The sequence below is a fragment of the Curtobacterium sp. AB7 genome (genome assembly GCF_044909335.1).
GTDB lineage: Bacteria > Actinomycetota > Actinomycetes > Actinomycetales > Microbacteriaceae > Curtobacterium.
The window spans coordinates 1-56330 of sequence record NZ_JBIYED010000014.1; the positions used below are offsets into that span (position 1 = coordinate 1).

Annotated in this window: 59 protein-coding genes (1 of these 59 running past the window's edge); 37 read left to right on the forward strand and 22 right to left on the reverse strand. The window is 66.8% G+C overall.

Annotated features, from left to right (window positions below; genetic code table 11):
- The first annotated feature begins 322 nt into the window (after positions 1-322).
- From ABH929_RS17775 to ABH929_RS17785, 3 genes are all read left to right on the forward strand, one after another.
- Entirely contained in the window at positions 323-589 is a 267-nt protein-coding gene (locus ABH929_RS17775) for a hypothetical protein (protein WP_404562159.1), read from the forward strand.
- A gap of 309 nt (positions 590-898) precedes the next feature.
- Positions 899-2527, forward strand: coding sequence for an IPT/TIG domain-containing protein (locus ABH929_RS17780; RefSeq protein WP_404562161.1), 1629 nt, complete (start codon positions 899-901; stop codon positions 2525-2527).
- Positions 2528-3083: 556 nt separating this feature from the next.
- The gene (locus tag ABH929_RS17785) at positions 3084-3725 is read left to right on the forward strand and encodes a GNAT family N-acetyltransferase (protein WP_404562162.1); all 642 of its coding nucleotides are present in this window, start codon (positions 3084-3086) and stop codon (positions 3723-3725) included.
- Between the two features lie 28 nt (positions 3726-3753).
- Here ABH929_RS17785 and ABH929_RS17790 read toward each other — a convergent pair whose 3' ends face one another.
- Entirely contained in the window at positions 3754-4098 is a 345-nt protein-coding gene (locus tag ABH929_RS17790) for a TetR family transcriptional regulator C-terminal domain-containing protein (RefSeq protein ID WP_404562163.1), read from the reverse strand.
- A 606-nt stretch (positions 4099-4704) separates the two neighbouring features.
- Between ABH929_RS17790 and ABH929_RS17795 the strand changes: the two genes are divergently transcribed.
- Both ABH929_RS17795 and ABH929_RS17800 read left to right on the forward strand, forming a co-directional pair.
- Positions 4705-4917, forward strand: coding sequence for a hypothetical protein (locus ABH929_RS17795; RefSeq protein WP_404562164.1), 213 nt, complete (start codon positions 4705-4707; stop codon positions 4915-4917).
- Positions 4918-4938: 21 nt separating this feature from the next.
- On the forward strand, positions 4939-5328 hold the full coding sequence (locus ABH929_RS17800) for a helix-turn-helix domain-containing protein (RefSeq protein WP_404562165.1): 390 nt from the start codon (positions 4939-4941) through the stop codon (positions 5326-5328).
- A 622-nt stretch (positions 5329-5950) separates the two neighbouring features.
- Here the strand turns inward: ABH929_RS17800 and ABH929_RS17805 are convergent.
- Entirely contained in the window at positions 5951-6172 is a 222-nt protein-coding gene (locus tag ABH929_RS17805) for a hypothetical protein (RefSeq protein WP_404562167.1), read from the reverse strand.
- Between the two features lie 421 nt (positions 6173-6593).
- Here ABH929_RS17805 and ABH929_RS17810 point away from each other — a divergent pair, with 421 nt between their 5' ends.
- The gene (locus ABH929_RS17810; RefSeq protein ID WP_404562168.1) at positions 6594-6986 is read left to right on the forward strand and encodes a DUF3846 domain-containing protein; all 393 of its coding nucleotides are present in this window, start codon (positions 6594-6596) and stop codon (positions 6984-6986) included.
- 101 nt (positions 6987-7087) lie between these two features.
- Positions 7088-8578 carry a ParB/RepB/Spo0J family partition protein gene (locus ABH929_RS17815; protein WP_404562169.1) on the forward strand — a complete coding sequence of 497 codons (1491 nt, stop codon included), beginning with the start codon at positions 7088-7090 and terminating at the stop codon, positions 8576-8578.
- A gap of 191 nt (positions 8579-8769) precedes the next feature.
- Here the strand turns inward: ABH929_RS17815 and ABH929_RS17820 are convergent, their stop codons facing one another.
- Positions 8770-8904 carry a hypothetical protein gene (locus tag ABH929_RS17820; RefSeq protein WP_404562171.1) on the reverse strand — a complete coding sequence of 45 codons (135 nt, stop codon included), beginning with the start codon at positions 8902-8904 and terminating at the stop codon, positions 8770-8772.
- A 703-nt stretch (positions 8905-9607) separates the two neighbouring features.
- On the opposite strand from ABH929_RS17820, the gene ABH929_RS17825 reads away from it, so the two are divergent.
- The 10 genes from ABH929_RS17825 to ABH929_RS17870 all read left to right on the forward strand — a co-directional run bounded on the left by ABH929_RS17825 (position 9608) and on the right by ABH929_RS17870 (position 14414).
- Complete coding sequence (locus tag ABH929_RS17825) at positions 9608-9811, forward strand: hypothetical protein (protein WP_404562172.1); 204 nt, start codon at positions 9608-9610, stop codon at positions 9809-9811.
- Between the two features lie 83 nt (positions 9812-9894).
- The gene (locus ABH929_RS17830; protein WP_404562173.1) at positions 9895-10446 is read left to right on the forward strand and encodes an LPD29 domain-containing protein; all 552 of its coding nucleotides are present in this window, start codon (positions 9895-9897) and stop codon (positions 10444-10446) included.
- 120 nt (positions 10447-10566) lie between these two features.
- Positions 10567-11028, forward strand: coding sequence for a hypothetical protein (locus ABH929_RS17835; RefSeq protein ID WP_404562174.1), 462 nt, complete (start codon positions 10567-10569; stop codon positions 11026-11028).
- 354 nt (positions 11029-11382) lie between these two features.
- Entirely contained in the window at positions 11383-11631 is a 249-nt protein-coding gene (locus ABH929_RS17840; protein WP_404562175.1) for a glutaredoxin domain-containing protein, read from the forward strand.
- Positions 11631-12086: a hypothetical protein gene (locus ABH929_RS17845; protein WP_404562176.1), complete on the forward strand. Its 456-nt coding sequence runs from the start codon at positions 11631-11633 to the stop codon at positions 12084-12086. Before ABH929_RS17840 ends, ABH929_RS17845 begins: the two co-directional genes overlap by 1 nt.
- A gap of 17 nt (positions 12087-12103) precedes the next feature.
- Complete coding sequence (locus tag ABH929_RS17850; protein ID WP_404562178.1) at positions 12104-12352, forward strand: hypothetical protein; 249 nt, start codon at positions 12104-12106, stop codon at positions 12350-12352.
- On the forward strand, positions 12349-12948 hold the full coding sequence (locus tag ABH929_RS17855) for a hypothetical protein (protein ID WP_404562179.1): 600 nt from the start codon (positions 12349-12351) through the stop codon (positions 12946-12948). The genes ABH929_RS17850 and ABH929_RS17855 overlap by 4 nt, the downstream gene beginning before the upstream one ends.
- Positions 12945-13367, forward strand: coding sequence for a hypothetical protein (locus tag ABH929_RS17860; RefSeq protein ID WP_404562180.1), 423 nt, complete (start codon positions 12945-12947; stop codon positions 13365-13367). The genes ABH929_RS17855 and ABH929_RS17860 overlap by 4 nt, the downstream gene beginning before the upstream one ends.
- 24 nt (positions 13368-13391) lie before the next feature.
- Positions 13392-13595, forward strand: coding sequence for a hypothetical protein (locus ABH929_RS17865; RefSeq protein WP_404562181.1), 204 nt, complete (start codon positions 13392-13394; stop codon positions 13593-13595).
- A 3-nt stretch (positions 13596-13598) separates the two neighbouring features.
- Positions 13599-14414 (forward strand): Fic/DOC family protein, encoded by an 816-nt coding sequence (locus ABH929_RS17870; RefSeq protein ID WP_404562182.1) that lies wholly within the window; start codon positions 13599-13601, stop codon positions 14412-14414.
- An 11-nt stretch (positions 14415-14425) separates the two neighbouring features.
- On the opposite strand, the gene ABH929_RS17875 is transcribed toward ABH929_RS17870, so the two are convergent.
- From ABH929_RS17875 to ABH929_RS17885, 3 genes are all read right to left on the reverse strand, one after another.
- The gene (locus ABH929_RS17875; protein ID WP_404562184.1) at positions 14426-14653 is read right to left on the reverse strand and encodes a hypothetical protein; all 228 of its coding nucleotides are present in this window, start codon (positions 14651-14653) and stop codon (positions 14426-14428) included.
- Positions 14654-14949: 296 nt separating this feature from the next.
- A complete protein-coding gene (locus ABH929_RS17880) occupies positions 14950-16005 on the reverse strand; it encodes a hypothetical protein (protein ID WP_404562185.1) in 1056 nt (351 codons plus the stop codon).
- 328 nt (positions 16006-16333) lie between these two features.
- On the reverse strand, positions 16334-16696 hold the full coding sequence (locus ABH929_RS17885; protein WP_404562186.1) for a hypothetical protein: 363 nt from the start codon (positions 16694-16696) through the stop codon (positions 16334-16336).
- Positions 16697-17055: 359 nt separating this feature from the next.
- Between ABH929_RS17885 and mobC the strand changes: the two genes are divergently transcribed.
- The 5 genes from mobC to ABH929_RS17910 all read left to right on the forward strand — a co-directional run bounded on the left by mobC (position 17056) and on the right by ABH929_RS17910 (position 21983).
- Entirely contained in the window at positions 17056-17370 is a 315-nt protein-coding gene (mobC, locus tag ABH929_RS17890; protein ID WP_404562187.1) for a plasmid mobilization relaxosome protein MobC, read from the forward strand.
- Entirely contained in the window at positions 17370-18959 is a 1590-nt protein-coding gene (locus ABH929_RS17895) for a relaxase/mobilization nuclease domain-containing protein (protein WP_404562189.1), read from the forward strand. The genes mobC and ABH929_RS17895 overlap by 1 nt, the downstream gene beginning before the upstream one ends.
- Positions 18960-18998: 39 nt before the next feature.
- A complete protein-coding gene (locus ABH929_RS17900) occupies positions 18999-19874 on the forward strand; it encodes a hypothetical protein (protein WP_404562190.1) in 876 nt (291 codons plus the stop codon).
- A 1081-nt stretch (positions 19875-20955) separates the two neighbouring features.
- Positions 20956-21234 (forward strand): hypothetical protein, encoded by a 279-nt coding sequence (locus ABH929_RS17905; protein ID WP_404562191.1) that lies wholly within the window; start codon positions 20956-20958, stop codon positions 21232-21234.
- Entirely contained in the window at positions 21231-21983 is a 753-nt protein-coding gene (locus ABH929_RS17910) for an ANTAR domain-containing protein (RefSeq protein WP_404562192.1), read from the forward strand. Before ABH929_RS17905 ends, ABH929_RS17910 begins: the two co-directional genes overlap by 4 nt.
- Positions 21984-22087: 104 nt before the next feature.
- Here ABH929_RS17910 and ABH929_RS17915 read toward each other — a convergent pair whose 3' ends face one another.
- Positions 22088-22531: a GNAT family N-acetyltransferase gene (locus ABH929_RS17915; protein ID WP_404562193.1), complete on the reverse strand. Its 444-nt coding sequence runs from the start codon at positions 22529-22531 to the stop codon at positions 22088-22090.
- A gap of 272 nt (positions 22532-22803) precedes the next feature.
- Between ABH929_RS17915 and ABH929_RS17920 the strand changes: the two genes are divergently transcribed.
- Positions 22804-23451, forward strand: coding sequence for a TetR/AcrR family transcriptional regulator (locus tag ABH929_RS17920; RefSeq protein ID WP_404562195.1), 648 nt, complete (start codon positions 22804-22806; stop codon positions 23449-23451).
- 134 nt (positions 23452-23585) lie between these two features.
- On the opposite strand, the gene ABH929_RS17925 is transcribed toward ABH929_RS17920, so the two are convergent.
- Positions 23586-24326: a GDSL-type esterase/lipase family protein gene (locus tag ABH929_RS17925; protein WP_404562196.1), complete on the reverse strand. Its 741-nt coding sequence runs from the start codon at positions 24324-24326 to the stop codon at positions 23586-23588.
- 266 nt (positions 24327-24592) lie between these two features.
- Between ABH929_RS17925 and ABH929_RS17930 the strand changes: the two genes are divergently transcribed.
- Positions 24593-25561, forward strand: a complete 969-nt coding sequence (locus ABH929_RS17930) for a helix-turn-helix transcriptional regulator (RefSeq protein ID WP_404562198.1) — start codon at positions 24593-24595, stop codon at positions 25559-25561.
- 276 nt (positions 25562-25837) lie between these two features.
- On the opposite strand, the gene ABH929_RS17935 is transcribed toward ABH929_RS17930, so the two are convergent.
- The 13 genes from ABH929_RS17935 to ABH929_RS17995 all read right to left on the reverse strand — a co-directional run bounded on the left by ABH929_RS17935 (position 25838) and on the right by ABH929_RS17995 (position 38442).
- Positions 25838-26248 carry a DUF4913 domain-containing protein gene (locus tag ABH929_RS17935; RefSeq protein WP_404562199.1) on the reverse strand — a complete coding sequence of 137 codons (411 nt, stop codon included), beginning with the start codon at positions 26246-26248 and terminating at the stop codon, positions 25838-25840.
- 8 nt (positions 26249-26256) lie between these two features.
- On the reverse strand, positions 26257-28029 hold the full coding sequence (locus ABH929_RS17940) for a type IV secretory system conjugative DNA transfer family protein (protein ID WP_404562200.1): 1773 nt from the start codon (positions 28027-28029) through the stop codon (positions 26257-26259).
- Complete coding sequence (locus ABH929_RS17945) at positions 28026-29723, reverse strand: hypothetical protein (RefSeq protein ID WP_404562202.1); 1698 nt, start codon at positions 29721-29723, stop codon at positions 28026-28028. Before ABH929_RS17945 ends, ABH929_RS17940 begins: the two co-directional genes overlap by 4 nt.
- Positions 29723-31225 carry an SCO6880 family protein gene (locus ABH929_RS17950; RefSeq protein WP_404562203.1) on the reverse strand — a complete coding sequence of 501 codons (1503 nt, stop codon included), beginning with the start codon at positions 31223-31225 and terminating at the stop codon, positions 29723-29725. Before ABH929_RS17950 ends, ABH929_RS17945 begins: the two co-directional genes overlap by 1 nt.
- On the reverse strand, positions 31222-32601 hold the full coding sequence (locus tag ABH929_RS17955) for a hypothetical protein (RefSeq protein ID WP_404562205.1): 1380 nt from the start codon (positions 32599-32601) through the stop codon (positions 31222-31224). Before ABH929_RS17955 ends, ABH929_RS17950 begins: the two co-directional genes overlap by 4 nt.
- Positions 32601-33383, reverse strand: coding sequence for a hypothetical protein (locus ABH929_RS17960; protein WP_404562206.1), 783 nt, complete (start codon positions 33381-33383; stop codon positions 32601-32603). Before ABH929_RS17960 ends, ABH929_RS17955 begins: the two co-directional genes overlap by 1 nt.
- A 5-nt stretch (positions 33384-33388) precedes the next feature.
- Positions 33389-33664: a hypothetical protein gene (locus ABH929_RS17965; RefSeq protein ID WP_111085088.1), complete on the reverse strand. Its 276-nt coding sequence runs from the start codon at positions 33662-33664 to the stop codon at positions 33389-33391.
- Positions 33661-34323: a DUF6668 family protein gene (locus ABH929_RS17970; protein ID WP_404562207.1), complete on the reverse strand. Its 663-nt coding sequence runs from the start codon at positions 34321-34323 to the stop codon at positions 33661-33663. Before ABH929_RS17970 ends, ABH929_RS17965 begins: the two co-directional genes overlap by 4 nt.
- A gap of 4 nt (positions 34324-34327) precedes the next feature.
- Positions 34328-34825, reverse strand: a complete 498-nt coding sequence (locus tag ABH929_RS17975; RefSeq protein ID WP_404562208.1) for a hypothetical protein — start codon at positions 34823-34825, stop codon at positions 34328-34330.
- 26 nt (positions 34826-34851) lie between these two features.
- The gene (locus tag ABH929_RS17980; protein ID WP_404562209.1) at positions 34852-35598 is read right to left on the reverse strand and encodes an FHA domain-containing protein; all 747 of its coding nucleotides are present in this window, start codon (positions 35596-35598) and stop codon (positions 34852-34854) included.
- Positions 35595-37133 (reverse strand): hypothetical protein, encoded by a 1539-nt coding sequence (locus ABH929_RS17985; protein ID WP_404562211.1) that lies wholly within the window; start codon positions 37131-37133, stop codon positions 35595-35597. The genes ABH929_RS17980 and ABH929_RS17985 overlap by 4 nt, the downstream gene beginning before the upstream one ends.
- Positions 37130-38107, reverse strand: a complete 978-nt coding sequence (locus tag ABH929_RS17990; RefSeq protein WP_404562212.1) for a M15 family metallopeptidase — start codon at positions 38105-38107, stop codon at positions 37130-37132. The genes ABH929_RS17985 and ABH929_RS17990 overlap by 4 nt, the downstream gene beginning before the upstream one ends.
- Before the next feature lie 107 nt (positions 38108-38214).
- Positions 38215-38442 (reverse strand): hypothetical protein, encoded by a 228-nt coding sequence (locus ABH929_RS17995; RefSeq protein WP_404562213.1) that lies wholly within the window; start codon positions 38440-38442, stop codon positions 38215-38217.
- A 496-nt stretch (positions 38443-38938) separates the two neighbouring features.
- On the opposite strand from ABH929_RS17995, the gene ABH929_RS18000 reads away from it, so the two are divergent.
- The 9 genes from ABH929_RS18000 (at position 38939) to ABH929_RS18040 (ending at position 49715) form a co-directional block, all read left to right on the forward strand.
- Positions 38939-39628 carry a helix-turn-helix domain-containing protein gene (locus ABH929_RS18000; protein ID WP_404562214.1) on the forward strand — a complete coding sequence of 230 codons (690 nt, stop codon included), beginning with the start codon at positions 38939-38941 and terminating at the stop codon, positions 39626-39628.
- Positions 39625-40143: a hypothetical protein gene (locus ABH929_RS18005; protein WP_404562215.1), complete on the forward strand. Its 519-nt coding sequence runs from the start codon at positions 39625-39627 to the stop codon at positions 40141-40143. The genes ABH929_RS18000 and ABH929_RS18005 overlap by 4 nt, the downstream gene beginning before the upstream one ends.
- Positions 40140-41057 (forward strand): hypothetical protein, encoded by a 918-nt coding sequence (locus ABH929_RS18010; RefSeq protein WP_404562216.1) that lies wholly within the window; start codon positions 40140-40142, stop codon positions 41055-41057. The genes ABH929_RS18005 and ABH929_RS18010 overlap by 4 nt, the downstream gene beginning before the upstream one ends.
- A complete protein-coding gene (locus tag ABH929_RS18015; RefSeq protein WP_404562217.1) occupies positions 41039-42178 on the forward strand; it encodes an alpha/beta hydrolase family protein in 1140 nt (379 codons plus the stop codon). Before ABH929_RS18010 ends, ABH929_RS18015 begins: the two co-directional genes overlap by 19 nt.
- A gap of 691 nt (positions 42179-42869) precedes the next feature.
- Positions 42870-44705, forward strand: a complete 1836-nt coding sequence (locus ABH929_RS18020) for a hypothetical protein (protein ID WP_404562218.1) — start codon at positions 42870-42872, stop codon at positions 44703-44705.
- Between the two features lie 100 nt (positions 44706-44805).
- On the forward strand, positions 44806-45576 hold the full coding sequence (locus ABH929_RS18025) for a ParA family protein (RefSeq protein WP_404562219.1): 771 nt from the start codon (positions 44806-44808) through the stop codon (positions 45574-45576).
- A gap of 188 nt (positions 45577-45764) precedes the next feature.
- Positions 45765-45920: a hypothetical protein gene (locus ABH929_RS18030; protein WP_404562221.1), complete on the forward strand. Its 156-nt coding sequence runs from the start codon at positions 45765-45767 to the stop codon at positions 45918-45920.
- Positions 45921-46868: 948 nt separating this feature from the next.
- Positions 46869-49394: a hypothetical protein gene (locus tag ABH929_RS18035; RefSeq protein ID WP_404562222.1), complete on the forward strand. Its 2526-nt coding sequence runs from the start codon at positions 46869-46871 to the stop codon at positions 49392-49394.
- Between the two features lie 93 nt (positions 49395-49487).
- The gene (locus tag ABH929_RS18040) at positions 49488-49715 is read left to right on the forward strand and encodes a PLDc N-terminal domain-containing protein (RefSeq protein WP_404562223.1); all 228 of its coding nucleotides are present in this window, start codon (positions 49488-49490) and stop codon (positions 49713-49715) included.
- A 147-nt stretch (positions 49716-49862) separates the two neighbouring features.
- Here the strand turns inward: ABH929_RS18040 and ABH929_RS18045 are convergent, their stop codons facing one another.
- Positions 49863-51200: a hypothetical protein gene (locus ABH929_RS18045; protein ID WP_404562224.1), complete on the reverse strand. Its 1338-nt coding sequence runs from the start codon at positions 51198-51200 to the stop codon at positions 49863-49865.
- Positions 51201-51745: 545 nt separating this feature from the next.
- Here ABH929_RS18045 and ABH929_RS18050 point away from each other — a divergent pair.
- The 4 genes from ABH929_RS18050 to ABH929_RS18065 all read left to right on the forward strand — a co-directional run.
- Positions 51746-52336, forward strand: a complete 591-nt coding sequence (locus ABH929_RS18050) for a recombinase family protein (RefSeq protein ID WP_404562225.1) — start codon at positions 51746-51748, stop codon at positions 52334-52336.
- A 762-nt stretch (positions 52337-53098) separates the two neighbouring features.
- Positions 53099-53956 carry a 3-hydroxyacyl-CoA dehydrogenase gene (locus ABH929_RS18055; RefSeq protein ID WP_404562226.1) on the forward strand — a complete coding sequence of 286 codons (858 nt, stop codon included), beginning with the start codon at positions 53099-53101 and terminating at the stop codon, positions 53954-53956.
- Positions 53957-54204: 248 nt separating this feature from the next.
- A complete protein-coding gene (locus ABH929_RS18060) occupies positions 54205-55560 on the forward strand; it encodes a hypothetical protein (RefSeq protein WP_404562227.1) in 1356 nt (451 codons plus the stop codon).
- 132 nt (positions 55561-55692) lie between these two features.
- A protein-coding gene (locus ABH929_RS18065; RefSeq protein WP_404562228.1) for a DUF4041 domain-containing protein crosses the window boundary here: on the forward strand, positions 55693-56330 show its beginning. The gene runs 1063 nt beyond the window's last position; the window shows 638 of its 1701 coding nt (coding positions 1-638); it begins with the start codon at positions 55693-55695; its stop codon lies off the right edge, out of view.

The window sequence follows — 56330 nt, forward strand, 5'->3', positions numbered from 1 at the left end:
TGCGCATGGTGATCTGTCCTTTGCTGAGGTGTCGCGCTCGGCGCGGCTGCTGTGTGCGCGCCGAACACACCCTGGTGCAGGGTGGAGAACCAGCAGTGTGCGGCTGGTGAGCGCTCCGGGTGATTCCCGGTCTCTGCAAGCTATTCGGCGCCCTCCGACGAGGAGATTGGAACCCCGTACCCCGTTACCGCATCGTAATATCTGTTGTGGGAAATGTGACCTGTTCGAGGGTCGTGCATGTTGTCGGAGCCCGTCCCAATTGAGGATCCCGTTAGACGTTCACGGGTGGGCCCGGACCGGAGCCGCCCTCTCCGGCCGGTCAATGACCAGCCTCATCCCAGCACGGATCGCAGCAGCAGTGAACGACCCTGCCCCGGGGATCCTCGGCGTGATCGCGCGGCGACCGTCACGGTTCGACGAGTTGACGCTGCAGGAGACCTACATCGAGCTCGGCGCCACCGACGCCGCCGTCGACGCTGCCCTCGCGCGGCTCGCCGCCATCTGGAGCGACGCGCAAGCACTCGACGCTGACCTCGATCAGGTAGCCGCCCCACGCCAGCAGGAGATAGCAACGGATATTGACGGCTAGCTAGCGAGCTCATCGTGGTGCGCGCACTTTGCTGCCGGTACCGCTCGACGATGCTCGCGATGTGCGCTGCCGCATGCGTGGTGGTGGTCATGCTGCCTCCGGGATCGAGGTCCGACGGTTCGCGGCCCGGAGAGCCGCTGGGGTCGCGCTCGACCACACCATCCGACGTGCCCGTGCGTGAACCGGACAGGCGGCGACCCCTGTGCTGGGGACGGAACGGGTGGTGGCGCACGGAGCGGAACGGTGCGCCCGTACTCTGCTCCTCGGTACGGGATCCGATCCGTCGCCGTGACGAGAGGTACCCCGCACATGCAGAAGCTCCCGGTGATCGCGGCCGCGGTGACGGCGATCACGCTGACTGTGTTCGGACCGACCGCGGCCGCGAACGCCGCCACGGTGAGCAACCCGGGCCCGCCGACGAGCTCGTTCAGTCCGTTCGGCCCGTACTTCACTTCGGTCTACGGGCAGACCGTCACCGCCCCGGCGCGGTCGACCGCGCTGAACGCGTTCTCCTTCCAGATCGAGTCAAGCGGCCCGATGGTCGTCCGAGGCGAGGTCTACGCATGGGACGGACACAAGGCCACCGGGCCGGCGCTCTTCGAGAGCGACCCGCTGACACTGGTCGGCGACTCGACCGCACACGTCGTCTCGTTCCGAACCGGCGGCACCGAACTCAGGCCGGGTTCCGAGTACGTGCTGTTCGCGACCCTGCTGCGTGACGTCCAACCCGACAGCCCTGACTCCAGCGCCTGGCCCACCACGGGCGACGTCATGCCCGGACAGGTCGTCTTCCTCAACGCGCGATCCTTCGACCAGGTGACGAGCACGCCCTGGGACGCGGCTCCTTCGCTGGACCTGATGTACACAGCCGAGTTCGAGGCCGCCCCGACCGTGCGCTCCGTGACCCCGGCCCGCGGCGACATCGGCGGTGGATCCACCATCACCGTCACCGGCGCCGACCTCTCGGGGACGACGGCCGTGACCGTCGGCGGTCACACTGCAACGGATGTGCGGGTCGTGTCGGACGGCGAGGTGACCGCCACGGTTCCCGCTGGGGTCGCCGGTACCGCCGACGTCACTGTGACGACCCCGCGGGGGACCGACACCGCGACGGACGCCTACACCTACTACACCGCGCACGCGCCGTCCGCGCCGTCCGCGCCACGGGACCTCACCGCCGTCGCGGGTGACGCCGACGTCGCCCTGCGCTGGGCCGCTCCCACCGACGACGGCGGTTCGACGGTGACCGGCTACGCCGTGCAGCAGTACGTCGACAGGAGCTGGCGGACCGTCACGACCACGAGCGCAACGACAGCCACGATTGCCGGCCTCCGGAACGGCATGCCCACCGCCTTCCGGGTCGCTGCCATCACCAGCGCCGGGACCGGCGCCCCCACCGAGGTCGTCAACGCTACCCCGTTCGTCTTCACGCCGATCGTGACCGCCGGTGGCCGCCCATTAACCACCGGCCGCCCGCTCGCTGCAGGCGACACCCTCGTCGTCGAGGACGAAGCCCTTCCCGTCGGAGCGACCGTCTCGGTGGGACTCGACTCCGCGCCGACATCAATCGGTACGGCGACCGTCGCGTCCAACGGCACCGTCCGGGTAACCGGCACGATCCCGGCCAGCACCACGATCGGCGACCACACACTCGTCACCGCCCTGACGCTGGTCGACGGAACCGCGGGCGGCGCGACCGCCACGCCGCTGACCGTGCGCGCTGCGACGGTCAACCCGGCCCCGATCACCCCGTCCGCCGCCCCGACGACCACGCCCGTGACCGTCGCCGCAGCCGGACCGGCGGCTCCGTCGGCTGGCGAACTAGCCACCACCGGCACCGACGTCACCCCCGCGATCGAAGCCGCACTCGCGCTCGTGACCGCCGGCGTCGGCGTCCTCGCGCTGGCTCGACAACGCCGGGAACGCAGCGGCGCCTGACGGGCGCTCGATACTCGTCCGGGGATCCTGCTCCCGCGTAGGAGCGCCGTCAGGAGATCCTCACGCCCGTCGCCTCGGGAGACCTGAGGCCGAGGAACTGCGATCAGCCCAGCGTCACCACCCGGTCGCCAGCGGTTGCAGGTGCTCTACGACGACGCGACCGGCCTCGGGCAAGTACTCAATCAGGCCGCTGCAGCTCCGCCTACGCTCTAGGCTTCCCGGCCCGCATGTCGGAGCAGCGACGTACCCTGTGCGCTATCGCAGCCAGCGATAGCGAGGCCGAACCCTGGTCGGCCATGACAAAGGAGTCAACTATGTCCCTGCAAGTGACGCGCAGCCAAAAAGCTCGGGCATGACCGTCTTCACCGTTACCCACCGACAGCGACTATTTCGCCATTAATCAGCTCTTCATGATCAGCATCAGGGAGAAAGCGCTCGATGAGCTTGTCAGCCGTCTCCAGTTAGCGGGCATTCCGGTTGAGAGCTGCGCTGAACGGGAAACCGCCGACGCGCGCTTCGTTCGCATCCACGATCCGGAGGGCCTACCGTTTGAGCTATGGGAAGAAGCCAGGTGTTGATCCGGACAGCTGTTCGTTCTGAGGTGACCACATGTGCCCGGTTGCTTGCGCGGGCGCTGCAGTCTGACGAAGTTGTGAAAGTGCTGATTCCCGGTCAACGCCGGCGCGAGGAGCGCCTGACGTTGTCTTATACGGCAAGTCTTCTCTCAGGTGCCTTCAGGAACGGTCTCGTCGAAGTCGCTGAGGACACCGTCGGGAACGTCATCGGCGTAGCAGTGTGGGAGGCACCTGGTGCTAAGACGTCGTCATTCGGGCGGCTTCGTCATTTGCCGATGTATCTTCGGGCGATCGGCTTGCGAAACTTGCCTGCGACCATGCTCGCTTCCCGTGTCTACGATGAACACCGCCCACACACGCTGCACTGGTATCTAGCGGACATCGCGGTGGATCCACGCTTCGCCGGTCGGGGCATCGGATCCGAACTTCTCCAACACCGTCTCGGATCGATCGATGACGAGCACGTAGCTGCCCACCTCGAGGCAACAACGCCGGGAAGTCGTCGTCTCTACAAGCGCTTCGGGTTCACCGATCAAGCACGTCTGGGGCTCGTCGCGAACGGCTACCCGTACGCGATGTACCGTCCGGCGACGCAACCGACGATCAGCGCGACCATTCAGTGAAAGTGACTCTCGCGAAGGTCGTAGGGGTCTATGGGGTCCCGAACAGGTCGGGGCGTGCAGTGTGTTCGCGGGTGCGGTCGAGTGGGATCTCGAAGAGGTCAGTACGGCGGTAGTCCTCGGACCAGCCTCGGCGCATGCGTGATGCTGCACGGTCGAAGGCTTCGATGATGTCGAATCCGGGGACGAGGAGCGCTTGCACGCGGAGGCCGTCGTAGAGGGCGAGGAGCTGTTCCGTGGCGCGGGCGGGCTCCATCGTGTTCGGTTCTCGACCAGTACGGATGTCGTGCTCGAGGGCGGTGCGGATGGTCTGCCGGAACCGGAGGTACAGGGTGCGGTAGTAATCACCGGCAACACCGACAGGAACGGTGCGCACAGATCATCCTGATCGCCGGCGCTGTACAGCGCAGCGACCGCGTCGATGAACCCCTCGGCGCTCATCGCCCGAACCCGCAGCCGCAGGTCGCGCTCCAACCGGACGGTGACACAGCCATCACGAACCTCCCCTGCTCAGAGCGCAGTGCTAGGTCCGGGCAAACGACTCAATACGCACGCTATTTCGGACGTCGCCTTTCGCGGCACGATCCGCCCGAGGCCGCGCACGGCGGCTCAACCGACGCCCAACACAGGGGGCGAGCCCGATCGGCTTTCGGGCGGTGTTGCTCGAGGGTGGGGACGGGTGGTGGTGGCGTATCCGGTTCGGTCGGTGTGGTGCTGCCGGGTTGGCTCCGAGTGCTCGCGGCGCGTTACGGTCCGTCAGGGACGTGCGATGTCGTACGTGACGGGGAGTGTGGGTGGGTCGGTGGTCACGGGAGTGCTCTGGGAGGTGCGGTGTGCTTGGCATGATTGCCGGCTTCCGGGCGTGGTTGCGGTGTCGTTTCGTCCGCACGCGGTGGGGCCGTCGGGGTGGGCGTTGACGGTGTGTGAGCATCATGCTGTTCCGGTTCCCGAGAGCGCGGCTGGGCAGGGATGGGGTGTTGGTGTGAACGCGTTGAGGTTGCGGGGTCGGTCGGAGACGGAGTGGGACATCATCGAGAGCCTGACGGACCGGATCGTCGGCCGGGTGATTCTCGAGAACGGAGCGTTTTTCCTCACCGATGTCGACGGTGAAACCGAGGTCGGCGCGTTCTACCGCCTCGAGCAAACCGTGCCGGCTGCGGCGGCCGTCCTCGGGGGACGCTTCCTCGATCCGTGACCGTGGGTCTACGGTCGGTTCATGTCGACGTCGTCAGACGAGCTTGCAGCGATCGGGATCGATGTTGGCGCGCAGAAGCCGGCGGTGGCTCGAGCGTTGGAATGTATCGGGTCGCGGTATCGGGGGCGGCTGACAGCGCCGGAGATCGCGGCGGCGAGCGGCTACAGCAAACGGGGCCTGCAGGAAGCGTTCCAGCGGGATCTGGGGATGCCGCCCTCCCTCGTAGTCCGGGTGCTGCGGTTGCACCGGGCACGACAGATGATCCTCGCGAACCCGTATCAGCCGGTCGGAACGGCTGCGGCGGCGAGTGGGATTGCGCACTTCGGCCGGTTCTCCGCCTACTACCGGGGCCAGTACGGTGAGACACCGTCGGAGACCGCACACGCCGCCCGCGCCTCACTGCTGGCTTGATGGCTCCAGCGAGTGCCCTGGAGTTGGGGCTGCCGGGACGGATACGCAGACCAGTGTCGCGTCGAGTCCGGTGCGAGAGAACGACCGTTCCCCCTGTTTTGGGGATGGATGCGCGTGGTGAGGGCTGTTTGACTCTGTTCATGAGCAGGTTCGGGTATCTGCTCCGCAGCTGAAACCGCGTTTGTGTGGTGTCGCTCCGGGATGTCTGGCCGCCTTCGGGTGGCGGCCAGGCATGCCCCGTTCGGTCCGTCGCCGAAGCGGGGTCCTCTGTAGTGCCGACTTGTCCGGACATGCGCGTGGTCGCATCGTTGATCGGGGTGTCGATCGCCGGGTGGAGGCGAAGGTGATCGCGGCGACCGGTGACGCGGTCCTGGTTGAGTGGGGGAGCGGGCAGGCGGCGACGGCTGCGTGGGTGTGGCGGACTGCGGTAAAGCATCGAGTGGAGTCTCAGCAGCCTCATAACGTGTCGGGGTGACTCGCTAGGCGCTCTAGAGATATCGTAGAGTTGCGCTCGAGCTGTTCCCCCCAACACGTTCGAGTGCGGCCGCTCGGATCAGCCCCCAAATTTTGGTCCGAGCAGCACAGGCCCCGGCCCTGTTCCCCCCAACAGGCCGGGGCCGCTTCACGTTTGGGGTCGGTACACCGCGATCGGCGGCCCGTCGGCACCGTCGTGTGCCTCGGCGGTGGCGGCCCAGACGCGGCCGCCTTGCTCGAGCGTGTGGGGCAGCACACCGCGGATCAGCATCCGGACCGCTGGGCGGGTGTCGTCGACGACGAGGTCGACGCCGTGCGCGTCGCGATCGTCCGGGTTCCGTCCCGGCCTGGTCCGCACGAACTCGCTCATACCGTGCAATCAACACGGCCTGACGGGGGAACGACCCAGTGTTGCTGCAGCCCGCGGTAAGAGACGTGAGCGGGCCGCCGTGCCGGCGGAGTGTTCTGGTCTGAGCTGCCCCGCCTTCGGCGGCCTGTCCTGACTGGAGGGAGCCGGCGAGCCGGCCAGTGCTTGTCGAACCCCAGGGGGTTCGTTGTTTGCCCGGGAAGCCTTCGGCGATTGTACGGACGAGGTTCCGGGCCGCAAGCCGTCGCCACCGCCGCACGCGAGAACTTTCGACCGGCACCGTCGTGTAGATCTCCTTCGTCAATGGACGGCGCCGGTCGAAACTTCTCGGAGCGTCGCCGCTTTGGGCTTGCACCCCGGCTCCTCGTCCTATCGGCACTACGTGCCTTCCCGGGCAAACAACGAAAGGGAGAGGAAGAAGGAAATGAAGTTGATGGGTATTCGAGCGACCGCAGATGGTGCGGTCGAGGGCGTCGTGGTGAACGCGGCGCAGTCCACCCTGCAGGGCACGCGGGAGCAGATCGGGTGCCGTGTGGTGGACGTGGTCCGCCTCGACGGCCGGATCGATGCGTGGATCGATGACGAGGGTATGTACCAGGCGGAGCGCAACGACCTCGCCACCGTCGCAGCGGTCGCGCTGGGGCGTTCGCGGGCGGCGTCGCCGCTGTACGGGACGGTCCTGTTTCTGACCTACGACGAGGCCGGGGACACCCGGTCACTGTCGCCGGATCAGTACACGGCGATCATGACCGCATTCGGCCGCGCACGCGCCGCACTCACCCGAGCCGAAGCGCTCACCGCGGCACTGCACCAGTAAGACACCGCAGTACCCATAGAAAAGACCGGGTGCGGAATTCCCGACAAGAATCAGTTGCCAGGACCCGCACCCGGTCACTACCGGAAAGCGTAGCAAACGACATGACCATGACCGAGAACATCACCGTCACCCACCTGACGGACCAGCCTCAGCCCGGGGCCACGACCGACGCGGCTCCCACCGCGGCGGGCGTTGACCTGGTGCACGTGCCCGCCGCGGATGTGGTGATCGAGGACAACGTCCGCACCGCGGCCGACCTCGACCCCGCGTTCCTGGCCTCCGTGAAGCGCCACGGAGTGCTCCTGCCGACGATTGGCTACCGCAACATCGACGGGAGCGTGGTGGTCCGTGACGGCCAGATGCGCGTCCTCGCCGCCCGTGAGGCGGGCCGCGAGGTGCCGGTGTTCGTCACGGCTCGTGGCGACAGTGCCGCGGCGCGGATTGCGGAGCAGTTGGTCGCCAACGAGCGTCGCACCGCCCTGACGGACGGTGACCGGCTGGCCGCGTACCGGCAGTTGGAAATCGAGGGCCTGTCCGTGACCGCGATCGCCCGCGAGACCGGCACCAAGCGGGACGCCGTGAAGCAGACCCTGATCGTGGCGAAGTCGGACACGGCGTCCGCCGCCGTGTCCAGTGGTCAGGCGACGTTCACGCAGGCGTTGCTGCTGGCCGAGTTCGACGGTGACGCCGACGCCGTCACCGAACTCACCGAGTGCATTGCGGAGGGGTACGGCGACGACGAACTGACCCATACCGCCGCCCGGCTCCGCCAGGACGCCGAGCGCCGGGAGGCCCGCGTGCAAGTGCGCGCGGACCTCGTGAAGGCCGGTCGCCGGGTGGTGGGGGAGGACGACGACTACGAGTCGTTGGATCGCCTCACCGACGCCGCCGATGACGTGACCGATTACCAGGAGCGGCACGGCCTCGACCCGGAGGCGCACGCGGAGTGCGCGGGGGCTGCGTGGCACGTCCGCGAGTGGGGGACGCCGGAGCCGGTGCAGGTGTGCACCATGCCGGACGCCCACCACGCCCGCTACCAGTCGTTCCGCCCGGCCATCCCGGTCGGTGGAACGCCGGAGGCGGAGAAGTCCGACGAGGACCGCGCCGCCGAGGCTGAGGAACGCAAGGCCGCGCGCCGGGTCTTGGTCGCCAACAACAAGGCGTGGGACGCCGCTGACGATGTCCGCCGCGAGTGGATCGCGGGCCTGTTGCAGCGGAAAAACGCACCGAAGGACGCCGCCCGGTTCCTGGCAATCGCGCTCACCCGCCACGCCAGCACCCGGTACGCCTCGGGCATGGTGAGCGCCCGCAGTCTGCTCGGCATCGAGTCGAGCGGGTGGGACGGTGACACGCTCTCCCAGTGGGTCGAGGAACACCCCACGAAGGGGCTGCACCTGTCGCTGGCGGTCGTGTTCTCCGGGTTCGAGAACACGGCGAACCGGGAGTGGTGGCGCACCCCGGACGCGGAGTCCCGCGGCTACCTGAACCAGTTGGCCGCGTGGGGGTACCCGCTCAGCCACGTCGAGCAGTTGGCCGCAGGCATCCAGCCCGACCTCGACCAGGTGGACGGCGAGGACGCGGCAGCCGAGTAGGTGAACCGGGCGTGAGGGTCGTAGCCAGTGGCCCTCACGCCCACCCGGCACCGGTTCGTGTCCCATCGCGGGCCGGAAATGTCCCATCGGGCCGTTCTGGTGTCCGTGGGCTGCGTCCCGGCTGCGCCGTGACTCGAAGGGGCTTCGCCCCCTCGAAGCACCCCGGAGCCGCTCGACGGAGCTCGCGGCTGTCACCGCCTCCGGCGGCTGAGCGGCCACCGCGGCGATGCCGGCGGGGTGCTCCGCTCGATGGTGTCGCGGTCCTCAATGAAGTCCTCGAACACCCACTCGAGGTCATCCAGGTCCGGGTCGTCGCGATCACGCATACCCGTGAGCGTGACCCTGCCCGCCTCCGGCAGTAGCCAGGTCCGCCCGGATCAGGATGGCGGGAACGCGGCCGCGGGATCTCCGCCGCGTGCCGCGACGTCGTACCGCGCCCATGACTCCACCTGCAGCGGTGACGGCGGCTCGCCGCCGTGGACAGCAGCAGCGATCTCGTTCGCGTACATGTCACGCATCTCTTCAGCATGCTTCCGCAGCAACATAGGCCGGCTCCCCTCGGGTCGGAAACGGCAGCATCGACGATGCGCCCCCTCAGAGCGCTGAGCTCGCATCGTCGATGCGCTCGCATGATTGTGCCTCACTTCGTGCGGTCTTGCACAAAGTCTCGGCTTCGAGCATGCCAAACGCGCGGAACAGGCACCGGCATGGCCGCGTGACGGGGCGTCCTGCGTGCTCGTTCATGGGGTGACTAGCCCAGGGCTTCCGGCCAGGGCCGGGAGTCGCTGCGCTCCGGGCGGAACCGGCTGCGCCGGCACTGTCTGGGCCTGCGGCCCGTTGGTTTGCCGTGAAGCCTTCGGCAGCGTACGGACGATCGCCCGGAATGCAACCGGCTTTCGCGGCATAAACGGCCCCTCCCCGCAAGCGGGTCCCCTCCATATATTCCACGACCGGTTGCATTCCGGGCGCTCGTCCTAGCGGCGACAAGTCGCCTTCACGGCAAAACAACGAGAGGGAAGGAAAAAGCACATGCAGCACATCGACACGGTTACCACCATCGTTCCGGTCGTGGACGAGAACGACATTCCGCGGCAGTTGGCGAAGATCGCCGAGCGGGACGAAGACCTCCGGGTCCGCGCCCGTCAGGGCTACCAGCTGACCCACACCGCCTCGGTGGCAGGTCCGCACTTCACCACGTTCGTCGACACCTTCACGCACGACGGCGGGGAGTGAGAAAGCGGCCGGGACCAAGTCGAATTTGGTCCCGGCCGCCATCACTCGCCCACTTGCACCCCTCGAAAGGAATGGACACCACCATGACTACCACCATCGTCCCCACGAAGGCCGTCGCGGCCTTGCTCCGCACGGAACTGCGCACCCGGTTTCCGGGCGTGAAGTTCTCCGTGCGCTGCTCCACCGGCACTGCGGCTGCGTGGATCAACGTCTCCTACGACGACGGTCCGACCCATCAGCAGGTGCAGGCCATCACCGTCCGGTTTGAGGGGCGTTCGTTCAACGGGCAGACCGACTCTTACGACGACAACGGCACGACCCTCGTTGCGGGTGACGGTGACGAGATGCCGACCGCGGTTCGGTACTCCTGTGACGGCATCATCATCACCCGGGGCTATTCGCCTGCGGGACATCTGGCCGCGCAGCGGATGATCCGCGAGGACAGCAGCATGCGGCACCTGGTCCTCTGCGACGAGCACGGCACCCTGGGCGGCCACCACGACCTGACCGACGGCCGAGCCGAGGACTTCAGCGCCGGCGGCCGCTGCTGGCCGTACCCGACCCTGTCGGCGTGGTCGGCGGTCCGGTTCGTGCTCGAACGCGTCGACCTCACTCCCACCCCGGCCCACCAGTAGCCGGGAGGGCCGCGCCACTTCGAGGAGGAAGTGACGCGGCCCAGACAGCAGCGGTGGGGATGTCCCGTACCCATACGTGCATCCCCGCCGCCCCAACCAGCCTAGAGAGAAGCGCACCCCATGTTCATCACCTACGAACGTCCCACCCACCTCACCGACGAGCAGACCGACCCGCAAGCTCCGGCCGCGGATATGGCACCTGGCGCGGACGTCGATCCCCGCGTGCCGGTGTGCGGTGCGACGACCTACGACGTCGACGGCACCCAGTGGATCTGCACGCGTCGCCCGGGCCACACGGACGATGAGCACCGTGCCGTGTTCGACCGCTATCACGGTGGCCCCGTCGGACAGGTTGCGTTCGCGTGGCAGTACGAGTGGGGCGGCGCCGGCCACGGCCCGTCCTCCACAACCCCCATGACGACGGTCACCGTCACGGTGTCGTTCCCGTCGACGGCGTGGACGAACGAGCAGCTGCCCGAATCGATCGCCAACGACGTGCGCATGTCCTTCTGGGAGTGCGACCACGACGACATCACCGTGGAGACCATCGCGACCAGCACCACGCACCCCGCTGCGGGCTGACCCGCCGGGGCGGTGGCAGTCGGCGACATGGTGAACAGCGCCGGGACGACACAGTTAGAGAATGCGCAGCACGCTATTGCTATCGGGTGCCGGTAATAGCAGAACGGCGCTAATGCGCCAGGGGATAGCCAGTCCTCCCGCGGTTATCGATGCCCCAGCCGTGCGTTCATAAACGTCAAGCGTTGGTGCCAGATAATGCATATGCAACAACCTGCCAACAGTAGTGCCGCCTGGTAAAAATAGTAGAAGAATGTGCGGAAAAGGCTACCCGTATAGGTCCGCATGTTATAGAATAGAAGCATGCAACGGGGGAGGGGCCCCCGGCATCACAAACTTTACGAAAAGGTGATTTCGATGAGCATCACGGTTTACACCAAGTCCGGGTTCTGCGGCATGTGCAAGGCCACCGAGCGTGCTCTCGCATCCGCCGGCATCGAGTACACCGAGATGATCCTCGACGACGTGGACCAGGCGCAGATCGAGAAGTGGAAGACCACCCTCGGTACCAACGCCCCCATCGTCGTCACCGACACGGAGACCGGCTCCTGGAGCGGGTTCCGCCCCGACAAGATCAGCGAACTCGCCTCGAGCGCGGCCGCGTGATGACGATGACCCTCGAGCGTCCGACCGCCGTCCGCCCCGACGTCATCCAGCCGGCGACCCGTGCTGCCGTCGACGAGCTCTACGCCGGCGACACCGTGGCCGCGTTCCGTGCCATCGACCAGGCCGCCGCCGACCCGACCGAGAACGTCCGCGAATGGGAACTGTCCGACGAGCAGCGGCAGGTGTGGGAGGCCGGCTACATGGTCGGGTTCCAGATGGCCGCCCCTGCGCTCATGGCGGAGGTCCTCGAGCTGCGGTCCCGCCTCGAGCAGGCCGAGCACGACGCTGACCGGTTCTACGCGGAGATGAGCCGCCGACCTGCACCCGCTGAACCATCTGCGTCGGGTCCGACGTTCGCGGAGATCTCCCGCACCCGCGGCGACCACGACCGCGCCGACCGTCACCAGGCGGCGGTTGACCGCATGTTTCCTCAGTACGCCGGCGCCCGCGCTTGAGCAAGGAGACTAGAACCATGGCGACAGCAGCTGACCTCTCGGCGACAGTGCCCGTCGGCCACTTCGACGTGCCCATCTGGGGCTTTTTCATCGTCACGGGTGTCTTCTTGTGCATCGGGATCGCCTCACTCGTCCTCCGCAAAGTGGACCCGGACGAGCACGTGTCCATACTCGGCAGCTTCCCGTCGACAGCGACGTTGGCCTTCTTCATCGCAGTGGTCACGGCCGCCCCGCCGCTGATCGTGCTGGCGTTTCCGCAGTCATGAGCGCCGAGCAGATGCGGGTCGATGAAGTCGTGGCGCTCCTGCACTCCGACCAGGAGGACGACCGCGCCGAGGGGATCCTCGACCCGGCTGCGCCGGCCGTGGAGGTGCTCGCACTCGCGACGGGCCTGACGAACGGGTACCGGGTGCGGGCTGCGTTGGTGCTGTCGGGGGTTGTGCCGGCGGAGCGTCGCAGGCAGCTGCTCCGGCAGGAGTTCCGCAACGTCACCCGCACAAGGCCCGGAGTGTTCTTCCCCACGGTTGCTGCGAACATCGACGAGCTCACCAGTCGCGGTGGACTGGACGAGGACACGCGGGCGGCGATCGCGGCAGCCCGGACGATGCTGTCGCGGTGGGAGAACCGCACCGGTGAACGCATCGTGTTCGCGAAGAGTCGCCGCGTCCGGGGGCTGGTGTTCCTGGTTGTCGCGATCGCGATGCTGCTGCTGACAGTCCGCACCATCGCGCAGGGCCCGTCGGGACCGATCGCCTCCTGGCTGTTCTTCGTCGTCAGCGTGCAGTCGTTGATCGTGCTGTTCCTCGGGAGCCTGGCATGGGTTGATCTGCGCGGCCGCCGTCGACGGGGGAGGAACCGGTGAGCGCCGAGCGTCGCGCGTTCGCGTTCGCACGGGAAGCCACGTCGCGGCCCCCGCTGATGCCGGACGCATTCGCGGCACCGGCTGATCTCGATGAGCTGGCGGCCCCGCCGGCGGACGGTGGCGCTGCGGAGATCCCGATGGGGGAGTTCATCCCACGGGACTGGGCGATCTTCCGGCAAGGGCAACGATGGGGCTACGAGTCCCGGCAAGCGGAGGTCGACGCCGCACAGAACGCGTTCAACGCTGCGGACTTCGACGCCGACCGGTACTACCGGGCCGCGTACGACCACGACAACCACGACTGCGCCATCCACGCCAACAAGGGCCGCTACCAGGGCGCCGCGACCCGGCTCCTGCACTGGGACGACCCCGACGATGACGAACCGGTAGACCCTGTTCAGCAGGCCAATCCGCGGTAGAATTCACCCAGGAGGAACGCGACTATGAGCACCACGGCACCCGGCACCCGCACCGTCCCGGCGACCCAGGCAGAGCGCCGTCTGCTGTTCGCAGACGCTGCGCTCGGCGCGGCCGGCCACCAGGTCACCGACCCGATCCTCCGCGAATACAGCCGCCGCGTCGCCGAGGGCACCATGACCGCGGAAGACGCGATCGCTGCTGGAATGGCCCACATCGACGCCCGCTGATCCGTGCCGACCACCTTCCGTGCCTGGGATGACTACTTCATCCCGGGCACGACTGTTCTCCGGAACAAGCTCGGTGCCACCGACACGGCGGAGCTCGCCGCGAAGGAAGAGTTCGCCGCGCAGGTCCGGCTCGTCGAACTCGCCGAGGATCCGGTGCAGGGTCGGTTCGACTACGACCACATGAAGGAGATCCACCGCCGGATCTTCCAAGACGTCTACGAGTGGGCCGGCCAGGAACGCGTTGGTCCTGATGGGCGGATGAGCAAGAGCGGCCCGGACGTCGTCAACTTCGCTATCGGGGATCCCGAAGCGCCGACCGTCCCGTATGGGTACTACCCGGGCCCGCAGGTGGCAGACGCCGCGGAAGGCGAGTACCGCAAGCTCGCCGCCGCGAACCATCTCACCGGTTTGGGACGAACGGACTTCGTCGACCAGCTGGCAGAGCGGTGGGCGGAGCTCAACGTGGTGCACTCGTTCCGAGAGGGCAACACCCGGGCGCAGTTCGTGTTCTTCCAGCAGCTCGCCGAGCACGCCGGCTACCGCCTGGATCCGGCACCGTTCCAAGTTGGGGAGCCGCTTCGAGACCGGTTCGTCGCGGCGCGGTTCTACAGCCAAGCCACCGGCCGTTCAGACCGGCTCGCGGACGTCCTCGGCGACGCGGTGACACCGCTACCGCGCACGCTCCCTGCGCGAGGGGCGTCGTACCCGATGACGATCACGGAGCCGCTGCGCGCCAGTGCAGGAACCGACCATCGGCCGACACGGCCGTCGACGGGGGCACAGCAGCCGCGGATCGATCGGTCGCACGGCCGGGACTAACCCTCGACGGTTCAGGTGCCCGGCTGGCTGTCCCGCCAGAGGGCGACCGGGCTGCTGTGGGCGGGGCAGAGGTCAACGAACCCGCGCCGCCGGCCCTCTGGGCTGTTCGCGGGCAGCCAGGACTGTTCACGGGCGATCAGTCGAACCCCGTCGACGTCTTCGCCGTCGTAGGCGGGCACGAGTGTTGCGGTGCAGCCGGGGTGGTCGCACCGCATGATCACGGTCGGGTTCACGGTCACAGCTGCAGTCTCCCGCACCGGGGCATGTGGCGTGGGGAACGTGCGGCGCTGCACCCACGCGTGGGCGCGCGGCCGAGCGATCCGCCATCGGTCTTCGTCGTCATGACTCGCCCTCCGATGGCTGTCCTGTCGGTGAGTGCGTCGGAGCCGGTGCTACCTCGGTGGGGTGCACGACTGGAGCGAGGAGTGCGCCGATGATGATGGCGGCCAGCAGCGCGCCGGCGATGGCGAGCTGCTGGCCGCGACGGGAACGCAGCCCGGTCACCGGTTCCCGGTGGCCGGGTCGGGCGTAGCTGTCATCGCTCGGCACCGCCGGCGCGCTGCGTCGACGACGCTGGACGAGTCGGCGCGGTCGATGGCGTCGCGGGCGCGGTCGGCGTAGCCGCCGCGCTCCGAAGCGATGACGCGACGTCCATCGGGTACGAGCTCACCGGTCCCCGTTGAGCCTGCGGCGTCACGGCAATAGCGCCTCCGGTTTCACTCGCCGCCGGCGTATCCGTGGTCGTGTTCGGGAGGTCGATCGTGCCGAGCTGTTCGATCAGTTCGGCGGGCTTGGGGAGCGCGGCGCGTGGGTCCAGGTACGTGTCGTTGAGATCGAGGTTGTCCACCTCGGCTACCAATGCCGCATACGCGTTGTTGGCGTCGACATCGCGTCCAGGTTGACGGACGAGGTCGACCCAGTTCTGGGTCAGTTGCCTGATGTGCTGGTCAACCTCGAGGGAGATCAGTTCACCGGTGTTGGTGCGTGGGTTGTCGAGGTCGACGGTCGGGGCCTGTTGTTCTTGCCAGAGCTTGCTGTACTCGGCTGCTGCGGCTGCGTCGGCTGCTTCGTTCGCGGCGGTGACTTCTGCGACGAGGGTGCTGAGGGGTGTGGCGGGGGTGATGCCGGCGGTTTCGTGTGCGGCGTTGTAGAGCGTTTCGGCATTGGTGGCTGCGCCGTGTTCGGCGTAGGCGGATGCTGCGAGCTCGACTGCGGTCCCGGCGCTTCCGGGCTCGTGTTCGAGACGGTCCATCGCGAAGTTGACCGTTTCGCGCACGGCGTCGACGTAGCCGTCGAGGTCGGCCGGATCGACGATCCCGGATGACAGGTCGTCCTGGGTGGACTCTTTGCTCATGAGGCCGGAGCGGACGGCGCTTCGCGCCCATGAGTCGAACCGGACGGTGTCGACGGCCGCGCCGATTTCGGGCAGCGACGAGACGGGTGTGGCGCCGACGTCGTCGTGCGCTGCGGCGTACAGGCGTTCGGCGCGGTCGGTGACGTCGGGTGCGGTGTGCTGCCACTCTCCGTATGCGTCGGCGGCGACGCGCACTGCGTACGCCGATGAGGCGGACCCGACGGTGAGGTTGTGCATGGTGTCGTCGAGTGCTGCGGCTCGCTCGGAGGCGGCGGACGCGATCTGGTCCGGTGTGACGCGGCCCGTGGTCGTGTTGACGTCGCGCCGGTCGGCGGCGACTCGTCCGATGGACATGTCGGCGCGGGCGAGCTCACCGAATGACGACGCGAGCGACGCGGCGTGCGCGTCCCGAGCCGTGGTGGCCTGCTGCTCGTTGTCCTGTCGACGGAACCGGCCAAGGAGGCCGCGTCGCGGCTGAGGGTCAGACATGGTTGTGCTCCTTCGTGTCGTCAGTGCTGGTGGCGGTCAGAGCGGGTGCCAGGCGTCGCGGTCGACGCCTGGGCGTTCATGCCGCGACCCCTTCGTCGCTGCCCGCGTGGTCGGTGTTGTTGTCGGGGTTGATGGGTGTTGGGGTGGCGGGGCTTCGGCCGCTGTTGCGGCGTCGGGTTCCGCCTCCGGTGCTGCGCCGCTTGGCCGGCTTCGCTGACGCCGCGGGGAGCCCGAAGCTGGCGAGTTCGGCTTCGTTCCATCCCGCGTCGACGGCGAGGGCCACGGCGGTGTCGAGGTCTGCGCGCAGCTGCTGCAGCTGCGCTTCCGCGTCGGCGACCGCGTCTGCGGCGGTGACGGTGTCGCGGAGCGCTGCGAGGCGCTGCTGGTGCGCTTCTTCGGCGCGGCGGGTGATGTCGTCGAGGTCGTATCTGGTTGCCATGCATCCAGTGAAAGACGGGCTCGCGCGCGCAAGGTCACACATTTTCGACGTGCGCCGAACATCGGACTCGCGATGCTCGTACCGTCCCTGCTGAAGACCGCACCTGCTGCGCAGGTGAAGGCGCTCGGCGCCGTGTTGGTGCGGAGCAAGCTATACACTTACGTTCCGTAAGTGGCTTGATCTGCTTCCGTTCCGGGGGCAGATGCGGCAGGCTGGGCCTACCGGTCCCCGCTTGGGGCGGGTTCGTTGCACTGGGCTGGAGGGCGTTGATGGCAGAGGCAGTGCCTTCGGCTCGGGCGCGTTCCAGGCGCCGGCGAGCGAACACCAGTGCTGGTCCGCGGAACATCCCGCACAAGGTGATGGTGAACGCGGAGGAAGAGGCGGCGCTGGTCGGTCGGGCGCACGCTGCCGGCGGGATCACGATTCCGCGGCTGCTGCTGGAGAGTGCGTTGGCGGAACCGTCCGGTGCGACGGTGACGGAGCGCCGTGACCGGGTCGCGGACCTGTTGACGATCCGCCGGCTGCTGTCGGCGAACTCGAACAACCTCAACCAGATCGCGCGCCTCGCCAATGCCGGCGAGGGCATCGCGGGTGAGCTGCCGCACACGTTGCGTGCGATCCGGACGTTGTGCGATCGGATCGATCGGATCCTCGTTGAGGAGTACGCCCGATGATGCCGAACATCACGCGCGGCGATCGGGCGTCCGGGCTGCTGGCGTACCTGGTGGGGCAGTCGACTCGGGAGGCGCATCACCACTCCAACGCGCACACCAACCCGCACGTCGTGGCTGGCCACGACGCGATCGTGCATGACACCCCGGCGGGCGAGCTCACGATGGACGACGCTCTCGACATCGCGAACCTGTTGGACATGCCGCGCCGCGTGTACGGGACGCGGGTGACGGTGCCGGTGAAGGAGTGGGACGACGCGCTCGGCAAGAAGGTGAAGGTCGGTGAGCGAGACGCGCACGTGTGGCACGCGTCGCTGTCGATCAAGGCCGACGAGGGTCCCCTGTCGGATGCGAAGTGGGGTGACATCGCGCGCGACTTCGTCGACGGGATGGGCTTTACCGATGCGGACGGTGCCGGTTCGTGCCGGTGGGTTGCGATCCGGCATGGCGAGTCCGCCGGCGGGAACGACCACATCCACATCGCGGTGTCGCTGGTCCGTGAGGACGGCGAGAAGGCTCGCGTGCACGACGACTTCCGTCGCGCACAGCGACTCACGAACGAGCTCGAGCACAAGTACGGGCTAACGGTGCTGGCCTCCCGTGAGCAGGACAAGTCCCCGCTGCGGGGTGTGACGCCTGCAGAGCTCGAGCGGGCACGTCGCGACGGTGACCGGGTCACTCAACGTGACGAGCTGCGCCGTCGGCTGCGGTCCTCGCTGGCGGTCGCGACCGACGAGGTGTCCTTCATCGATCAGTGCCGCCAGCACCGTGTGTTGGTGCGTCCACGATTCGACAAGGAGAACTCCGACCGTGTCGTGGGTTACTCCGCAGCGATCGTCCCCGAAATCGTTGACGGTGTTCGGCAGGCACCGATCTGGTTCGCCGGATCGAAGCTCGACCGGAATCTGGGTCTGGGGCAACTGCGCGAACAGTGGCAGTCTGACGCTCGAACGGAAGGAGACGCCGTGGTGTTCTGGAACCGGCGCGGACGCGTCGAGAAGCAGCTCGAGGACATGCCGTCGTCGCTCGGTAAGCGGCCCACGTCGGACGAGATCCGGCAGCTGAACGAGAAGTACGGCGAGACGGTGTTGCCGGACTTCTCTGGGGTACCGCAGACTGCGTCGATGTCGCCGGCGGAAGCGTCAGCGTTCTACGCGCGCCTGTCGATGTTGACGGAGCGCGCAGTGCACGGGCCGCTGGCGGAGACGTCGAACGAGCTTGCGCAGGAGGCGCAGCCGCCGCGACGGGGCCGTCGTCGGCAGCCGAAGGTGCAGCGCGGCGACGCGGCCTACTCCGCCAGGCTCGCGAACCGGGCGACGTCGACGAGCTCGCGAACTGGGTGGACGGCAGTGTTCCGACAGGCATCCCGCACCGCGGGTGCGGTCGCCGACGCACGCCGCGAGCGTGCAGCCCTCGTCGAGGCGCAGCGTCTCGCCGCGTCTACGACGGAGGCGAACGCCGCATGGGAGCGGTGGGCGCAGTCGATGGGCTGGAACGACTCGGCCCGGCAGGGGCCGGCGCCGGTTCAGCCACAGTCGCAGACGCGTGCGCCGCGTCGCGGCCGCGGCACCGATCGTGGCCAGGGCCGCTGAGACCAGTACCGCCGAACAGCAGGGGAAGGGTGAGTAGTTATGTCGGAAGAGGAGATTGGTCAGGAGGTCGATCGCGTGATCCGAGCGGCCTTGATGGCCCTCGGACAACTTCGCGAGCACGCGTCGCGGAAGCAGGCCGAACGGGACGCAGCGACCCGTGCTCAGCACGACGAGCAGCGGCGTCTCCTGCAGCAGCGGATGGGCGAGCTGCATGAGGCTGTGCGCAGCCCCGACTTCTGGGCCTCCGCGAACGGTGAGCGTGTTGCCAACACCGTGGACGTCATCGTCGCTGCCGGCCCGGACGTCCCGCACGGGCAGAACATGTACGACACCGTCCGCGGCAACCTCGAGCGCCGCTACGGGATCGACCTGGACGAGCTCCGTACAACGCACGCCGGCGACGTGAGCGGACGACGCAGGGCACTGATCGACGCGGTCGACGATGCTGTTGCGGCCCGGCAGCAGTCCTCCGATGCGGACGCCGGCGTTGCCGATGATCTCGCCTCTAAAGCCGCCGCCGTGACCAGTCCGGAGAAGCACGCGGATCTCGTCGACGGCAGCGAGCAGGCTCTCACGTCCGCAACCGTCGAATTACAGGACGCGAACGCGCTGCAGGCAGGTGCGGACACCACGGCGACCGCGGCAATACTTACCGACCAGCTCGCCTCTACCGCCTCTCAGGCGACCGGAGGTGAGCCCGGAGAGCCCGCGACGCCTGCTAGTGCGGCGATGTCTGCTTCGGACATCGCGCGGCCGCTGACGGCCACGCAGCAGGCACGCGCGACGGTGGACGCCAGCTACCCGATGACCATTCGTGACTCGCTGGCGTCGGCCGCGGCCACCGGTCAGGTGAAGCCAGAAAAGACCGGGACGAAGCCGCGCAACCGGGGGCGCGAAGCCACCCGGACACGTTGAGCCGGAAGCGTGTGAGCACCTCCATCGATGAGGCCACCGCGCGGACCCAGACCTCCGATCGAGCTAGACAACGTGCCGATAATGTATCTTATGTCAGCTGGTGTGCGGCGGGGTGCATGGGGTGCCCTTCCCGCAGCGCGCAAAGCCTGCCGGGCACGCGCCAGGCATTCAACACTGCTCCGAGCCACCTATGCTCCAGGGGTGGATCAGCCCCGCTGCCAGAGCACCTTCAACCGGCAGCAGTGCCAGCTTCCCACCGGACACGATGGGCAGCATCGGACCGCTCAGGACCCAACGCTGACGACGTGGAATGACGCCGCGGCCGGCCGCACCGTTCGGGGGCCGTCATCGGAACCGCCGGCTACTGGCAGGGTGTGATGCCGGTGTGACGTCGGTGAAGAAATCGCGAAACGTTGACGCACTCGGTTCGAGGTATTGGCCTCGTTTTGCCCGCCGTCGAAGCCCCCGCAGCGTCTGCACTCGTACCGGTTCCACACCGGGTGCACTCTCGTAGGTTGAACCGTTCATTGATCGCTCCGTCTCGACACCCACTGGAAGCATCGTCCGGAAGTCCTCCCGACGTTCGGAGCGGACCGAGCTTTGTCCGATCACCGCGCGCCTCGATACCGACCCAGCCGAGGCCGAACGAGAGTATGTGATGCACGCGGCAGAGGGATTCGCGCGCACTGCTGATCGCTGGGCGGTTTTCCCGTTGGCGCAGGTCGGCTGCCACGGTCCCCCTGCCAGGAGCTCTGCAGACGATGCCAGGAAACCTTCGACCGGTTCCCGGCGCTCGGACCCCGTCCTCTCCCGCACCTATGACCAGGACAGTCCTGTAGCCGCGGGAACCAACGAGGGTCGAGCGCACCGTTAAGTTCCGCCAACCTCACCGGTCCCGGGTGAGCATCGCCGGGGTGCTGTGCTCCGCTTGTTGAGGAGCTGAACCAGCGTCACATGCGACGCTTCTCTGGTAGATGGCATAGCTTGGCCTCTCACCCGGCCCCGGACCTCGGTCGTTCCCGCACCGTTCTCCTGCCCCTTCGGTCAGCAAGCGACGGACAATCCGAACGGAACTGCCGACGTGCGATACCTCTTCCATGAGACACGAGCCGTACTCGTCAGCAGCGCAACGGCTGGTGCACTGATGCGGTACTTCACGTCGTTGACATCTGCGTGGTGTGCCGACGACGTCGAGGTCCCCGCCATCGATGTTGACGGCCACATCATCCTGGAGCGGATGTCCGTCGGGCCGGCGAACCGGATCCGTTCCGTTCACGCCGCCGACGATGCCCTCGAGAGCGACGATGCGTCCTTTGTCGTCGAACTCGACCGGCGAACCCACGCGCTCCACACATCGTGACGCCACGCGCCGCAGACCGGGAACGCCGCCTGCTGCACACGATCATCAGGCTTGTCGAGAATGTCACCAGCACTCAGGACCACGAGACACGCCTGCAGGTACTGGTGGATGAATCAGTGGCGCTGTTCGACGCCGATGCGGCGGGGCTGATGCTGTTCGAACCGTCGCAGCGGTTGCAGATCGCGGCGTCTGCCGGGCATCACAGCGGGTTGCTCGAGCTCCTGCAGCTTGAAACCGGCGAGGGCCCCTGTCTGGAGTCGGCACACACCGGCACGGTGGTGTCCGTTCCCGACATTGCAAGTGCCGCGGGCCGGTGGCCGCACTTTTGCCGAGCAGCCGTGGACGCGGGTTATGCGGCGGTGCATTCGATGCCGCTGCGACTCCGGACGACCGCCATCGGGTCCCTCAACCTGTTCCGCAGAACTGCACAGCCGTTCGACCTCGCCAACGCCGCAGCAGCGCATGCCCTGGCAGACATCGCAGCCATCACCATCACCCAACAGCGCGCACTCGACACCGCCGTGACGACGCAAGCACAACTCCAGGCCGCACTCGAGAGCCGCAAGGTCATCGAACAAGCAAAAGGATGGGTCGCGAGCCGCAATCTCCTGGACACCGACACCGCGTTCACCCTGCTCCGAGATCACGCCCGCCGCAACCAGCTCCCGCTCACCGAAGTCGCTCTCGCCGTCCTCGCCGGACGGATCACACTCGGCACTCCGACTACCGGCGACACCCGTCAGCCGTGACCCACGCGAGGGCACGCAAGCCCGTCCCACGGCGCTCATTCAGCAGGAGTGCAGCGCCGTGCGCCCGTCTCGATGGCCGGTCCTCCACGTGAGGCGGAGAGGGATCAGGGGAGTTCGAGTGCGTACGCGACCGTGGCCATGCGGTCGTTCGGTGGTCGCCAGGGGGTGATCTGGGTGTAGCCGTGCTGCTGCAGCATGAGGATCGTGTCGGTCAGTTGCGGCGATGTTTCGTACACCACCGCGGGCGCGTGGAGTCGGTGAGCATGTTCGTCGATCGCGGCGAGGAGTGCGCTGCCGGCGGTGGTGGTGCGCGCATCGGCGGCGATGAAGAATCGGTGCAACTCGACCACGCCCTCGCCAGCGGGGATCAACGCGCCGCAGCCGACCGCCGCCCCGGTGGCATCCCGAGCGACGAGATTGACCAAGACGTGGCGGTCGTCCGCGTCGGCAGCGGACGTGCTGCGCACGCCCGTGCGACGAGCATGTTCCACACGGCCCGCCGCGCGCAACCGGATCGCAGCCTCCGAGTCGAACAGCTCCAACCCCACGTGCATCGTTCCAAGCGCTGGCTGAACCGGCGACAGGGCAACAGCTGCAGTCGACATCACGGAAACTTCCTCTTCGTGGTCAGAGATCCCCCGCTCCTGCATGCGGAGGCTAGAGGATCTAGCGAACTCCTCAACACCCGTGCGCACGCCCCAAGACTGGGGCACACCCGACCTGCGCACGACCCATCCGCCGCCGTCACACTGGAACGGGTCGATTACCGGCCGCGGTGCGCAGGAGGCGCGCCGGTTCCGCTTGCACAAGGACGATTCGCATGCACACCACCACCTTTGACATCCCCACCTCGAACTTCACCGGAGAACCCGCCGTCGTCGCCGACCGGATCGACGTCGTCGAGGCCACCATCCGCGTACTCAAACGGCTGGACTACCACGCAGCCACCCACGACGAGGTCGCGGCAGAGCTCGGCGTCACGCTCGACGCAGTGACTCGGCATTTCCCATCCTGGGATGGATTGGTGATCGCGACGATGGAACGGTGGATGAGCGGCCGGCAAGCGGGCATCTGGGATGTTGCCCTCGTGCGCGGCGCCGTGCCGTTCCTGCGAGAGCTCGTGAAAGTGAACCTGGACGAACCGGCGCTGACCCGTCTGCAGCTGGCGATCTTGTGCGCCGCGTCCAACCCATCCCACCCCGGACACTCCTACATCCGCCAGCAGTACGTGACCCTGTTCGGGTACGTCCAACACGCCCTCGGCCTGGACATCACCGCCGGCCGGGAACCAGCAACGATGCAACCCGCGCGCGGTGCGGAACAGCTCCTCGCCATCTACGAAGGCCTCCAGGTGCAAGCGATGATGCGAGACTTCGACCTCCTCGAAGCATTCGACCGCGCCGCCACCAGACTCCGCCACTCCTGGGCTGAGGAATACACCGCCCCCGACCTCGGCTGGATCCTCTGATCCGCACGCTCGCCACCCGCCCGCGCTACCTTCGCGAGAGTCACCCCAGTTGGGTTGCTCGTGGTGTGCGGCGCTCCCCGGGCTCCGCGTACGGGCTCACAGAATCCGGCCGGGAGCTTGCCGCCGGCCCCGGGTCATCGATCGTGAGCTCGCAGGGCAGAGACGACTGCCGGCGCCAGGGCCGTGCCCCACATACGGTGGATGAGCGCCCATGAGTACTGCTCGTCACCGGGGCGGCCCTGCGCCTCTGGGAAAACGGGTGGGGGCACGTACGCGCAGTGGCTGACACGCGCGGCGACGCGTGCGCTGGCGTGATTCAGCTGCTCGACCTGCCGCCGGATCCGGCGCCGTCCGAACCGGGCCGTGTACCGGAACTCATCCATCGGCGCCAACCCCGCGATCACGATGCCGCGAGTGTCTCCTGCCGCCGAGCGAATGGCGGCGATGATCCGGAACAAATCTCGCTCCCACCGGTCGGTAGCGGTCATGAGGAGCACATCGCTGAAGCCGAGCACGATCAAGACGGCATCCGCAGTCTCCACTCCGAGTAGTGGTCGTTGCGCCGCTTGCCGCACGGTCAGTACGGGCCTCCCCGTGTAAGCCCAGACGAAGGGTCGGTGCCGCTTGCTGGCAACATGAGTGGCGATGTGCGACAGGGTGGTCAGTTCATCGCGGATGACGCCGACGCGCACGGCATCAGTGCTACCCATCAACAGGACCCGATCTGACCGCTCGGATGGTGATGAACCGTCGACGGGCGGCAAGTAGACGGTGTCACCGACAAGTGCGCGAAAGTACCACAGCCGTAGGTGCAGCACCGGCCGCACCAACGACCACCCCAGTTGATGCAAAGACGCCGTCGTCTTGAACCTCATCTGCTGCTCCTTCGGGCAAGAGCCCCTGCGAATCAGCGTAGGGGCTGGCGGCGGAACACCCGCCCAGCCTTCGACACGACTACGGGCCGTGGGCGGGGCCGCCAGCTCGTCGAGATCAGCCGGCGCAGCGAACATCCGGTGCTGAAGGCAGAGTCTGTTCGGGCTGACCTCCAAGACGCGGCTACCGACGCGAAGCGAGCGATGCGGGGTTCTCACCCTGTCGTGAGGGTCGGCAATGTCGGACGTTCCGGGCAGACTCGATCCAGATGGCTGGTGACCCCCTACTCCCCGTCCACACCGACGCTCGAGGACTGAACATCGAGGAAGCTGTCGGCTTCTACGAGCGTGTCTACGCAAGCCACGACATCAGTATCGGACAGGCAGAACCCGACGGGTTCCGGTGGCGCTACCGCGCCATTGGCGACGATGACGTCACCGTGGCAACCTCCGCCGTCGCCGCGCGACGCTGGGGGACGATCAACCCGGGCCGACAGTACATTCTGGCGTGGGCAACCGGCGCCGGTATCACCCTCGACACCGGTAGCCGCGACCCGATCCTGATGCAGCCGGGTGCTCCGGTGATGTACCCGGCGGGCAGAGAGTTCACCTTCGATGCTCTCCCCACCACGCAACACTTGATCCGCTTCGATGGATCGTTCCTCGAGGCGGTCGCCGCCGCCACCTACCGCACGATCCCGGGTCCGCTGACGTTCACCAGCGAGGTAGCCCCGCACGCGCAGCAACAGCTGCAGGAAGTCATTCGCGGAGCCGCTGGAGAGCTCCTGAACCCGGCCACCGACCGGCAGCATCGCAGTCTCCTCAACACGACCCTCGCCGAAGCGCTCGTGAACGCGTTCCATGCTGCCCCGAACATCGACGTGACTCTCGCCGACGGCCCTACCACCATGCGGCATGCGCAAGAATGGATGGTCGCCAACGCGCAGCAGCCCATCAGCATCTCCGACGTCGCTGCCGCGACCGGAGTAGCAGTCCGCTCGCTCCAGTCGTCGTTTCAGAAACACGCCGGCATGAGTCCGCTCACCTTCCTCCGACAGGTGCGGCTCCACCGGGTCCGCGCCGAACTCCGCGCCGCCGATCCCACAGCAACATCGGTCGCTGATGTGGCCATCCGGTGGGGCTTCCGCCACCTCGGCCGATTTGCCGGCAGTTATGCATCGACCTTCGGTGAACTCCCCTCCACCACGCTCCGCACCCTGCACGGACGACACGAGTAGCCCAGGTCACCTCGGCGCGCGATGCCCCGCCAGATCTCGTACAGATCAAGTACCACTATCCATTCCACAGACGGTGCTTCTTGGCTAGTCCTGGCGTAGTTAGGAACGCGCACCATCTGGCTCGGCAACGTGTACGGCCTCCTCCGACCGCGCCACCAGGAACGCGGCTTCGCGTCGCGGACCACGGCGGGACAGGGGCAATCGCCACAACTTGGGCCGCACTCGTCAACGAACGAACCCAACTAGACCTGCAGCAGTCCCCTTCTCGCTTGCCGTTCATCGGCCCGCAGAGTGGGGGCGCTGCGCCGGGAACATCTTTGGCACGTCCGTTTGCGTGTTCTTGTACTTGTCGGCGGAGAGCTGCCAAAACGGCCCATCCTCGCTCGTGATGACTTCCATGAGAGGGTCAAATGTGTCCTTCCAAAACGCCGCCATTGCCGTCATGCCTGCCTGGTCCGGAAGACGGTCCCACTCCCACGCTCGCCACATCGCTTCAAACCGATCGAGTACCTCGGGGTAGTCATACCAGTTTTCCGCCCACAGGTACCGCTTCGGGTTCCGGCGGAACATCGGCCTGACGAAGCCGTCGACGAACTCGTACACGTTCTCGTACACGGGGTCGATCGTCTGGGCCGGAGCATCGATGTCCTCGCGCTCGGCAGCGTCAGTGTCGTTGAATCCCTCCACGGTCTCGCCTACTTTCCGCTCGTCACGCTCGTGCCGGTCGCTCGACGCACTGGCTTACCCTGCTTCGCCGCGCGGGCCTCGTAGTACTCCTGCGACGCTTTCGCTGCTGCTGCGTAGGGCCGCTTGGAGATGTGGTCGAGCTGCACCAGAACCGGCGGTGTCTGCGACGCCAACATGACCGCGCGGGCCTTCGGCATCGCGGTCAGCTCGGCCTTCGTGAAGATCGGTTCCTGGTGCAGCGTTCGGGTTGTCGACGATCCGCCAACTTGCGTGCTCCGTGACACGGAGACCGCGTCGTACGGGCCGATCGACGATGAGACGAACTCGAGGAAGTCCTCCGACAGACCGGACCCGACGACGCGGACGTTCGCTGCGGACCAGAGCTTGCCCATCCCGGTCTCACCGAACGCTTCCACGCCCTGCTGGCGGGACTGGAAGAACGCGGACATGATGATGCCGCGGGAGCCGTAGTGCGAGTACACGTCCGGCAGCTCACGCCATCGGCAGACGTTCGCGACCTCGTCGAGGACCGCCATGAGCGGTGTCGTCAGGCGTCCACCGACTTGCCGCGACCCGACCCGCTCGGCCGCCTCGAGCAGCGCCATGGTGAGGGCGCCGGTGATCGCTCGAGCGGATCCGCCACCTTCCTTGGAGATCAGGTACATGGTGTCTGTCGAGGTCACGAACGCTTCGGTGTCGAGGTGTGGGCGGTCGGTGCCGTTGTCGGTGATCCATGGGGCGACGCTGCGCATCCCGAGGACACCGATCCAGGGGCGCAGGGTGCCGTAGATGCCGTCGCGCTGTTTCGGTGTGAGGCCCTGCGTGCTGCCGAGTGCTTCGCCGAGGTGTGCTTCGTCGTGCTCGATGAGGAGCATGGCGGGGTCGTCCTGGTCGTCGGGGTTGTTCGCCCACTTGAATACGTCCGTGATCGGCCGTTCGTCGAGTGCTGCGGCGAGTAACAGGCGGGACAGGGTCTCTTTACCGGCGGACTCGAAGTAGGCGTCCTGCTTGGCGCCTGCGGACGTTGACGAGGTGATGAAGATGTCGGCCAGCTTCTCCGCGGTCTGGATGTCCCGTACGAACGTCAGTGGGTTCCACCACCACGAGGGTGCTTCGCCGATGATGTCCTGCACGTCGTGTACCCACACCACGCCGTTCTCGGACCGGGGGCCGCGGGTGATGTCGACGATGTCGCGCTTGTTGCTTGTCGCGATCACGGGCCCGCGGGTCTCGAGGATCTGCGGAACGCACACGCAGCTCGTCTTCCCGGCTCGGGGACCCATGAGCCAGATCTGCACCCACTCCCACGACGCGTAGAGCTTCTCCTTCGTGTTCACGTGCGTGCCGAGGGTGACGCCGATGCCGGCGCCGGTCGCGCGGAGCCGTTCACTGTCGGCGATCGCGGCCGCTTCGTAGAACTCGATCGTCTCGTCCCTGCCGGCCATGTACTGCGCCTTCCCGTCGACGCGGGTGCCCTGCTTGGCGAACCCGCGGAACATCCACACGCTGTAGCCGACGATGCCGGCGCCGGCGCCGAGCAGCAGCCCGGTGACGAGCACCTGCGGAACGGTGACGTCGAGATCTCCGCCGAGGTACCCGGTGAGTACCTGCGACGGTCCGTGGTTGGCCATCGCCTGCACGGACGGGTTGACCAGCGATCCCGCCCATGCGATCAGCCCCACGCCGACCGTGCCGCCGGCGACGCACGCCAATCCGATCGTGGGACCCAGGTCGTTGCCCGGCTGTGGGCGCCGGTTCGGCTGCCGGGTACTGACGCTCATGCTGCCGCTCCCGCCGTGTCGTAGCCGGCTGCGTCGTCGTCGGTCCAGTTGCGGTTGGTGTCGTTCGTGCCCATCTCCCTGGCGGTGAGGTGCAGCTTGAACGGGGTTCCCGGCCGCTTGCCGATCTTCAGCAGGAACTTGCCGCGGCCGGGCGGTTCCGCGGTGACGCCGTCGGGTCCGGTGTCGGAGCCCTCACCGGACCAGTCGGTGATCATGCCCCGCTCCCGCTTGGTCATGCTGAACACGGTGGCGAGGTTGCCCATCTCCCCTTCGGACAGGCCGCCGAGGAACACCATCGCGGACCGGCTGACGAACCCCCACGCGATTTTCGTCAGCTCGTCGGTCGACAAGCGGAGGTCGTCCATCGTGTGGGTGATCATCGCCTGCCCGATGCCCCGCTGCCGGTTCAGCCGGGTGAGGGAGTCGAGGTAGTAGACGATCGCGTTCGACGCGCGCAGCGCCAACCACAGCTCGTCCATGACGAGGAAGTAGTGCTGCGAGCGTCGCAGGCCCGCTTCGGAGAGGTGCTTCTGCGCAGACACGAGCGCGGACCCGTAGTTCCAGCACACCGACTGCACCGCGCCGAGGAGCTCCACTTCGGACTCCGGGATGGCGGACAGGTCGAACGAGAACGCCTGCCCCATGCTGACCCGCTCCGTGGTGGGGCGGGCGAACATGCCACCGAACGTGCCGGTACCGGTGAGGGTGCCGAGGGTGTCCAGCAGCGCTTCTGTGCGGTCCCGGTACCGTTCCTCGACGCCGCGGTCCTGCACGATCTCTGCGAGCCGTTCCGGCCGCGACCGGATGAGTGCGGCGACGTCGTCGATCAGCGGGGCGGTGTCGGTGAAGCGTTCGTCGAGCATCGTCAGCGCCGCCGCGATGACGTTCGACTCGTGGTTCTCCAACCGGCCGTTGCGGGCGATCGAGAGCAGCCCCATGAACGTCGTCATGCGGCGGCCGCGCATCTCCTCGAGCGCTTCCTCACGTCGCTTCACTGCCTGCGCGCGTTCGGTGGGGTCCTCGATGCCGTCACCGATCTGCCGGAGCTCGGTCATGATGTCGACGAAGTCGAGCGGGTTCACCGCCGACTGGCCACGGCCGAGCCGGAGCACCTGACCGGCGAGCTCTTTGATGAGGTCGGAGTACTCGCCCTTGGTGTCGGAGAGCACCATCGGCAGCACACCCCACGCCCGCAGCACCGTGATGATCCGCTTCGTCAGGGCGCTCTTGCCCAGGTGCGGCCGGCCGATGATGAAGCACGACGGGTTGTTGATCCGTTTGGTCAGGAACCAGGAGATTGGGTCAGCGCACACCGTGGAGCTGTTCAGCAGGTGACGGCCGAGCGGGACACCGACGATCGGTGCGCCGGCGCCGAGGGCGAACGGCCATAGCCCGCACACGTGCACGCTGGTGCCGAATCCTTCCGGCTGCGGTTCGATGTGGTTCACCCGGCCCGCACCGGGCACGATCCACCCCTTCGGACCAGGCGTCGACGACGTCGACGCCTGGTCCTTGGCTTCTCCGAGCACCCGGTCCCGCAGCGACTGCTTCTCCGAGGCGACACCGGTAACGCTCGCAGACACGCGGCGCACCTGCCGGTCCAGCCGTCGTGCTTCACGGCGCGTCAGCTGCATCGACGACGCCTGCACGTCTTCTCGCGTGGCTCGGAACCCGAGCGGGGTACGTGTAGTCATCAGATCCACTCCTGAATGAACTGGCCCAGCGGGGCGTGGGCCATCGGTACGACGCCCAGTGGGAGACCTGCCTGGAATGCGACGGCCTGGTTGCCCAGTGCTTCTCGCATCCGCAGTCGGCCGGCACGAGAGGTCAGCCCCGGAATGACCTTGTCGAGCCGGGCGAACTCGGCAGTGTTGGTGGTGGTCGCGGTCACGAGCAGCCCGAACAGGAGCAGGCCGGCGCCGTCCTGCAGTTCCTCCTCGCTCTGCCGGGCGGCACGGAGACGGCGACGCTGGGCAGCGGTGGACTTGGCGCTGTTGACCATCTCCGCGTTGCTGCCTTCCTTACCGACGGCGTCGACGGCGTCCTTGTCCCACACGGGCCGGTACAGCAGCGTCACCCGCTTTCGGAGCACACCCGACACCGGGCGCAGGACCGCGCCGAGCGAGCTCGAGCGGAACGTGCCCGTCGGGGGAACGTGCATCTCCCACGTCTTCGACACGGCACGGTCGTGGTAGTACCGGTCGATGTGTTCGCGCTGGAACACCGGGCCTGCGTCCGCCCACGTCAGCCCGGTGCCGCCGTCTGCGCGGGCTTGTTCGATCGCGGGTGCCACGATCGGGTCGTACGCGGCGCGGGCGTGGTCGACGATGTCCTGCGCGGTGCAGGCACGAACACCGCTGCCGGCGCCGGTGGACCCGAGGTCGACCATCAGGATCGGGAGACGTGCACCGATCTCCGCCGCCATCGCCTGCAGGCCCTGGTCGGAGCCTTCCTTGTCGAACCCGCGGCCGCTGAACGTGATCGCGATGCGCGTCGACACCATCGGCGTGTTCGCGCGGATCTCTTCCGGCAGCGACGTCGCGACGTCGCGGGCGTAGTCGGATGCGGTCTCATCGAGCTTGCCGTTGACCATCCGCTCGAGGCGTTGCCCGGTCTCCTCGGAGGTCTCGACGCTGACGGATGCACCGACGATGTCGCCGCTCTCACCCAGCGCCGCCAACCACGCACCCCAGTGCGCGACCATCGAGTCCACCCGTTCGGCGTCGACGAGGGCGTCACCGTCGGGGAACACCTCGAGCACCACGGTGTAGTGCTTCACCCCGCGGAGCCGGATCAGCCCGAACCGGTGCCCGTAGGTGTCGACGTGCTCGCTGAGCTCACTCGGCGCCAGCAGCCCCGGCAGCCGGGTCCGGCCGTCGGGTGCGCGGCCGGCGGGGCCCTGCACGAGGATGGTGTCGCCGCGGCGTTCGCGGCTGCGGAAGAACATGCGGATGACGCCTCTCTGGTAGATCGTGCGGTCGCTCTTGTCCTTGAACACCGACGCGATCACCACGGCGATCGCCATCAGGAACAGCACGCCGGCGGCGATGTACTGGGTGACGATCGTGGCGATCATCACCATGAACAGCAGGAACCCGGCGATGCCGAGCACCCCCAACGACAGGCCCCAGAACCCCTGCTTGCCGGGCGGGGTGATGTTGCCGTACGTCGGCGACTGGTAGGTCTGATCACTCATCGGTCTTCTCCTTCCACGGCGCTGTTCATCGCGCCTGCTGCCCCGCTGGCGCCCTGTGCCAGCGCGCCCAAATCGACGCCGCTCCCGCCGGAGGAGCCGTCCTTGCCGTCCCTGCCAGACGCCCCCGACGGGCCGGCGCCGCTCGACGTCGCAGGCGACCCGCTCGGCGTCGACGAACCGCTGGTGGACTGTCCACCAGCGGACGCGCTGCCGCCGGGCTGCTGACCCTGCCCGCTGCTGCCGCTGCTGCTGCTGTTGGCCGTCGTCGGCTGACTCCCCGACGCCGCAGAACCGCCACCGCTGCTGGAACCTCCAGCACTGCCGGCGGATCCCGCCGCGGCCGCGGGCGACGGCGTCGCACCGGCCGCCGCAGCAGCGGAACCAGCGGAACCAGCGGAGCCGGCTGCGCCTGCCGCGCTCGAGGCGGCACCACCGGCTGCTGCCGCGCCACCTGCGGCTGCGGAACCGCCGAGGGTGACGATCGCGGCACCGGTGGCCACGGCACCCGCGGCGATCGCACCGCCGGAGAACATGCCAGACACGCCCTGCCCGGCGACCGGGACGATCGCCTTGATGATCGCGGGAAGGGCCAGTCCTGCCATGCAGAGCGTCGCGACACCTTCCGTGGTCTGCATCAGCGCGGAGCCAGCCGTGTTCAGGTCCTTGATGGGCTCACCCTGCAGCGCGAGCAACCCGAACGCGTAGATGACCGCGGCGACGGGCTTGTACAGCAGGAACGCCCACAGCCACCCTTGCGCCTTCCGGTACGCCTGGTCGCCCATCTCGCTCTCGGACGCGGCGGCCAGCGAGGGCAGGAACACGAAGATCAGCGAGATGATCACGGCCCGCACGATCATCAGCACCAGGTTCGCGATCGACCCGATGAACCCGAACAGCGCCATCATCATGCCCGGCCCGATCCCGGGCAGCATGATCAGCTCCGTCGACAGCACCTGCGACAGGTCGAGGTCCTGCCCGGTGACCTTGTTCACGATCCACGGTGAGAAGTCATCGGTGGCCTTGATGAGTGTCGTCACCAACGCCGCCGACACTCCTTGCACGAGGACCAGGTGCACCACCATCTTCAGGCCCTTCCCGCCGGCGCGGATCTGCCGGGTGAAGCCGATCTTCCCGAGCGCAAACAGCAGCCCCACGACGGCGAACGCTGCGGTGAACCAGTGCAGGTTGTTGTGCAGCGTGTCGATGACGGTGTTGTCCTGGACCGTCGGGGACGGAGCGTTCAGCCAGAACGTGTTCATCACCTTGAGGAACTCCAGCCCGGCGTCCGCGAGGCTCTTCACGAACTGCGTGATCTGGTCCTCAGCGGCGTTCTGCAGCTTGCATCCGACCTGCCAGAAATGGCACTTGTCCGCCACTACAGATCACCTCCCCCGTCGTCCATCGACCACTCGGTGAACGCCTGCGGGTTGGTCACTTCCGCCACCGTGAGATCGCTCGTGCCGAAGTCGACCTTCCAGTTCTGCGCGCTGTCGTCCCACACCAGCGCCACCGTCCACGCCCCGACGGTGCTGCCCTGCTGCGCGGAGATCCGCACCGTCACGGCGTCATCGGCGGTGCCGGTGAACTGGAAGCCGGAGAACTGCGCGACGTCGCCGCCGGTCTGGGTGTGCAAGTCCGGATCCTCGCCCGCGATCCACGCGCTCCGGGCGGTGTTGTCGACGGCGGCTTCCTTCGCGAAGGCGGCGTACTGCTGCCCGGAGACCCCGTCGATGAAGTTCGCCGCGGCGAACAGCGCTCCGGTCGGCGAGTGCGCGAAGCAGCCCCACTTCGAGCCGTTCGCGACGGGCCCGTACGTCGTCGACGTCGGGACCAGCACGTACCCGTCCGGCACCCACTCCGCCTTGGGCCCTTCCGTCGGAATCGAGGTGTCCTTCACAGGCACGTTGCACGTGTCGCTAGCGGGTTCGCCGGTCCCGCCGGCGACGGGTGCGCTCGAGGGCGCACCGTCGCCGGCGGACGCCGAAGCTGTCGGCGTTGCCGGTGCCGTGTCCCGGGTCTGGCGTGGGAGGAACAGCGCGACGATGAGGCCGACGATGACGAGGAGCACGAACCCCGCGGCGATGAACCACCAGGGGGTGAACGGGCTGGAGTTGCCGCCCGCGGTGTCGGGAACGGTGTTGTCATCCTGCTGAGCCATGCCGGTCACCCAGCCAGGGCGCCGATGAGGCCGCCGACCGCTGCCGTGGATCCGGCGGCGATCATCGACACGATGATGCCCTGCAGGTGCTCCGGGGTCTCACCGCGGCGGCGCTGGTTACCGAGGTAGCCGAGGCCGAACAGCACACCAATGACGCACGCGCCGGCGACGCCCCACGCGATCCACCGGATGACGGTGCTGATCCCGTCGACGCCCGGGGGCTGCTCGCCCGAGGTGTCGAAGTTCGCGGCGAGGACGGTGAGTGTGTAGAGGACGTTCATGCGGATGCTCCTTCGGTGATGCGCTCCGCCTGGCGGCGGATGTCGCGGATGATGTCTCGGACCCGGCGTGGGAGCGAGGGCAGGGCCGGTGCGGCAAGCCGCCACGTCTCCTGCCAGGGCACATGCCACCCGTGGGGTGTCATGCGCAGCGCACGCCGTGCAGCGGTCTGCTGCGCGGTGGCGAGTTTCGGGGCGTCGTCGACGAGGACGACGCCGATCAGGTGGCCGCCCGGCAGGGCTTCGCTGGTCCACTGCCCGGCGAGGCGGGTTACCTCATCGAGGCCGGCGTAGTGGGTGCGGGCGACGGCGACGACCGGGATCGTCGGGGCTGGCCGCTGCCAACCGGCGAACACCGGCCACTGCGTGCCGGCGTCCAGCACCGTTCCGTCGCTGGCTTCGGTGAGAAGCCGCACCAGCGTCGACGTGCCGGCGCCCCCGTGCAGGCCGACGACGACCAGATCCGGCGCGGACGTGATCTCGACCGTGCGTCGCTCCGGGCCGTCGGCTGCGATCGGCACCTGCTCGCCGGTCGGGACTGCTGGGCCGCGCAGCGACAGGGCGTCGGCGTCGACGCCGAACAGCCCATCGGGTTCACCGCCGAGGACCTCGTCGACGGGAGCCACGGGCGTGGCCGTGGACTCCACGAAACGGTTCACCATCGCGCTACGCCACGTTCTCGGTCGATGCGCCGGCGTCGATGGTGCCCGGGTCGGCGAGGAGGTCGGGCAGGTCCTTCGCGGGCTGGTCGCGGTTGTCGATCCACCACCGGGCCCGATCGATCCGCGCGGCGGGCTCGAGCACGTCCGCCTGGAAGTCGGCGTCATCGAGGGTGCCGGTTTCGACGAGCTCCGCGTAGCCGTTCCGGATCATCCGGTGCCGGACCTGCAGCGCCCACGCTGCTTGCTTCTCAGTGCCGATCAGTGCCGGCGGCAGTCCGTCGCGTTCGGCAGCGTCGGTGGCTTCTGCGAGCTCCTTCGCGTCGCGGGCGGCCCGGTCGCCGGCGTCGCCGCCCTGCTGCTTCTTGAAGCAGCGGGAGCACACCAGGTGCTCGCCGTACCAGCGGGCACTGCGCGCCCGCTGGCCCGCGGGCTTGTCGGACAGGTCCCGGTTCTCCGTGTGTCCGCACGTGTACGTCACGGGCAGGTGTGTTGCTGCGCTCATCGTTCGTTCCTTTCGATTCGGTTCAGTCAGCGGGGCAGCCGGACGGTGGCGGACCAGTCGCACACCGTCAGCACGTCGCCGTCGGCGATGGCCGTGGCCACGCCGGGATGCAGGGCCACCCCGGCGCCACCCGGGCGGGTGAGCGTGGTGCCGTTGCCCGAGTGCAGGTCGGTGACCGTTGGCTGCGAACCGGCCCACTCGATCCGCAGGTGCGTCTTCGACAGCGACAACGTCACGTCGTCGAGCACCTGCAGCCCGGCGGTGTCCTCGGCCGTGGCGCGCACGGGCCGGCGGCCACAGATCGCAGTCCCCGTCACCGCGACGACGTCGCCGCCGGTGACCTCGAGCACGATCTGCTGCTGCGTCGCCGGCGTCCGCAGCACCGTCGACCACGCGTCATCGTCCCCACTGGTCTCGATGACCGGCGCGACGTCGTCAGCGGCGGGGGCGGCCTCGACGGGCTCGTCGCTGCCGAGCCACGGCTCAGCGGGCACGTACGGGGCGGCACCGTGCTCGCCCACGCGGACGGTGCCGTCCGGGTCGACCAGAACGCTCAGCTCACCCCACACCTCGACCGGCGCGTCCATTGCCGGGTCGACGACGCCGGCGAGGACCGGGTGGCCCAGCTGCCGTGCGTGCCCCAGGAGGGTCAGGATCGCGCTGTCACGTGCGCCGCCGGCTGTGGCCGCCTGGAGCGGCGTCTCGACGCCGCCGATCGTCACTGAGCCGCTGCCGGTGTCAGTGATGGTGACGCGGGGGTCAGGGAGGCTCATTCGGACGCTCCAATGCTCGGGGCCTTGTAGAGGTAGGTGGCGGCGACCTTCGGCGCGACCACGAACGCGCCATCGGCGTTCACGACCGCGGGCAGAACCGGTGTGCCGCTGGTCTTCCCGGTGCCCGTGACCGCTCCGGGGAACGGCTCCCCGGTCAGGGAGTCCTTGCCGGTGAGCGCGGCCGCGATGGGCGCGGACTGCGCCGTGCCGTACACCGCGGTGTCGCTGATCGCTTTGGGCGTGAAGTCGTCGGTAGTGGCGATGTGCGCCCGGTCGTCGTGCAGCTGCACGACGACGTCGCCGACGGCGACCGTGCGGCCGCTGACGGTGTGCAGCACGTCAGCTGAGGACGGCACCGCGGACGAGTCGACAGCGGCAGAGTCGATGACCTCGTCTCGCTGCAGGTCGATGACGCCGACGCGGTCGCTCCTTCCGGACCGGTCGGCTTTCCACACGGCCAGTAGGTGGGTGTTGTCGAGCCCGTAGACCTGGGCTGCGGCGCCCTTCGTCCCGGAAGGGTGTGGGAGCTGCTGCTTCGTCCGGGTGTTGTCGCGATCGATCCGCCACCAGGAGTCCCCATCGGAGGCGATCACCGCGGTGCTCGTCGCGAGCACCGGCTCGGCCCCCACGGGTACGTCGACCTGGTGCAGCTTGCCCTTCGCGGTGATCGTTGCCGCGGTCTGGTCGCCCAGGTCGATCAGCGGCGTCGACCCGTCGAACGTGACGTCGGACCCCGACGGCAGCGCGACCTCCTGTGCCTTCGCCGCCGCGCCTGCCGTCCCCTCGAGCACCCACGCGGTGATCGCGGTGCTGCTCGAGGTGGCGATGACCTTGGTGTCTCCGATCGTCGTCGGATACAGGCCCGCGGATCCGGACGGGGCACCCTTGCCGCGCCACACGGTGCGGCCCGAGCGCGTGTCGATGCCGAGAAGGTTCTTCTCATCGGGCCCGGTCACGACGACCTCGTGCGGTCCGGTGGCCACGGCCGTGCTGCGGTCGTCGACGAGCCTGGCCCACGCGGCCGACTGCCCGTACCCGTCGGGCACCGGCACCGGGATGTTCGCTCCCTGCCGCGGTGCCGACCATGCGGTGGCCACCGGTTCCGGCTGGTGGGTGAGCTTGAACGTGAGCGCGCCGGCGAGGGCGATCGCCACGACGGCGCCGCCCGCGATTGCAGCGGTCAGTGTCTTCCGGGTCAGCAGGGTCCGCTTCGCCGGCGTCTCAACCTCTTCGTCGACGGGGTAAGCGCGGCCCTCCGCGGTGATGATCAGCCGATGTTCGGTCCCAGCATCGGACTCGGCGTCCTCGTCCGGGGTGTCGATCGCGCGGACCCGCACCGCGGGAAGTCCGTCGTCCGCGGCGAGCTTCGCGACCGCTTCGACACCGGCGGCGTGCCAGTTCTCGCCCGGCTCCACACCGACGGCGCGGCCGTTGACGATGATGCGGTTCTCCTCGTCACGGTGCAGCGTGATGACGGGGAACGGGGGCACCGTGTCCGGGTCGAAGGTGTCGGGTGCTGTGCTGTGCTCGCTCATGCGTTCTTCACTCCGTAGAACTCCCAGTGCCATGCCTCGTGCGGCCCGACCCCGCCGGGTTCTGCCCACGCCGGATGCACCCATCCGTAGGTGCCGGCGTGCTCCTTCAACCAGGTGTAGGTGTCGTCGTTGTAGGAGATGGTGTTGTGCGCTGTCGTGCCGAAATCGACCGCGAGCGCCCAGCCGTGGTTGGACGTTCCGGGCGTCGCGGCGTTGCCGCCGTACTGCTGCTTCGCCTCTTCCTGGCGCGCGAAGCTGCGGTACGCGTCGTTGAGGGGCAGGTCGTAGCCGAACTCCTCCTTGAACGCGGCGCTCATCTTGATCAGCGACTGCGCCGCGTCCGCGCGCAGGTACATCGACCCGATCCAGGACTGGTCCTTCGTCCACGGGATGATCTGCAGCTGGTCCTGCGGGATCCTCCCGTTGTCGTACCCGCCCCACTTGCCCGGCTTCGTGCCGTTCGCGGCCGCGTAGCTGCCGGTGGCGTCCTTCACACACGCGGCGGTGCTCGAGGCGACCTCAACGCCGGCGAGAGCGTTGACGACCTTCGTCGCGGCCGCGACGTACTTCGTGTAGTAGTCGGGGTCAGAGTTGATCTGCACCTTGTTCGCGGCACGCGAGGGCGTCATCTGCTCCCATCCGGAGATGGTCTGCAGCTTCTTGAAGAAGTTCGTGGCGCTGGTCGTCGGGTCCATGCGGTCCTCGTAGGACCCCCACGCCCCGTTGGCGCGCTGCTGGAACAGGCCGCGACTGTCCGGTCCCGCGGCGTCGCCGTAGTCGAGCACCCGCAGGCCTGACTCCCCCATCGCGGTCATCACCCCGACCAGCTGCGCCTTACCGTCCAGGTGCAGTGCCGTCGCGGCGTTCATGATCGCGGCCGCGTTTGCCAGCTGCTCCTTGCCGTACCCCTCCACGGGCTTGTCGGGGATGGTCCCCTTCGCCACGGTCTGCGCGACACCGGTGCTGCTGGACACGGAGCAGTCCGAGTCGGCGCCGAGAAGCGTCACAACCCCCACTGGCAGAAGCAACACCAGCGCCAGACCGGCGGCAACAATCCCCCCGGCGCCGCCGCCCTGCCCGCTCACCGGGACACCACCATCCACTGGTCGCGGTTGAAGGCCCGCTCGACCCCATCAACCTCGAGCAGAAGGAACTCGGGGGTGGACCCGAGATACACGCCGACTCGCGTCTCGTACACCCATCCATCAGCCGTGTGCCGCCAACGGAGCAACGTCACCGAACGGCCGCGATTCAGGTGCGGCGCTGCGACGCCGCGCGGGTCGTGGCGGCGCTGACGCTCTGTTGCCATCGGCCCGCTCATCGCGACGTCTCACTCTCAGAGTCGCTTGTCGAGGTCCAGCCCTGTCGACGCAGCTCACGAACGATCTGCCGGACCCGCGTCGGGCTCAACCCGGCATAGAACGCCGTGTCATCCCCGCCGTGGATCACCGCTGCCTCGGCGATCGCCTCATCCCTGATCGCCCGTGCCCGGCGGTACGCACGAGTCGCCTCCGTCACCTGCTGAAGCTGGGGGCCCCTCAGGCGCTCGCGCGTCATCCCTGCCCCCACCAAGCACAAGGGCCGGCTCCCGCAACGTTCGGAGCAGCAAACTGCTTTCGCCGTCGGGAGCCCATGTGCTGAACCATCGCGATCCCCTCTCGGCGCTTGCTGCCCCATCTCGTCGCCCGCCCCTCCTCCGGGGGTAGAACCTCCGTCTCAGTATGCCCTATTTAGAGCCGTAGGGTTTACTGCACGCTCTGTTTGGGGCTTATAGAGTTTCTTTAGTACGCCAATAGGGTCATCGCGTGGGCAGACAGGGCAGCGGCGAACCGAACGAGTTCTCGAGGGCGTTCGTCGACGCGGTCGACGACCTCCGCATCCAGCGCGGTATCACGACGCCGGCCCTCATCGCGCAGGCTGGATTCAGCCGCGGCTACTACTACAAGCGCACCCGCGGCGAGACCTCGTTCAACACGAACGACGTGCAGACGATCGCGGAGGCGCTCGGTGTCTCAGTCGGCGAGCTTCTGGAACCGGCCATCACCGAGATGGAACGGCTGCACGCTCCTCGGGACGAACGCCTCGAACCCGCACTCCTCGGCTACCGGCTCCGGAAGCTTGTCGCCCTGCACGTCGCTCGCACCCCCACTCCCCCGCTCGACCGCGCGATTCGCGCAGCATTGGCGAAGCGCGGACGGCTTCTCGCCGGTGCCGACTGGGAACGCCTCCTCGCCGGCGAGCCGACGGATGTCACCAGCGATGACCTCCGCGCGATCGCGGACTTCTTCGATGTGCCGCCGGAGTACCTGCTGCGCATCGCACTCCCTGGTGTCGTCGATCTCGTCGACGCACGGCTGGAAGTGGAAATTGCCTTGGCAGAGACTGGTGTGGGGATCGCAGCTCGCTCGGTCAACGCAGCGTCCCCGGCTGAGCTCCTGGCGATCGCCGAGGCGATCCGCGCCGCGGCGCCGACCGAGCGGGGAGGTACTGAATGAAGAAGATCCGAACGCAACGACTCACCACCCAGCTTGCTGAGGACGCCATCGCCAAGCTGTCCCTGCCCGCCGGCCCGCTCACCTTTGAGGCTCTACGAACAGCGGTGGCGGCCTGGCTGGGTAAGCCGCTCATCATCGACCCGCTGAACTCGCTCCCTCCGCGTGACCATCCCGCGAGCGTGACGGGCTTGTACCTCGACACTGCAGACGCCGGACGGGTGTATTTCCACCCGGACGATCCCCGCCTCTACCAGCTGTTCGTGATCCTGCACGAGTTCATGCACATCGCCGCCGGACACGGAGGGTGCCACGTGCCCGTCGACGTGATGGAGCGAGGCTATGCCGGCGTGACCGCGGAGATCACCGCGGCGCGGGCACGCGTTCCGGTGCGGACCTCGCTCGAGGACGCTGACGCTGTCGACGTCGAAGAGCTCGTTGCGGAGCGCGGAGCGATGCTCCTGCTCGAACGCCTCCAAAAGTCCACCCTGTCTGCAAGCGAGGAAGCCTTCGCGTGATCCCAGCTGCGTTCTGGGCTGCCGTTGGACTCCTGCTGCTTCGCGTCAATGCGATCGGTAACGCAGCGCGACGTCCGGCGTTCCTCGCCGCAGCGCTGGCCGTCGTGGGCATCGCCACGGTGGGCGTCGTCTGGCCCGTCGAGCACATCGATACGCTCTTGGGTGACGTCAACGCGATCGACCTGATCCAGGTACTCGCAGCGACTGCAGCGTTCTGGTTCCTGCGAGACGCCACACGCGCTCACGCTGGCTCGGAAGCCCGATCGCGCCTGCCCATCCTGATCGCCGTGCTCGTCGCGGAGACGGTCACCTTTATCGCGATCCCCGATCACAACGGGGAACCGACGACCTACATCCACGAGCACCTGCAGTACCCGGCCACGTGGGTGCATATCGTCATCTACATGGTTGCGATGGGCTGGTTCGCCGCCGACTCCATCGGCGTGCTCCTGCCCCAGCCCCGAGGCGTGAACATCCTGTTCATCATCGGCTTTGCGCTTGTGGTGCTCGCGATCATCGCCGAGCTCGTCGACGTCACCAGAGTGTTCATCGACGGACAACAAACCCCCTTCTCGCGGGCGATGCTCGTCGTGTTCAACAGCCTCTTCTACCCCGGCATCGTCGCCATTGGTGTCGCACACGGATGGCGGACCCTGCGCCGGCTCATCACTGTCCTCGGGTGGCGGCTGATCTCGCTCCGCCTGCTCGTCATGTCAGCCCGCGACCAGAGCGCCGGCAGGCTGTCGTTGCGCCTCCGGGGCAACGCTGAGGTTGTCGCAGCGCAGCGGTACATCGAGCTCCGCGACAAGATCGTCGCTGGCCGCCTTGAGGTCACAGAACAAGAGCAGCGCTACTTACAACGAGTGGACGAACGGCTCGCGAAGGGAGTTACCGCATGGGCGTTATCGGTGTAGCAGCAGGGGCAGCCACCCTGACGGCCATCGCGGCCGCGACCACCGCAGGCGTGGTGGTCGCGAAGAAGGCAATTCACCCGCGCCCGAAGCGAACCGTCACCGTCGTCGACGTCGACGTCGACAGCATCACTGTCCCCTCGGATGACCAGACACGGTGCCCAGGTGAGTACCGCGTCTACTTCCACGACGGCCAGCACAGCATCCTCGTCGGGGATGTGCTCGATGACGACGGCCGTCACGTCCGCCGGACGATCTTGGGCGAACCCGCGACCGTCCCCACAGCGGACGACAAGCTTGTCTGGAGCGGATACCTCCTTGACACACCAGCATCCGTGTCAGCCTCCTTCGAAGAGGTCGCGATTGCCGCAGACGGTGACACCCGGAAGGCTTGGTACTTCCCTGTCGAAGGCGCCACCACCTGGGCCATCCACGTGCACGGGATCCACTCGGGCCGGCAAGCCATCCTCCGCGCCGTACCCGACACCCTCTCTGCCGGGATGAGTTCCCTCGTCATCGGATACCGCGGCGACGTCGAAGACGGCCGTGGCCTGCCAGCGACCTTCGGCACAGACGAGTGGCACGACCTGGACGCAGCGATGCGCTACGCCGTCGACCACGGAGCACAGCACCTGGTGCTTGTCGGATGGTCGATGGGCGCGACGATCGCTCTACACGCGGCTGCGCGCTCCACCCTCCGCAACCGGATCGACGCCATGATCCTGGTCTGCCCAGCGCTCGACTGGTTCGCGGCCCTGCGCGCCGGCGCATCCAAGGCAGGATTCCCGGGGTTCCTCGGGTCCCTAGGTGCCCTCACGCTTACGATCCCGGGTCTCGCTCGCTTCGCCGGCCTCCGGAAGGCCATCCCCGTGCGCTGGATGCGTCCGACCCCGCCAGCTGGACTGCCGATCCTCCTCGTTCACAGCTCTGGAGACCGCGACGTCCCCCTCGAAGTGTCCAAGCGCTTCGCCGCTTCACCCGGTGCGTTGGCCACCCTCGTGGAGATCGCGCCTTGCCCGCACGGCATGGAGCTCAACCGCGAGCCCGAGCTGTTCCACCGCTCGATTGCGCGCTTTTTTTCCTCAACTTCGGCCCTATCCGGGGCTGCTGGGGTGCACGAATAGGGTACTTTGCTAGTACCTAGCGCTTTGGTCGGGCGGCGACATCGAGCACCACGGAGCCGCCCTCGCCATTCGCTCGAGTTGCCTACCCGCAAGGAGAAGGAGCGTCCATGCAGTCCTACGACACGCCGCCCCAGAAGACCGCGCGCATGCATGTTCCCGCCAAGGTGTCACTATGAGCGACTTTGGACGACGCGCTAGCCGAGCGCAGAACGCCCCGACGGTTCTTCTGCAGGGCCGTGTGCTTCCTGAGACCCGCCAGGCGTTCAAGGATGCCGCCGAAGAGAGCGGTGTCTCAGTCGCCTACTACCTCGACGCGCTAGCGCGGTCGCTTGTCGCCGAGAACGGCGCGATGCCGCTCGTCGAGGACCCGCGCCGACTCAACCGAGTGGAGTTGCCTATCCCGGCTGCTTAACGACAAAACCCCCGCCAGAGGCGGGGGTCCGGGGCTAGGCCCCAAGTCATGTTTCTCACTACCTGCTACGTCGCCAAACAGATCAGGTCGTGAGCTTCCGAGAGAAGAAGCCCGGTTGGAGCCGGGAGCCTTCGTCGTACCGCCACCCCGAGAGGAGGAGGTGTCGCCATCGTAACGCACGTTGCTGCGCCCGGTACAGATCAATCTGCCCGCGTGTCCTCTCCGGATAGCGCCTGGGCGTTGACGCGCTCAATTGCGCCTCGTCGGTACGTGAACCGCATGATTGCGGAGGCGGACGGGACAATCCGGTCGAACAGCTACCCGTCGAAGTTCCCGACTGCGGGGCACACTCCCCCGTCGACGCCGTGGACGATCGACCTCACCGACCTTGACGGACGGTTCTGGTTCGCCGCGTTCGACCTCGACGCGAAGACCCCGGAGGACTTCGACCAGGCGGCCGAGGACCTCGGCGTGCTGGTCCGGATCCTCCGCGACGCGGAGGCACCGCACGTGGTGTGCCGCTCGAGCCCCACAGGCGGGTTCCATGTGTGGGTGCCCCTTGCCGGCGTCGACAAGGCCACGATGGTGCAGCTCGCCGGCGCCGCCCGCGCCGTGCTGCCGTCGCTGGACCACGGGCTGCTCTGCAATGACCGCACGGGCGCCGTCCGCCCGCCCCTGACCCCGCACGCACGCGGTGGCGCGTCCGAGGTAATGGCCGGGGCCGACGACGTCGACGTGCTCCGCACCCCGACCGTCACCGCCGGCGACCTCCTCCGCGTCACGGCCGCGTTCCGTGCGCTGCGCCCCGCCGTGGATCCCGCAGACTCCTTCCCCACCGGCCCCGTCGACGCCCGGCACCACGCACACCGTGCCCTGCCGCCGTGGGGTGAGGCGCACATGGGAACCGTTGCCGGCGGTCGCGACCCGTCGCGTACCGGGTACCTGTGCCTGCTCGCGGCCGCGGTGTCCGGGTGGACCCTCGCCGACGTCGAGCAGGCCGCGAAGACCGCACCCGGCATGGAGCACTACCGGAGCCGCAACCGTCCCGCCGGTGGCCGTGAGCCCCGCACGGCGGCGGAGGCGGCTGCACGCCTCGAGCGGCAGTGGGCGAAGGCGCAGGAGCGGGCGGTGCTGTACCGGTACGCGCCCGAGGAACGGCAACAACGCGACCTCACCCAGCTGACCGGGATCGTCGACGTCGTCGAGGCCATGCTGCAGGCGTTCACCGCCTCCCCCGGCCGCTGGACCCGCACCGAGGCGGACCTGCACGACAGCACCGTCCTGACCTACCTTGCCTGGCTGTCCCTGCGCTCCGGCTCCCGCGACGTCGGCGCCGCTCTCCGGTCCGTGGCGGTCGCCACCGGGATCCCCTCGAGCACCGTCGACCGCTCATTCCGCCGCCTCCACGTCGCCGGATGGATCACCCGGCGACGCCAGGCAGACGGCCCCAACGCGGCTGTCTGGCGGCTCACGGACCGGTTTTCCACACCTGCGGTACACGTCGGGCCACTTCACGATGTGACCGCCCGCCCCCCGGCCGAGCTCTTCGACGTGAGAGTCACCCTCCTGGATGCTCTAGAAGACCGACTTGACGCCGGACGTCACGACGTCTTCACCCGCGCAGGGCTTGGTCCCACAGCCCGCCGCGTCTACGAGAGCCTGACCACCGACGAGCACGCGCCCGAGGTCGTCGCTGACCGTGCAGGACTCCCCCGCGGCCGCGCACGAGCTGCTTTTGCACGCATGCGTCGCTGGACTCTCGCGATCGCGACACCTACCGGGTGGCGCCGGCGACTCCAGGATTTCCGGACACACGTGGCGAAGCAGCTCGGGGTCGACGGGATCTTGCAGCGACGGGAACAGCAGTACGTCGACGAGCGCGACCTCTGGGGCTGGTGGCAGAACCACCTCATCCGCAAGGCGGGCCGACGTGGCCGCGACCGCACCCCCACCACGCAGGTCGTCATGTTCCGATCCGTCGATGACCACGGCGGCCCCGAGGCATACCCGGCATACCCATGCTCGAGCGACGGCCAAGCCAACCACCAAGAGGCCATGCGGTTCGTCCAACGTGGTCTCCTGCAGCAGCTCCGCGACCTTGAGTTGGCTGCATGATCGCATGCATGCATGCATGCATGCAATCTTTCGTTCATGCATGAATGCAAGCATGCAATATTGCTTGACAGACAGCTTGCATGCTGACATGATTTCTTTCGTGCAGACAGTCATGGTTTACAGCGAGTCCGGTGGTGTGTCGAAGACGACGACCGCAGTGTCCATCGCGATGATCGCTGCAGAACGAGGTTTCAGGACGCTCCTTGTCGACTTGGATCCGCGGGCGGCTTCGACGAAGTGGCTCGACGTTGAACCATCGGGGGAGGGGCTGCACGTTGGTGCGATCCTCGGTAATGAGGAGCCGGAGGGGTGGGCTGAAGACCTGGCGGTGTCTACCGCCTGGTCGCCGAACCTCCGTGTCCTGCCGAGCGCGCGTAACGTGTCGAACCGCGAGGCTGACCGGGCCGATCATGCCGAGCTCCGCCTTCGCATGTCGCTCGAGGGCGTGCAGGCTGATCTTGTGGTCATCGACTGCCCCAACCGCCAGGGTGGCCCGTTGACCCTGGCGGCCCTCAACGCTGCCGACACCGTCGTCTACGCCGCTACCGCGACGAACGACGGCGTCGATGGGTTCAACGGCGCCCGGAAGACCGTGCAACAGTTCCGACACAGTCGAGAGCGCATCGGCGCTCCTGTGACGTTGACCGAGGCTGGCATCGTCGTCGGGGGGGTCCGGGAGACGATCATGTCCCGACCGGCCGTGGCGAGCATCGACGAGCTCCGCGACACAGGCATGCTCTTGGTGCCCCTCGTCCCAGAACGAGCGATCGTGCAGGAAGTACGTCTCACGGGTGAGTGGTACGGCAACTATAGGAAGGGTGCACCAGTGCTCGACGCGTACACCGCCATCGTGGATCAGGTGATTCGATGAGCGACCAAAAACCAGAGCGTCCTGGCGACCTCAGGACCCGGCGCCGACCTCAAGCTGCCGCAGACGAACGTGTCGACCCGGTCGACTACCGTCAGCCTGATACCGCTCCGACGGTGACCCCCAGTCCGGCACCGTTGCCAACGAGCAGCGCTCCGCCGGCACCGCGCCGCGGTCGCCCTCGGCGTGAGGTGACGGTCCCGTTCAGTACCCGCCTCGCCCTCGACGTGCAGGACCTGATCGACGCAGCGGTCGACAGCGGTGAGGGGACGATCCGCAACGTCGTCGAAGAGGCGATCCGCGAGAAGTACGGCCAGCAGTACGGGACCCTGCCTGCGGGCCGGTAGTAGTGCGAGCCCTCCGAGCGGTGATCCAACAGAACGGGCGGGATAACCAGTGGTTGTCCCGCCCGTTCTCCGTCTGCTTACGCCAGGCCCACACCGTTTAGGACTGCGAGCAGTACTGGTTGCAGTTCGTGTACGAGACACGCGTACGAGAACACGACTACGGCACTCCCATACGCGCCGCGGCTACGTCCGGCGTTGGACAGGCCCGTACAGTCAGCTGTACGATTGAGATGTCCGGTAAGTTTTCCCACTTCGGAATCCTTTACTTGATAAAATTACGCGAATTGATCCGGCCTCCCCAACGTGCGCTAACACGTTGAATCAGGGGGGCCGTTTCATGTACCCGGCTGGGCACTGTCCCATTCTACGGGCAGCCGTCGTGTCCAGCGGGGACTTTTGTTCACGCGAGGATGATTTCGCCCAGTCGATGCAGGGGGCGTAGGTTCGGATCCGCATGTACATGCCGATCCGGACGTGCACTCGGGTCATGTAAAGAGCAGCGTTCACCTGTGGAAAGCGACGGAGTCGTCGACTATGTGACCGACGACGACCTGATGATGTCGGCGCAGGGGCCGTGTTCTACTCGTCGACGCGGGGGAGGGTGAGATGCGGAACCGTGGTGACGGGGTGCCGGTCAAGAGATCGATACACGGTGGCGCGGCCGATGCCGAACAGCTCGACGAGCTCCGGTCGCCTCGGTAGCCGACCGGCAATCGGGCCGGCGTTCGCGCTTCTAGAAGGGCTATCCACTTGGCCTTCGCGTGATGATCGGTCGCTCATCAGGCCGCACGTCGTTGACGCGGCCGCCGGCCGCCGGCCGTCGAGGGTCGCGTAGGCGTGACGCTTGTCTGAGTATCCATCAAGGCCATTGCGGGTGGAGCCCCTCTCATCTGGGCTTTTCCTATCCGCCCCGTTTGGGGGTCGGGTACAACCACTCAGCTTCCTCATATGCTGCGTGAGCTGACAGCAACCCGTGCTGTCGATCACGTAGGGGGTTTTGTGCGCACACTGCTGCACGCTCCGCGCACGAGGAAGCGCAGCATCGCTGCTGCGACACTCGGCGCGCTCGCACTTGTTGGATCACTCCTTGTCGCCACACCGGCGCAGGCCATCAACGACACCGGAACCGGCGGCGTATTCGTTCCGGCCACTGGACGTGTTCTCGACACCAAGAACGGCGTCGGCGGCTACAGCACGCCGATGGAAGCTGGGAAGTACCGCACCATCAAGATCGCCGGTCTCGCGGGGATCCCCGACGACGGCTCGGTGGGCGCTGTGTCGTTGAACGCCACGGTCGGCGGTACCGCCGACAACGGCACACTGTTCGGCCGACCAAACGCGGACACGTCGCGGACGATGATGCTGGTCTACAACGACAACACTGGCGAATACGTCTCAAACTCGGCCATCGTCGCGGTGAACTCGGACGGCACGATTCAGGTCGCGACCGAGACCGCGTCGCGACTCATCCTCGACGTCCAGGGTTACTACACCAGTGGGGAGGACGGCACCGCTGCAGGCGGGTTCGTTCCGGTCGCAGGGAAACGGATCGTCGACACCCGAAGCGGACTCGGCGCGCCCAAGGCCGTCCTCACGCCCGGCAGCAGCATCGACGTGCAGGTTGCCGGACAGAATGGCGTCCCCGCGAATGCATCCGCAGCGGTCGTGAACCTCGTGCCGATCAGCACCGGTACTACCGACGGTTACCTCACCCCGTACCCAACTGGTGGTACCGTCCCGAAGAATTCCCTGCACTACGCGCCGTCGACGAACACGTCGATCCAGGCGCAGGTGCAGCTGTCTTCGTCAGGCAAGATGACGATCGCTAATCCCTCGGGCACTGCGAACCTCGTAGTCGACCTGCAGGGATACTTCACCGCTGCAGGCACCGCAGGTGCCACCTTCACCCCTGGTATCGGACGCGTGTACAACTCGACCGCAAGTGGCGAAGCAGCCCTCGCCGCGAACGAGACGCGTTCAATTCAGATCAGCGGCAAGGCGGGGCTTCCCGTTATGGGGTCCGGGATCAATGCTGTTGTCCTCACCCTCACGGCGTATCACGCCGGCAGTGATGGCCGTGCAGCCGTCTGGGCGGACGGCGCTGCCAAGCCCGACACCACCTCGATCAACTTCCGCGCTGGCGAGATCCGTACCAACACGGTCACCGTCCCCCTTGGAAGCAACGGCAAGATCAGCCTGAACAACGTCGCATCCGCTACTAATTACCTCATTGATGTCCAGGGGTGGTACTCAGATCCGAGTGTTGCGGCGATCACTTGTCCCGCCCCCTACACCGATGGCTCCTGGACTGGTGCGACTCCGGCTAGCGTGACCTGCACCGTGGTTGCGCCGCCCGCCACCGGCACTGGCGAGTACGTCGAGATCTCGACTCCTGCTGGTATCCAGGATGTGCCACTCTCGGCGTCCAGTTCGACCCGTACCGCCGTGAAGTTCGCTCCTGTGGCGGGTGAGAACGACATCTACGCCACGCTGGTCGACCAGGCTGAAAACGTAGTCAACGAAAACTCGTACTCGCTCGGATTCGGTGACTGGTCAAAGACCCCGCTCGCGCTGACTCCGGCTCCTGCCGCTACGTCCACGTTGCCGCTTTCGCTGCTTGCGCTCCCCGGTGATGGGGCCACGTTCTTCGATGACGCTGCGGTTGTGTACACAGTCTCTTCTAACGCTGATATGTCCAGCCCCCTCTGGACGAGTTCACAAAGCGCAACTGGAACCACCGTCCCTAACGGCGTTCTCGTCGATGGTGGAACCTACTACTGGACCGCTGCGGTTCGGGGCTCGACCGACTGGTTCGGTACCCAGGCTTCGGTCGTCACCGGGGCGCAACGAGTCACGATCAATGATCAGGCTGCTGCGCTCACCAGCGACCAGATCAACGGCATCCGAGACCAGATGTCCCAGCTCGGTATTGCCTCGAGCGACCAGGACAGCCTGATCCAGAAGATCAGCACCGGTCAGGCGCTCGACTCATCCGACCCGGACGCCGTACCCGTGCAGACCCTCGCCGAGACCAGCGAAGATGGCCAAACGACCACGACGAAGGTCTTTGCTGACGGTTCGCGATCCTCTGTCACCGAGGCTTCTGCGGAAGTAGTCTCGCCCCAAGGGGTGCAGGCCCGCTACGCAAAGCCCGCCCTGTCTGGATGCAAGTCTTCGGCAGGTTGGAAGGTCAACTGCAAGGTCGAAATCCGAGACCCGTACAGCAATGCGTTCTTCATCCTTGACTACCAGACGAGCTCGAAGGGCAAGGCAAAGGTCCGCGACGTTCGTCAGAAGACCTGCCACAACTGGATTGGCGGCTGCAGTGTTTGGGGTGGCATCAAGCGGAAGACGCAGAGTTCCGCTGGCCCCGCTTGGGCTGAGGTTAGCTTCAAGGCTGACATCCTCAAGCTCGGTCAGGTGGGGCAGGGAGCCTTCGGTATCCGCGTAACGAAGACCGCAACGACCTACTAGAATCCGCAGGGGGCAGGTCAGGCCTGTGCCGTCCCTGCCCCCTCCCAAGTACAGCAAGGATGCCTCCACTGGGGGCTCACGAAGGAGAACCAAGTGTTCGAATACACCATGACGGGTAGTACCTGGTGGATCACCGCAGTCGTGATCATCCTTGATGTCATCGCGCTGATTCAGGTTTGGCGGAGCGGCTTTGGCGCTCTCGCCAAGATCGCTTGGACTGCTCTGGTGGTTCTGTTCCCAATCCTCGGCGCCGTCGCGTGGTTCATTTGCTGGGTGGTCGTTTCGCTCCTCCGCCGCGCTCGCGCAGGTTCAACCATCTAGCGGCACATGACCAAAGCGCTGTCCGGTCTGCTCTTCTGAACAGATCTGGCAAAGGGCGAGATCCACATAGTGGTTCTCGCCCTTTCGCTTTGCTCGAATAGCTCCTAGACATCTTGGGTCGTCGCTGACGGGAGCCGATTTGATGCGTTAGCGCGTGAACTCGATGATGAAGTTATGTTCGCCGGCACCCCCGTAGGTGAGCGGGTTGTGCGCCTTGAAGCCGTCCTTGTTGAGGACCGTCGTGACCTGGTCGAGTTCGGCGGGGTTGTCGCCGACGTACCAGACGGTGCGCAGCCCGTCGGTCTCCTTCGCCGCGTTCACGGCGCCGTGCATGCGTGCGAAGAAGTAGTTCATGTCGGCCGCGCTCGTCTTTGTCCAGAGGTCCTTCAGCCTCTCTACGGATGACGGGTAAGCGATTGTCAGCTGGTCGGCGGGGCGGCGCATCTTGCCGAGGATGAGCCCGGCTGGTCCCCGCTCGTCTTGCCGCGCGTCGGTGAGCTCCTGCGCGGCGGTGGCGAGATCGGTGGTCTTCGGGGACGCGTACCGGATGCTCCACCACACCTGCCCGGCGGGGAGGACAAACGCGATCAGGAGCAGCCCGCTGATGATGCCCTTTGCGTAGGGCAGGAGGGCAACGATGCCGGCGGCGATGAGGATCGCGAGTGCCGGCGCGGAGTATGTGACGTAGCGGCCGACGTAGACCGGCTTGTAGAAGTACGACGCAGCGAGCAGCGCCACGGTGGGCAGGATCAGCCATGGCAACAGCACGACCAAAGCTTCCGTGCGGCGTCGGAGCGCGAATGCGACGCCGAGCAGGACCAGGAGCCACGAGACGAGGGCGACTGCGGTCACGAAGGACTTGGTGGTGGCAACGAGGGGGAAGTCGAAGAACTGAAGCCGCCATGCGTTCTCGATGGCGCCGTGCAGCGATGGGGCCTGCAGCCATCCGATCTGTCGAGATTGCGGCATCGCTGCGCGCACGAACGGCACCGTCGCGACACCAAGGATGACGATCGTCCACGCGGCGGCGGCGAGACCTATCCACCGTCGCTTGGGTGCGAACAGGAAGCGGACGAAGACCGTCAGAGCGTGCGCGGCAACGATGAGCGCCGCCCACAGGAACACCAACACGGACAGGTACGCGAACACCGCGTACAACAGCCACCAGAGCGTGATGAGCAGCGGGGGTTTCCGCGCGTCGGTGGAGTCCAGGGCGTGGACAAGCAGCACCGTGGTAAGTACCGCCAGCAGGAGCTCGAACGCTGGGGAGCGTCCGGAGGTGCCGGCGGAGGCGACGACGGGCAGCAGCGGCAGGATGATCGCGGAGATCGTTGCCGTGGCGAGGGAGAACAGCCGCTCGGCGAGGAGAACGACAAGCCCGCCTGCCAGTCCTATCGCCACCGCGGAAGGGAAGCGGAGAGTGAAGGGGCTGTACCCGACGACGTCGAACCAGACGTGCATGCCGACGTAGTACACGGCGTGCACCAGATCGATCCGGCCGATCAGATCCTGCAGTGCGTCCCACGACCGGGTCGACGCGGCGATGGTCGCCGTCTCATCCAGCCAGATCGTGCGGTGGGTGATTGCGATCAGGGTGATGAGCGTGCCGATAAGGGTGGCTCCACCGGCGATGACCCATCGGGCGTTCCGCGAGTGTCTCGCTTCACGTCAGCATGCACACGCGCCAGCGTATGGGAGGTCACATTCGAGCCCCGGCTGCGATGTCGGCGAGTGGTCGAGTGTTCAGCCGCGAACCCAAAGCATCAAGTCGGCTACGAATGGGAGTTCTTGCGGACGGACGGCAGCTTCCGGTGGTCCTTGACCAGGGAGCGGGTCTCGCGGATGCGACGGTCGATGCCCCACACCAGCGCCAGGCTCGGAAACCTATAGGTTTTCGAGACGCGACGGTGAGACAGTCGGCGGCTCGAGCGAGTCCAGTGTTTCGGCGAGTTCTGGTTGTCTCGGAAAGTCGTCTCGACGTTGATGGTGATTCGGTAGGTGGTTGTGGGGTTTTCTGAGACACTTGGCGGGTGAGGCTTCTCGGGTATACGCGTATCAGTACTGGAGCACAGGATGCAACGTTGCAGGTGGATGCGTTGGTTGCGGCTGGGGTGCAGGAGCGGGACATCTTCGCCGATGTGACGTCAGGTCGGAAGGAAGCTGCAGCGCGTCCGGGGATGGGGCGTCTGCTCGAGCACGCGACGGCCGGCGACACGGTGGTGGTGTGGCGGGTCGATCGACTCGGTCGGTCGTTGGTGGACGTGTTGAGCACGGTGGCGATGTTGGGGGAGCGGGGTATCGGTGTGCGGAGTGTGTCGGATGGGATTGATCCGGCGACGTCGACGGGGCGGCTGATGTTGAATCTGATGGCGACGTTGGCGGAGTACGAACGTGAGCTCATCGTCGAGCGCGTCACCGCTGGTATCGCGGCGGCACGTGAGTCGGGGACCAGGTTCGGCCGGCCGCCGTCGGACCCTGCGGTGATTGGTCGGAAGCTGTCAATCGTGAACGAGGCCCGCGCTGCCGGGCACACCGCGGCTGACGCTGCGAACCTGGTCGGTTGGTCACGGGCAACGCTGTATCGGCATCAAGCGCAGGTTGCAGCGTCGGCGGATAAATAACCGGTGCTCGCAGAAGGGTGGCTGATTGCAGCGGGGTCCTGGTGGCCCGTAACCGGGTGACGTAGTCTCGCGTTTGCTGCCCCGTGGTCCCTAGCTGCGGGAGCCCGACCCCCTGTTACCGGGCTGGCCTCGTCATGACCATTGCGTCGAACCCGACGGCGTCGTAGCGCGAGGGCGTCTGCTCAGACCCGAACCCGAAGTAGACGCCCTCGCTGCAAGAGGAATATCTCGCAGAAGCAAGATGATGCCTGATCGCGACCACCATCTTGCTCCCAGGGGGACCATGCGCCCGCGTCCGAGGACCTGTCAATGGTTCCGATCGGATGGGCGGAATGCTGCGCTTCCGGGATCACGGTCTACGGACGGGGTGATGGACATGGAAAATCGCCGGTAGGAGGAACCAGTCGACGGTCCCGTCTGACGGGGGCCGGGGCTGTGTGGGTGGGAGGTGCCGGTGCGCTTGGGGTGCACCGGCACCTCGGTGGTGGCCCTGACCCGAACAGGTCCACCGGTACCTACTGTGCCCTGATCCGTCGATCTGCGGGTAACTCACATATCGGTTGACGAAAGTTCACGCCAAGGTGTGCACGCGTGGCGGTGCTGACAAAAGAGCGCGGTGTCGGCTGGTCTTTCGGAGCCGGTCGGATGCTCCAAGGCCGTGGCCGGAGTTCGGTGCTTCGATCGCTAATCGGGTTCTGTGTGCCGTGATCTTGCTGCCCGCGTCCGGTGGTGTTCTCCGATTGCGGTGCGACACTGGCTGACATGACGACTTTCAGTGCGGTGACCGTCCTTGGTGCCGGTGTCCTCGGATCCCAGATCGCGTTCCAGACCGCCACGCACGGCGTCCCGGTCACCATTTACGACATCAATGATGATGCCGTCGCCGCGGGACGGCAGCGCTTGGACGCGATCGTTGAGCAGTACGTCGCTGACGTCGGTGAGGACCACCGCGCGGCCGCGACGGACGCTGCGGCAGGGATCGCGTTCGCGACGGATCTCGCGGCGGCGGTCGCCCATGCGGGCCTGGTGATCGAAGCTGTCCCGGAGCGCGTTGACCTCAAACGGGAGGTGTATCAGCAGCTCGCGGCAGTCGCGCCCGAGAAGACCGTGTTCGCCACGAACTCATCGACGCTGCTGCCGAGCGCGATCGCCGACGCAACAGGGCGCCCGGACCGGTTCCTCGCCTTGCACTTCGCCAACCACATCTGGCGGCAGAACACCGCCGAAGTGATGGGAACTGAGCAGACCGACCCTGCTGTGTACGAGCGAGTCGCGGCCTTCGCTGAAGAGATCGGCATGGTGCCGATCCGAGTCCGGAAAGAGCAGCCCGGCTACGTCCTCAACTCCCTCCTCGTCCCACTCCTCGACGCAGCATCCCAGCTTGTTGCACGCGGCGTCGCCGACCCGGAGACCGTGGACACGACCTGGCGGATCGGCACCGGCGCACCGGTCGGACCCTTCCAGATCTTTGACATCGTCGGCCTGCGGACAGCCCACGCCATCGCTAGCGCCTCACCGGACGAGGGCGCTCAGGCGTGGGCTGCGTACCTCCAGTCGGAGTACCTCGACAAGGGCAAGTACGGAGTCGAATCCGGTGAGGGGTTCTACCGATACCGCTGAACGAACCGCGGCTTCCCGAATCTGGGCTCATGAATGGCGCGGGCACTGATGCGGAACCTTTAGACCCGTGTACAGACCTGTTGCTCAAGGTCCGGAGCCCACCCCAGAACCACGCGGACAGCCCAACGACCCCGTGCGGCGTTAGGGCATACCCCATCGCATCCCGTCGCCGCGCCCCACATCTTGATCTGAGGGCGTTTCGACACTCGTGGCGCCATCCCGTGCGAAGCGCCAAAGGACCTGTTAGCTTGATGTTGGCCAAGGGGGAAAGCGTGCGTCGTTTCCAAGTAAATGAAGTGTTCGGCATTGGCGTCGGGAACCAAACGCCCGCTTACGTCGATCGCGGTAAGCTGGATAAGAAGTTTCAGGACGGGCTAAACGCAAACAGGCACGTAAGTGTCCATGGCGGGAGCAAACAAGGTAAGACGTGGCTTCGTAAACGCGGCTTGGCCTTCGAAGAGTCTTTGATTGTGCAGAGCACGATCACGTCGACGGCAGAGTCCCTGCTTGAAGAGGCTCTCTCGCAACTAGGAGTCACTGCTCGGCTGTCACGGACGACTGCCGGTGCTCTGTCGGGGGAAGTTCAAATCACCGCGGCCGCCAAAGCGGCGCTCGGGATTCCGTTGATCGGTAAAGGTGAAGCGACAGGGCAACTCGCGGCGAAAGGTGCTGGAGAACGCTCCTCGGAACTCGAAGAACAGTTCCTGGCTCAAACTGTCGCAAACTTAAATTGGGTAGCCGAGGCTATAAACCGGTCCGGTAAGCGTTTTGTCATCGAGGACTTCCATTATCTCCCAGAGGATCAGCAGCACGTCTTTGCATATTGGATGAAGGCTCTCGGGGAGTACGGCTGTCATTTGGTCGTCATTGGAGTCTGGGCACAGAGCCATCTCCTGACGTACTTCAATGGCGACCTGGATGGGCGTGTCGATGACATTCACTTGTCGTGGAGTGACGAGAACCTCACCGAGGTGCTGCAGCGCGGGTCGGCCGCGCTACGAGTCGAGTTCACGTCGGAGTTGATCGACGCGATTGTGAAGGATGCCTATGGTAATGTTGGGCTAGTGCACCGATTGGCTGCTCAAATTTGTGCCATCAATGACGTTGACAACCTCCCCGATGGCGCAGTCATCGGCGTAGATTCCTCATTGACTGAGGCGCGCCGTTCTGTTGCTGAACAAATGGCAGGCCGGTTCGAGACGTTCGCCGCCAACTTTGTTCGAGGTATGCGTCGTATGCCCGAGGGCTTAGTTGTCTATCTCCACCTGCTTCGTGCATTCACCGCAAGTGATGACGTCAGCTTGCTGGGAGACGGCATTGATTCCCGAGAACTGCTCGCGAGTATCAAAGCTGACGGACAGGGGATCCGAGGTAGCGATCTAACACAGGCGTTGGAACGTGTGGATCAGCTGCAGGTTAAGATTAAAGTGAGCCCGCCCGTGTTGACCTACCATCGAGTTGGCAAACGGGTTCAGTTGGTCGATCGTTCCTTTCTGTTTTTCAGAAAGTACGGCGAGCACACGTGGCCTTGGGATGATCCAGATGAGACCATCCAGAATGATCTTGCTGAAAGCACGCCACTGGATATTTTCGAAGGGTCGTGACGGCGGGAGAGTGCTCGTGGTCTGACATGGGAGGTCGGTATCGGCTGTCTGGTCGGGCGAACTCACCCGTCAGCGTCGGGACGCGTGCGCCTACAGGGGTGTCGAAGCGAGGTCGGGTCGTAAGCTGAAGCAATGTCAGCAGCACCTGCCGGTTGGTACGACGATAAGGATCCGCGGTTTGTCCGCTACTGGGATGGCCAGAGGTGGACCGAGCATGTGCAGCTCAAGAAGTCGGCGCCAGCTGATCGCGGTGGTCGACCTTCGGACGTCCGCGGGGCGGCCGCTCCGCAAACGCGACGTGCCGCCCGAGCAGCGGAGCAGCCGCCGCTCACGGCCGTCCCTGCGGCGCAGAACAAGCCGGTCGAGAAGTTGTCGAAGCGAGAGGCGCGAGAGCGTTTGCGTGCCGCCGAAGCCCGGATCGAGGCGGGTGAGGCGGTTGTCGCCCGCTACCAGATGCGCGCGTTCGATGATGTCGATGCGTACCGTGCCGAGCAAGAGGGTCAGCTCGCCGCCCTTCGAGCGGAGTTCGAGGCTGAGCAATCGGAAGCGCGCGAGCTGTGGGAGAAGGGACAGGCCGACGCGCGCGAACGGTTCGCCGCTGAGCAGGCGGCCGAGCGCCTCAAGAGCGAGCAAGCGGTTCGGACCGCTGAGGACCGCGTTCGTGCCGCTGAACAGCAAGCTCAGGCGGCACGCGCGACGAGCGACGAGATCAACGCGGGCATCAGTGCCCGAAGAGCAGAGCTGGTCGACTTGACCGCCGCGGTTGAACT

Excerpts from the sequence above, each read along its gene's own strand:
- ABH929_RS17995 (WP_404562213.1), bottom strand. The coding sequence starts at position 38,442 with ATGGCAACAGAGCGTCAGCGCCGCCACGACCCGCGCGGCGTCGCAGCG.
- ABH929_RS18005 (WP_404562215.1), top strand. The coding sequence starts at position 39,625 with ATGAAGAAGATCCGAACGCAACGACTCACCACCCAGCTTGCTGAGGAC.
- ABH929_RS17805 (WP_404562167.1), bottom strand. The coding sequence starts at position 6,172 with ATGAGCGAGTTCGTGCGGACCAGGCCGGGACGGAACCCGGACGATCGC.
- ABH929_RS17950 (WP_404562203.1), bottom strand. The coding sequence starts at position 31,225 with ATGAGTGATCAGACCTACCAGTCGCCGACGTACGGCAACATCACCCCG.
- ABH929_RS17930 (WP_404562198.1), top strand. The coding sequence starts at position 24,593 with ATGGCTGGTGACCCCCTACTCCCCGTCCACACCGACGCTCGAGGACTG.
- ABH929_RS17840 (WP_404562175.1), top strand. The coding sequence starts at position 11,383 with ATGAGCATCACGGTTTACACCAAGTCCGGGTTCTGCGGCATGTGCAAG.
- ABH929_RS17940 (WP_404562200.1), bottom strand. The coding sequence starts at position 28,029 with ATGAGCGTCAGTACCCGGCAGCCGAACCGGCGCCCACAGCCGGGCAAC.
- ABH929_RS18035 (WP_404562222.1), top strand. The coding sequence starts at position 46,869 with ATGCTGCGTGAGCTGACAGCAACCCGTGCTGTCGATCACGTAGGGGGT.
- ABH929_RS17885 (WP_404562186.1), bottom strand. The coding sequence starts at position 16,696 with ATGGCAACCAGATACGACCTCGACGACATCACCCGCCGCGCCGAAGAA.
- ABH929_RS17965 (WP_111085088.1), bottom strand. The coding sequence starts at position 33,664 with ATGAACGTCCTCTACACACTCACCGTCCTCGCCGCGAACTTCGACACC.
- ABH929_RS18015 (WP_404562217.1), top strand. The coding sequence starts at position 41,039 with ATGGGCGTTATCGGTGTAGCAGCAGGGGCAGCCACCCTGACGGCCATC.
- ABH929_RS17925 (WP_404562196.1), bottom strand. The coding sequence starts at position 24,326 with ATGAGGTTCAAGACGACGGCGTCTTTGCATCAACTGGGGTGGTCGTTG.
- ABH929_RS17800 (WP_404562165.1), top strand. The coding sequence starts at position 4,939 with ATGTCGACGTCGTCAGACGAGCTTGCAGCGATCGGGATCGATGTTGGC.
- ABH929_RS17830 (WP_404562173.1), top strand. The coding sequence starts at position 9,895 with ATGACTACCACCATCGTCCCCACGAAGGCCGTCGCGGCCTTGCTCCGC.
- ABH929_RS17880 (WP_404562185.1), bottom strand. The coding sequence starts at position 16,005 with ATGCACAACCTCACCGTCGGGTCCGCCTCATCGGCGTACGCAGTGCGC.
- ABH929_RS18055 (WP_404562226.1), top strand. The coding sequence starts at position 53,099 with ATGACGACTTTCAGTGCGGTGACCGTCCTTGGTGCCGGTGTCCTCGGA.
- ABH929_RS17865 (WP_404562181.1), top strand. The coding sequence starts at position 13,392 with ATGAGCACCACGGCACCCGGCACCCGCACCGTCCCGGCGACCCAGGCA.
- ABH929_RS17845 (WP_404562176.1), top strand. The coding sequence starts at position 11,631 with ATGACGATGACCCTCGAGCGTCCGACCGCCGTCCGCCCCGACGTCATC.
- ABH929_RS17960 (WP_404562206.1), bottom strand. The coding sequence starts at position 33,383 with ATGGCTCAGCAGGATGACAACACCGTTCCCGACACCGCGGGCGGCAAC.
- ABH929_RS17835 (WP_404562174.1), top strand. The coding sequence starts at position 10,567 with ATGTTCATCACCTACGAACGTCCCACCCACCTCACCGACGAGCAGACC.
- ABH929_RS17975 (WP_404562208.1), bottom strand. The coding sequence starts at position 34,825 with ATGAGCGCAGCAACACACCTGCCCGTGACGTACACGTGCGGACACACG.
- ABH929_RS17780 (WP_404562161.1), top strand. The coding sequence starts at position 899 with ATGCAGAAGCTCCCGGTGATCGCGGCCGCGGTGACGGCGATCACGCTG.
- ABH929_RS17895 (WP_404562189.1), top strand. The coding sequence starts at position 17,370 with ATGCCGAACATCACGCGCGGCGATCGGGCGTCCGGGCTGCTGGCGTAC.
- ABH929_RS17980 (WP_404562209.1), bottom strand. The coding sequence starts at position 35,598 with ATGAGCCTCCCTGACCCCCGCGTCACCATCACTGACACCGGCAGCGGC.
- ABH929_RS17775 (WP_404562159.1), top strand. The coding sequence starts at position 323 with ATGACCAGCCTCATCCCAGCACGGATCGCAGCAGCAGTGAACGACCCT.
- ABH929_RS17945 (WP_404562202.1), bottom strand. The coding sequence starts at position 29,723 with ATGACTACACGTACCCCGCTCGGGTTCCGAGCCACGCGAGAAGACGTG.
- ABH929_RS17855 (WP_404562179.1), top strand. The coding sequence starts at position 12,349 with ATGAGCGCCGAGCAGATGCGGGTCGATGAAGTCGTGGCGCTCCTGCAC.
- mobC (WP_404562187.1), top strand. The coding sequence starts at position 17,056 with ATGGTGAACGCGGAGGAAGAGGCGGCGCTGGTCGGTCGGGCGCACGCT.
- ABH929_RS17815 (WP_404562169.1), top strand. The coding sequence starts at position 7,088 with ATGACCATGACCGAGAACATCACCGTCACCCACCTGACGGACCAGCCT.
- ABH929_RS17985 (WP_404562211.1), bottom strand. The coding sequence starts at position 37,133 with ATGAGCGAGCACAGCACAGCACCCGACACCTTCGACCCGGACACGGTG.
- ABH929_RS17825 (WP_404562172.1), top strand. The coding sequence starts at position 9,608 with ATGCAGCACATCGACACGGTTACCACCATCGTTCCGGTCGTGGACGAG.
- ABH929_RS17820 (WP_404562171.1), bottom strand. The coding sequence starts at position 8,904 with ATGCGTGATCGCGACGACCCGGACCTGGATGACCTCGAGTGGGTGTTC.
- ABH929_RS17970 (WP_404562207.1), bottom strand. The coding sequence starts at position 34,323 with ATGGTGAACCGTTTCGTGGAGTCCACGGCCACGCCCGTGGCTCCCGTC.
- ABH929_RS17900 (WP_404562190.1), top strand. The coding sequence starts at position 18,999 with ATGTCGGAAGAGGAGATTGGTCAGGAGGTCGATCGCGTGATCCGAGCG.
- ABH929_RS18020 (WP_404562218.1), top strand. The coding sequence starts at position 42,870 with ATGATTGCGGAGGCGGACGGGACAATCCGGTCGAACAGCTACCCGTCG.
- ABH929_RS17810 (WP_404562168.1), top strand. The coding sequence starts at position 6,594 with ATGAAGTTGATGGGTATTCGAGCGACCGCAGATGGTGCGGTCGAGGGC.
- ABH929_RS17920 (WP_404562195.1), top strand. The coding sequence starts at position 22,804 with ATGCACACCACCACCTTTGACATCCCCACCTCGAACTTCACCGGAGAA.
- ABH929_RS17785 (WP_404562162.1), top strand. The coding sequence starts at position 3,084 with ATGGGAAGAAGCCAGGTGTTGATCCGGACAGCTGTTCGTTCTGAGGTG.
- ABH929_RS17850 (WP_404562178.1), top strand. The coding sequence starts at position 12,104 with ATGGCGACAGCAGCTGACCTCTCGGCGACAGTGCCCGTCGGCCACTTC.